51 protein-coding genes, 1 tRNA gene and 4 pseudogenes (1 of these 56 running past the window's edge) are annotated in these 56,867 nt (G+C 69.8%); 30 read left to right on the top strand and 26 right to left on the bottom strand.

Going from position 1 to position 56,867, the window contains the following annotated elements:
- Nucleotides 1–69: the final stretch of an SDR family NAD(P)-dependent oxidoreductase gene (locus tag ADL12_RS32735; RefSeq protein WP_062708693.1), read on the top strand. The gene continues 720 nt to the left of window position 1, outside the view; 69 of the gene's 789 nt are visible here — the last part of the coding sequence; its start codon lies off the left edge, out of view; it ends in the stop codon at nt 67–69.
- Nucleotides 70–130: 61 nt separating this feature from the next.
- Here ADL12_RS32735 and ADL12_RS32730 read toward each other — a convergent pair whose 3' ends face one another.
- From ADL12_RS32730 to ADL12_RS32720, 3 genes and pseudogenes are all read right to left on the bottom strand, one after another.
- Entirely contained in the window at nt 131–520 is a 390-nt protein-coding gene (locus ADL12_RS32730; protein WP_062708690.1) for a hypothetical protein, read from the bottom strand.
- Complete coding sequence (locus ADL12_RS32725; RefSeq protein WP_425265169.1) at nt 517–828, bottom strand: hypothetical protein; 312 nt, start codon at nt 826–828, stop codon at nt 517–519. Before ADL12_RS32725 ends, ADL12_RS32730 begins: the two co-directional genes overlap by 4 nt.
- A gap of 29 nt (nt 829–857) precedes the next feature.
- Nucleotides 858–1,172: pseudogene (locus ADL12_RS32720) on the bottom strand (ATP-binding protein); the annotation flags it as partial.
- 2 nt (nt 1,173–1,174) lie between these two features.
- On the opposite strand from ADL12_RS32720, the pseudogene ADL12_RS32715 reads away from it, so the two are divergent.
- The 3 genes and pseudogenes from ADL12_RS32715 to ADL12_RS32705 form a co-directional block, all read left to right on the top strand.
- Nucleotides 1,175–1,633, top strand: a pseudogene (locus tag ADL12_RS32715) (GntR family transcriptional regulator); the annotation flags it as partial.
- A gap of 138 nt (nt 1,634–1,771) precedes the next feature.
- On the top strand, nt 1,772–2,923 hold the full coding sequence (locus tag ADL12_RS32710; protein ID WP_208614669.1) for a tyrosine-type recombinase/integrase: 1,152 nt from the start codon (nt 1,772–1,774) through the stop codon (nt 2,921–2,923).
- A gap of 563 nt (nt 2,924–3,486) precedes the next feature.
- Nucleotides 3,487–4,194, top strand: coding sequence for a Crp/Fnr family transcriptional regulator (locus tag ADL12_RS32705; RefSeq protein WP_244188137.1), 708 nt, complete (start codon nt 3,487–3,489; stop codon nt 4,192–4,194).
- A 31-nt stretch (nt 4,195–4,225) separates the two neighbouring features.
- Here the strand turns inward: ADL12_RS32705 and ADL12_RS32700 are convergent, their stop codons facing one another.
- Nucleotides 4,226–4,744, bottom strand: coding sequence for a Pycsar system effector family protein (locus ADL12_RS32700; protein ID WP_062708676.1), 519 nt, complete (start codon nt 4,742–4,744; stop codon nt 4,226–4,228).
- 360 nt (nt 4,745–5,104) lie between these two features.
- Between ADL12_RS32700 and ADL12_RS32695 the strand changes: the two genes are divergently transcribed.
- Both ADL12_RS32695 and ADL12_RS32690 read left to right on the top strand, forming a co-directional pair.
- Entirely contained in the window at nt 5,105–5,911 is an 807-nt protein-coding gene (locus ADL12_RS32695; protein WP_062708672.1) for a hypothetical protein, read from the top strand.
- Nucleotides 5,908–11,271 carry a tetratricopeptide repeat protein gene (locus tag ADL12_RS32690; RefSeq protein WP_062708669.1) on the top strand — a complete coding sequence of 1,788 codons (5,364 nt, stop codon included), beginning with the start codon at nt 5,908–5,910 and terminating at the stop codon, nt 11,269–11,271. Before ADL12_RS32695 ends, ADL12_RS32690 begins: the two co-directional genes overlap by 4 nt.
- A gap of 413 nt (nt 11,272–11,684) precedes the next feature.
- Here ADL12_RS32690 and ADL12_RS32685 read toward each other — a convergent pair whose 3' ends face one another.
- The 5 genes and pseudogenes from ADL12_RS32685 to ADL12_RS32665 form a co-directional block, all read right to left on the bottom strand.
- Complete coding sequence (locus ADL12_RS32685; RefSeq protein ID WP_159053362.1) at nt 11,685–12,674, bottom strand: hypothetical protein; 990 nt, start codon at nt 12,672–12,674, stop codon at nt 11,685–11,687.
- A 161-nt stretch (nt 12,675–12,835) separates the two neighbouring features.
- The gene (locus ADL12_RS32680; RefSeq protein WP_244188136.1) at nt 12,836–13,810 is read right to left on the bottom strand and encodes a helix-turn-helix domain-containing protein; all 975 of its coding nucleotides are present in this window, start codon (nt 13,808–13,810) and stop codon (nt 12,836–12,838) included.
- Between the two features lie 109 nt (nt 13,811–13,919).
- Nucleotides 13,920–14,582, bottom strand: a pseudogene (locus ADL12_RS32675) (HAD-IA family hydrolase).
- Between the two features lie 214 nt (nt 14,583–14,796).
- A complete protein-coding gene (locus tag ADL12_RS32670) occupies nt 14,797–15,309 on the bottom strand; it encodes a DUF6879 family protein (protein ID WP_208614668.1) in 513 nt (170 codons plus the stop codon).
- A gap of 727 nt (nt 15,310–16,036) precedes the next feature.
- Nucleotides 16,037–16,477 carry a MarR family winged helix-turn-helix transcriptional regulator gene (locus ADL12_RS32665; protein WP_482262714.1) on the bottom strand — a complete coding sequence of 147 codons (441 nt, stop codon included), beginning with the start codon at nt 16,475–16,477 and terminating at the stop codon, nt 16,037–16,039.
- Nucleotides 16,478–16,556: 79 nt separating this feature from the next.
- On the opposite strand from ADL12_RS32665, the gene ADL12_RS32660 reads away from it, so the two are divergent.
- From ADL12_RS32660 to ADL12_RS32640, 5 genes are all read left to right on the top strand, one after another.
- Complete coding sequence (locus tag ADL12_RS32660) at nt 16,557–17,336, top strand: oxidoreductase (protein ID WP_062708663.1); 780 nt, start codon at nt 16,557–16,559, stop codon at nt 17,334–17,336.
- Nucleotides 17,337–17,408: 72 nt separating this feature from the next.
- On the top strand, nt 17,409–17,864 hold the full coding sequence (locus tag ADL12_RS32655) for an SRPBCC family protein (protein ID WP_062708660.1): 456 nt from the start codon (nt 17,409–17,411) through the stop codon (nt 17,862–17,864).
- Between the two features lie 93 nt (nt 17,865–17,957).
- The gene (locus tag ADL12_RS32650; protein WP_062708656.1) at nt 17,958–18,848 is read left to right on the top strand and encodes an MBL fold metallo-hydrolase; all 891 of its coding nucleotides are present in this window, start codon (nt 17,958–17,960) and stop codon (nt 18,846–18,848) included.
- A 280-nt stretch (nt 18,849–19,128) separates the two neighbouring features.
- On the top strand, nt 19,129–19,815 hold the full coding sequence (locus tag ADL12_RS32645; RefSeq protein WP_062708710.1) for an SPDY domain-containing protein: 687 nt from the start codon (nt 19,129–19,131) through the stop codon (nt 19,813–19,815).
- A 102-nt stretch (nt 19,816–19,917) separates the two neighbouring features.
- Entirely contained in the window at nt 19,918–20,364 is a 447-nt protein-coding gene (locus ADL12_RS32640; protein WP_062708651.1) for a hypothetical protein, read from the top strand.
- A gap of 497 nt (nt 20,365–20,861) precedes the next feature.
- Here ADL12_RS32640 and ADL12_RS32635 read toward each other — a convergent pair whose 3' ends face one another.
- The 5 genes from ADL12_RS32635 to ADL12_RS32615 form a co-directional block, all read right to left on the bottom strand.
- Nucleotides 20,862–22,586 (bottom strand): relaxase/mobilization nuclease domain-containing protein, encoded by a 1,725-nt coding sequence (locus ADL12_RS32635; protein ID WP_062708648.1) that lies wholly within the window; start codon nt 22,584–22,586, stop codon nt 20,862–20,864.
- Complete coding sequence (locus ADL12_RS32630; RefSeq protein ID WP_062708646.1) at nt 22,544–22,927, bottom strand: hypothetical protein; 384 nt, start codon at nt 22,925–22,927, stop codon at nt 22,544–22,546. Before ADL12_RS32630 ends, ADL12_RS32635 begins: the two co-directional genes overlap by 43 nt.
- Before the next feature lie 311 nt (nt 22,928–23,238).
- Nucleotides 23,239–24,570: a hypothetical protein gene (locus ADL12_RS32625; RefSeq protein ID WP_244188135.1), complete on the bottom strand. Its 1,332-nt coding sequence runs from the start codon at nt 24,568–24,570 to the stop codon at nt 23,239–23,241.
- An 88-nt stretch (nt 24,571–24,658) separates the two neighbouring features.
- Nucleotides 24,659–25,357, bottom strand: coding sequence for an ATP-binding protein (locus tag ADL12_RS32620; protein WP_062708643.1), 699 nt, complete (start codon nt 25,355–25,357; stop codon nt 24,659–24,661).
- Complete coding sequence (locus tag ADL12_RS32615) at nt 25,354–26,295, bottom strand: hypothetical protein (RefSeq protein ID WP_062708640.1); 942 nt, start codon at nt 26,293–26,295, stop codon at nt 25,354–25,356. The genes ADL12_RS32620 and ADL12_RS32615 overlap by 4 nt, the downstream gene beginning before the upstream one ends.
- A gap of 511 nt (nt 26,296–26,806) precedes the next feature.
- Here ADL12_RS32615 and ADL12_RS32610 point away from each other — a divergent pair.
- From ADL12_RS32610 to ADL12_RS32600, 3 genes and pseudogenes are all read left to right on the top strand, one after another.
- Complete coding sequence (locus tag ADL12_RS32610) at nt 26,807–27,064, top strand: helix-turn-helix domain-containing protein (protein WP_062708637.1); 258 nt, start codon at nt 26,807–26,809, stop codon at nt 27,062–27,064.
- 128 nt (nt 27,065–27,192) lie between these two features.
- Nucleotides 27,193–27,405: a helix-turn-helix domain-containing protein gene (locus ADL12_RS32605; protein WP_062708634.1), complete on the top strand. Its 213-nt coding sequence runs from the start codon at nt 27,193–27,195 to the stop codon at nt 27,403–27,405.
- Nucleotides 27,405–28,553, top strand: a pseudogene (locus tag ADL12_RS32600) (tyrosine-type recombinase/integrase). The gene ADL12_RS32605 and the pseudogene ADL12_RS32600 overlap by 1 nt, the downstream one beginning before the upstream one ends.
- A 161-nt stretch (nt 28,554–28,714) precedes the next feature.
- Here ADL12_RS32600 and ADL12_RS32595 read toward each other — a convergent pair.
- Nucleotides 28,715–29,368 carry a TetR family transcriptional regulator gene (locus tag ADL12_RS32595; RefSeq protein ID WP_062708631.1) on the bottom strand — a complete coding sequence of 218 codons (654 nt, stop codon included), beginning with the start codon at nt 29,366–29,368 and terminating at the stop codon, nt 28,715–28,717.
- Nucleotides 29,369–29,502: 134 nt separating this feature from the next.
- On the opposite strand from ADL12_RS32595, the gene ADL12_RS32590 reads away from it, so the two are divergent.
- Nucleotides 29,503–31,239 carry an ABC transporter ATP-binding protein gene (locus ADL12_RS32590; RefSeq protein ID WP_062708702.1) on the top strand — a complete coding sequence of 579 codons (1,737 nt, stop codon included), beginning with the start codon at nt 29,503–29,505 and terminating at the stop codon, nt 31,237–31,239.
- Nucleotides 31,236–33,077 (top strand): ABC transporter ATP-binding protein, encoded by a 1,842-nt coding sequence (locus tag ADL12_RS32585; protein ID WP_079052407.1) that lies wholly within the window; start codon nt 31,236–31,238, stop codon nt 33,075–33,077. The genes ADL12_RS32590 and ADL12_RS32585 overlap by 4 nt, the downstream gene beginning before the upstream one ends.
- 6 nt (nt 33,078–33,083) lie before the next feature.
- Here ADL12_RS32585 and ADL12_RS32580 read toward each other — a convergent pair whose 3' ends face one another.
- Entirely contained in the window at nt 33,084–34,511 is a 1,428-nt protein-coding gene (locus ADL12_RS32580; protein ID WP_244188134.1) for an MFS transporter, read from the bottom strand.
- Nucleotides 34,512–34,593: 82 nt separating this feature from the next.
- Between ADL12_RS32580 and ADL12_RS32575 the strand changes: the two genes are divergently transcribed.
- Nucleotides 34,594–35,217: a TetR/AcrR family transcriptional regulator gene (locus tag ADL12_RS32575; protein WP_062708628.1), complete on the top strand. Its 624-nt coding sequence runs from the start codon at nt 34,594–34,596 to the stop codon at nt 35,215–35,217.
- Here the strand turns inward: ADL12_RS32575 and ADL12_RS32570 are convergent.
- Entirely contained in the window at nt 35,204–35,839 is a 636-nt protein-coding gene (locus ADL12_RS32570; protein ID WP_062708626.1) for an antibiotic biosynthesis monooxygenase, read from the bottom strand. The genes ADL12_RS32575 and ADL12_RS32570 overlap by 14 nt on opposite strands.
- Before the next feature lie 344 nt (nt 35,840–36,183).
- Here ADL12_RS32570 and ADL12_RS32565 point away from each other — a divergent pair, with 344 nt between their 5' ends.
- From ADL12_RS32565 to ADL12_RS32535, 7 genes are all read left to right on the top strand, one after another.
- Entirely contained in the window at nt 36,184–36,636 is a 453-nt protein-coding gene (locus tag ADL12_RS32565) for a MerR family transcriptional regulator (protein WP_062708623.1), read from the top strand.
- The gene (locus ADL12_RS32560) at nt 36,633–38,234 is read left to right on the top strand and encodes a peptide chain release factor 3 (RefSeq protein WP_062708620.1); all 1,602 of its coding nucleotides are present in this window, start codon (nt 36,633–36,635) and stop codon (nt 38,232–38,234) included. Before ADL12_RS32565 ends, ADL12_RS32560 begins: the two co-directional genes overlap by 4 nt.
- 207 nt (nt 38,235–38,441) lie before the next feature.
- Nucleotides 38,442–39,239 (top strand): hypothetical protein, encoded by a 798-nt coding sequence (locus ADL12_RS55710; RefSeq protein ID WP_063806763.1) that lies wholly within the window; start codon nt 38,442–38,444, stop codon nt 39,237–39,239.
- Nucleotides 39,240–39,580: 341 nt separating this feature from the next.
- On the top strand, nt 39,581–40,333 hold the full coding sequence (locus ADL12_RS53225; RefSeq protein WP_062708618.1) for a hypothetical protein: 753 nt from the start codon (nt 39,581–39,583) through the stop codon (nt 40,331–40,333).
- A gap of 452 nt (nt 40,334–40,785) precedes the next feature.
- Nucleotides 40,786–40,995, top strand: a complete 210-nt coding sequence (locus tag ADL12_RS32545) for a hypothetical protein (RefSeq protein ID WP_062708615.1) — start codon at nt 40,786–40,788, stop codon at nt 40,993–40,995.
- Between the two features lie 18 nt (nt 40,996–41,013).
- Nucleotides 41,014–41,253, top strand: a complete 240-nt coding sequence (locus tag ADL12_RS32540) for a hypothetical protein (protein ID WP_062708612.1) — start codon at nt 41,014–41,016, stop codon at nt 41,251–41,253.
- 228 nt (nt 41,254–41,481) lie between these two features.
- Nucleotides 41,482–41,916, top strand: coding sequence for a VOC family protein (locus tag ADL12_RS32535; RefSeq protein ID WP_062708609.1), 435 nt, complete (start codon nt 41,482–41,484; stop codon nt 41,914–41,916).
- A gap of 74 nt (nt 41,917–41,990) precedes the next feature.
- Here the strand turns inward: ADL12_RS32535 and ADL12_RS32530 are convergent, their stop codons facing one another.
- The gene (locus tag ADL12_RS32530) at nt 41,991–42,413 is read right to left on the bottom strand and encodes a MerR family transcriptional regulator (RefSeq protein WP_062708606.1); all 423 of its coding nucleotides are present in this window, start codon (nt 42,411–42,413) and stop codon (nt 41,991–41,993) included.
- A 408-nt stretch (nt 42,414–42,821) separates the two neighbouring features.
- Here ADL12_RS32530 and ADL12_RS32525 point away from each other — a divergent pair, with 408 nt between their 5' ends.
- Nucleotides 42,822–44,342 carry a SulP family inorganic anion transporter gene (locus ADL12_RS32525; RefSeq protein ID WP_062708603.1) on the top strand — a complete coding sequence of 507 codons (1,521 nt, stop codon included), beginning with the start codon at nt 42,822–42,824 and terminating at the stop codon, nt 44,340–44,342.
- Nucleotides 44,343–44,454: 112 nt separating this feature from the next.
- A complete protein-coding gene (locus ADL12_RS32520) occupies nt 44,455–45,171 on the top strand; it encodes a response regulator (RefSeq protein ID WP_062708601.1) in 717 nt (238 codons plus the stop codon).
- Here the strand turns inward: ADL12_RS32520 and ADL12_RS32515 are convergent.
- Nucleotides 45,107–46,249, bottom strand: a complete 1,143-nt coding sequence (locus ADL12_RS32515; RefSeq protein ID WP_062708598.1) for an MFS transporter — start codon at nt 46,247–46,249, stop codon at nt 45,107–45,109. The two genes, ADL12_RS32520 and ADL12_RS32515, sit on opposite strands and share 65 nt — an antisense overlap.
- A gap of 292 nt (nt 46,250–46,541) precedes the next feature.
- On the opposite strand from ADL12_RS32515, the gene ADL12_RS54370 reads away from it, so the two are divergent.
- Entirely contained in the window at nt 46,542–46,733 is a 192-nt protein-coding gene (locus ADL12_RS54370) for a hypothetical protein (RefSeq protein WP_159053361.1), read from the top strand.
- 249 nt (nt 46,734–46,982) lie between these two features.
- Here ADL12_RS54370 and ADL12_RS32510 read toward each other — a convergent pair.
- Nucleotides 46,983–47,056, bottom strand: a tRNA-Gly gene (locus tag ADL12_RS32510).
- Nucleotides 47,057–47,597: 541 nt separating this feature from the next.
- Here ADL12_RS32510 and dcd point away from each other — a divergent pair.
- A complete protein-coding gene (dcd, locus tag ADL12_RS32505) occupies nt 47,598–48,173 on the top strand; it encodes a dCTP deaminase (protein WP_062708593.1) in 576 nt (191 codons plus the stop codon).
- On the top strand, nt 48,170–48,694 hold the full coding sequence (locus ADL12_RS32500) for a phosphoribosyltransferase (protein ID WP_062708591.1): 525 nt from the start codon (nt 48,170–48,172) through the stop codon (nt 48,692–48,694). Before dcd ends, ADL12_RS32500 begins: the two co-directional genes overlap by 4 nt.
- 40 nt (nt 48,695–48,734) lie before the next feature.
- Here ADL12_RS32500 and ADL12_RS32495 read toward each other — a convergent pair whose 3' ends face one another.
- The 6 genes from ADL12_RS32495 to ADL12_RS32470 all read right to left on the bottom strand — a co-directional run bounded on the left by ADL12_RS32495 (nt 48,735) and on the right by ADL12_RS32470 (nt 56,195).
- Nucleotides 48,735–49,880, bottom strand: coding sequence for an RNA polymerase sigma factor (locus tag ADL12_RS32495; protein ID WP_062708588.1), 1,146 nt, complete (start codon nt 49,878–49,880; stop codon nt 48,735–48,737).
- 26 nt (nt 49,881–49,906) lie between these two features.
- Complete coding sequence (locus tag ADL12_RS32490) at nt 49,907–50,314, bottom strand: YciI family protein (protein ID WP_062708696.1); 408 nt, start codon at nt 50,312–50,314, stop codon at nt 49,907–49,909.
- Nucleotides 50,315–50,440: 126 nt separating this feature from the next.
- Nucleotides 50,441–51,487: a Yip1 family protein gene (locus tag ADL12_RS32485; protein ID WP_079052400.1), complete on the bottom strand. Its 1,047-nt coding sequence runs from the start codon at nt 51,485–51,487 to the stop codon at nt 50,441–50,443.
- Nucleotides 51,488–51,551: 64 nt separating this feature from the next.
- Nucleotides 51,552–52,976, bottom strand: coding sequence for an FG-GAP repeat protein (locus ADL12_RS32480; protein ID WP_062708582.1), 1,425 nt, complete (start codon nt 52,974–52,976; stop codon nt 51,552–51,554).
- A gap of 154 nt (nt 52,977–53,130) precedes the next feature.
- Nucleotides 53,131–54,585, bottom strand: a complete 1,455-nt coding sequence (locus tag ADL12_RS32475) for an FG-GAP-like repeat-containing protein (RefSeq protein ID WP_062708579.1) — start codon at nt 54,583–54,585, stop codon at nt 53,131–53,133.
- 119 nt (nt 54,586–54,704) lie between these two features.
- Complete coding sequence (locus ADL12_RS32470; protein WP_062708576.1) at nt 54,705–56,195, bottom strand: VCBS repeat-containing protein; 1,491 nt, start codon at nt 56,193–56,195, stop codon at nt 54,705–54,707.
- A 252-nt stretch (nt 56,196–56,447) separates the two neighbouring features.
- On the opposite strand from ADL12_RS32470, the gene ADL12_RS32465 reads away from it, so the two are divergent.
- Nucleotides 56,448–56,867 (top strand): hypothetical protein (locus ADL12_RS32465; RefSeq protein ID WP_425265167.1); only part of this gene is annotated, 420 nt, incomplete at its 3' end.

The following is a 56,867-nucleotide window of genomic DNA, read 5'->3' as shown; positions in this document are numbered from 1 at the left end:
GAATTCGTCCTGGACGGGGGGCTGCTGCTCGGCCCTGCACTCCAACCCGAAGCCGACATCGCAGCTTGAGCCGGCATTGCAGTACGGAGCGTGCAGCCGCGGGCGCCCCTCTTGTTCAAGGCGTCAACCATCAACTGAGACTCGACACGGACGCGTGGCGCTTGAAGTCGTATGCGCAGGCTGGGAGTTCGGCGCCTTGGCGGTTGGCGAGCGGCAGGAAGAGTACGGGTCGGATAGTCCAGGTGATGCGGGTGGTGTCCTGGGTGACGGACACCGTACAGGGCTCCGAGCGTAGGAGGGCTCGGCGGGTTTCGATGCGGCCCTCGTACAGCCAGGTCCATGCCTCGTCGGAGGCTTCGGGGTCCAGTGACGGTGCGATGGTGTGGATTGTGGCTGCGACCCATCTGTTGGCCTGGGGTGCGGTGTAGGCGTCGATGGATGCCAGGAGTGCCGGTCGTCGTCGCGCGGTGAGGTCGTGGGTCCAGCACTCGCACCAGTAGCCGCGGGAGAGTTGGTTCACGGGGTGTCTCCTGGCGGGTACGCCACGAGGACGTAGCACGTGGTCTCGTCGTACAGCGTGAGTCGGTAGGCCGTGCCCGTCGTCAGGTAGGCGAGGGCTTGTTCGTGCTCGGCCTCGTCTGTGAGCCAGTAGTGGCCGGGCTGGGCGTATGCGGCGTCGAGTTGGTCGGTGATGTTGCTCGTGCGCTCGCGGAGCCAACGCAGTGCCAGGCGGGGGCTTGCCGCGTCGTGTGATCCCAGGGGGATGGAACTCGCCTCGTGCAGGGGGTAGGCGGCTGCCCGACAGAGGTATTCGCCGGTCGATCGCACTGCGGGTAAGTCTTCGGCGGCCGTCGTCCTCAGCATGGGTGGCCTTCGGGGTGATCGTCCCGGTAGACCTCCGTCGTGACGGTGTGGCCGTTGTCGCTGTCGTAGACCGCCACCCGGTGGGCGATCGCGCTGACCATGCCCAAGCCTCTGCCGTGCTCGGCCTCCTGGTCCTGGTCCTCCACCTTCGGAGCGCCGGCAGTGCCTCCCTCGTCTGTCACCGAGAGGGCAACCGCCTGCGCGGAGACCGCCAGGGCCAGGTGGAAGCTGCCGCGCTCGTGCCCGCTGGCCGTGTGAAGGATGGCGTTCGCGCTCAGCTCGCTCACGATCAGTTCGGCGCCCTCAGCGTGTCGAGGCCGACGCCGCCGGCAGTCACCCGCAGGTCGACAGCTTGGAGGTCAAGGAGGAGAAGGCCAGTCCGGACGTCTCCGCGCGGCTCGGTTCCGTGCGGCGGGTGCTGGCTCGTCGGCGGCGGTATCTGCTGGACGGGCGGCCGGTCGAGTTCGCGACGTCCCTCCTGCCGTTCGACATCGCCCGCGGTACGCAGATCGCCGAACCCAACCCCGGGCCCGGTGGCATCTATGCCCGTCTCGAAGAACTCGGCCACCGCCTCGACCACTTCGAAGAGGAGATCCGCGCCCGGATGCCCTCGCCCGCCGAGGTGAAGACACTGCGGCTGGCCTCCGGTGTGCCGGTCATTCACCTGATCCGGACCGCGTTCGACAGCGAGGGGCGGGCCGTCGAGGTCTGCGACACCGTGATGGCGGCTGACGCGTACGTGCTGTCGTACCAGCTCCCGGCGACCTGATCGCATGATCGGCAGCAGTGCGACGCCAGGGGATGGGCTAGTCCGTGGCTTCGATGGTCGGCGCGCCGAACAGGGCGCCGATGTTGTTCCACATGAAGCCGTCGCGCCAGTCCGGCTTGTGGGCCACCCAGGCGAGGAGTGCTTGACGAACCTTCTCCTGGGAGGGCCAACAAGAAGGGCAGGCGCCGCCGCTTCGGTGCAGTGAGGCAGTACAGGTCCGGCCGCTGGACCTTCGAGACCAAGAAGGACGCGGAAGTCTGGCTGTCCCAGGTCGAGGCAGATCTCACCCGAGGGGATTGGCGCGCTCCCGACGCCGGGGCGGTCAACTTCCGTATCTACGCAGAGAAATGGGTCGAGGAACGGGAGCTGGCTGTTCGCACCGACGACCTGTACAAGCACCTTCTTCGGCTCTACATCCTCCCGACGTTCGGCGAACTCGACCTCGACGAGATCACTGCTCCGCGAGTGCGTGAATGGCGTGCCGAGCGTCTCCGCACCACCAAAGCCAAGACGGCCGTCGCCAAGGCGTACCGCCTCCTCAAAGGCATCCTTGAGACCGCGGTCGACGACGACCTGATCACCCGCAACCCGTGCCGAATCAAGGGCGCGGGCAAGGAGTCAGCCGCCGAACGCCGTATCGCCACCGTCGCCCAAGTCGACGCCCTCGCGGACGCGATCGGCATCCGGTGGCGCTTCATGGTCTACCTCGGTGCATACGGCCCGATGCGCCCCGAGGAACTGGCCGGCATCCGCCGCCGGGACGTCGACCTCGACAACCTGGTGATCCGTGTCCGCGTTGCTGAGCCCGAGCGGACCAACGGCAAGCGCGCTCCCGGCGAGACCAAGTCGGACGCGGGCGTCCGTGCCATCGTCCTCCCCGCCTTCCTTCACAAGGAGGTGAAACAGCACCTCGCCTGGTTCGCCGAGAAGGCGCCCGACGGCCTGGTCTTCGTCGGCGAGAAGGGAGCTCCCTTCCGGCGCACCCCCTTCGGCCGGAAGTGGAGACGTGCACGCGCTGTCGCCGGCCTCCCGGACGGCTTCCGCTTCTACGACCTTCGTCACACCGGGCACACGCTCTCGACCTGTTCGGGCGCGACCCTCAAGGACACGATGGTCCGTGCCGGGCAGTCCTCCGAGAAGGCCGCGCTGATCTATCAGCACTCCGACCAGGAGCGGCAGCGCGATGTAGCGGCCGGCCTCGACGACATGGTCCGCGCCGAGCGTGCGAAGCACCACAAGCAGCAAAGCGACAACCCCGCGCACCACAAGGAGAAGGCCACAGGAAGCTAGCCGAGTGCCCATGGTGCGGTTGTGGTGCGCGAGCCGCCTACCGGTCTAGACAACAAACAACCCCCGGGTCTCTGACCTGGGGGTTTGTGTTGGAGCGGGTGACGAGAATCGAACTCGCGCTCTCAGCTTGGGAAGCGACGGCGCTTGCGGAGCCGAATGGCTTCTGACCTGGTCGTATGTGCTCTGGCGTAACGTGCGAGGGCACGGGATCGCTCCGCTGTTGACCGTGGTTGTCCGGTCTTATGGGCATGCTATGGGCACGACCCTGCACGGGGGCGCAGTGAGGAGACGAGCCTGGTCCGTTGCGGTACTGGATCTCCGGGTGTGAGGTGCCGCCGATCCGTCGGCCTGCAGAAGCACACTCCTGGGCAACGTGTGCAGTCCAGGGCCCGCGGTGATCGCCGCCCAGCTCCGCTGCTGCCGCGTCAGCACGGAACCCGCTCGCGCTCTCCCCGTCATCGCGTAGGCCGTTCACCGCAGTCCTGTTCCACCGGGCTGCTCCAACCGGCACGATGATGTTCGGGTAACCACGCCCGACCGCAGACGGAGACAGGGGGATACACGTGGTTGTGCCCATCGGGCTCGACGAGTGGCCCGCGCGCAGTCTGCTGGGGGTGCTGTCACCCCCGGCGCGGTGGGACCTGCTCGGCCTGGGAACCGAGGTCCGGTTCGACGTGGGTGCCGTGCTGCTGAGAGAAGGGATGAACGACCGGCACGTATTCCTGTTGTTGTCCGGTTTCGCCAAGGTCACCGCGACCGTGGAGAACGGTGAGGCCTCACTCCTCGCGGTCAGGGCCGCCGGAGACACGGTGGGCGAGATGGCGGCCATGGACGGGGCTCCGCGCTCGGCGACGGTCACCGCTTGTGGCCCGGTGACCGCCCGGGTGGTGCAGGCCGGTGTGCTGCGGGAGTTGCTACTGCGACGGCCGGAGGTCTCCATGGCCCTGACCGGCATTGTCGCCAACCGCCTGCGCTGGGCGAACCGGCGGCGGCTGGACTTCCGCGGGTATCCGGCGAAGGTGCGGTTGGCCCGGCTGCTGGTGGAACTCGCCGCGGTCTACGGATCGTCCCGGGCCGGTGGAGTGGTGATCGGCTGCCGACTGACGCAGCCAGAACTGGCCACGCTGATCGGCGCCGCCGTGACGACGATCCAGAAGGTCCTGCGTGAACTGCGCGCCGAGGGCCTGCTGGAGACCGGCTACCGTTCCACCGTCATCCGGGACCTGCCCAGGCTCAGGCGGCTCGCGGACCTGCCGGACGAAGGACCGTAGCCCGCAGGCGCAGGACGGGTTCCTACCGGGTTCAGACCAGCACATGCTGCAAGGTCACGCTCAGCCCGGCGCTCACGCCCATGACCGCCGTGCACACCACCGCCCCCGCCAGCCACCGATACTTGCGTACGGCGACGCGAGCGAGGAACCGTACGGCCCGCGACAACTCCCTGCGATCCGCGGCCTCGTCCGCGGACACGCCGTCGGAGGGCAGGATGTCGGCGCCCGACGCGAGCTGGACGAAGCTGTACCGGTTGACGGCCGGGTCCTTGAGTATCCGCGGGATCAACGTCGCTGCCAGGCTCACCGCGCCACCGACCAGGCCGCAGACGAACACGACCAGCAGTGTCCCGGCAAACCATCCGGGCACGCCCCCCTGTTCGCAGGCGAGCACGGCCCGGCCACTCCACGTCCCCGCGGTGCCGGCCAGCGCCGCCTGCACCGCCGCCAGGATGCCGGCTTTCGCGTCCGCGTGCTGGTGGGTCGTGTGCAGGGCGGTGAACATGTACTGCGCGGGGCGGTGGCCGGCTGCATGGTCGGTCGGTGTCATTTACGTCTCCTCCGGTCGACACGGGTGTGCTCCGTCCAGTAGGCGGGCGGTCGCCGGACCGAACCAGTCACTTCTGTGGGTTCTCGCGACCTCATGAGCAACTCCCGGATCTCGGCATTCCGTACTTCCACGGGGTTCACGGCGGCGGACAGTTGTATGACTTGAGTACCGGCGCCCGTATGAGGGGGAGCGGGCGCCGGTGTTCTTCCCGGGGACCTCGCGACGGCACTGGGCGTCGGTGTCGGCGTGTGGTGACTCCGTTGATTTTCGGGGGAACTGAGTGAAACGGCATCTTCGCCCGCGCGGCACGTGTAGGCCGAGAGGTGTCATGTCGAGGACGGTCTGGATGAACGGGGCGGCATGGAAGAGTTCGAGCGCAGACTGCTGCTGTCGGTCGATGCGGAGGGGTACGGCCGCGCAGACGAGGTGACGCAACGCGAGTTCCAAGAGGCGATCAAGCGGCTGCTGGGTGAAGCGGCCGGCGCTGCCCGGCTGGACCGCAGGCGATGGGTGACGCAGGAGGGCGGGGACTCGCTGTTCGTGGTTCTGCCCGAGGACGCCTCCGAGCCTGTCCTGGTCGACACGTTCATGCGTGGCCTGGACGCCGGTCTGAGGACCTTCAACCACAACCGGAAGCGGGAGACATGGCTGCGGCTCAGGGCGGCCGTCCACTTCGGCCCAGCCTCGCTGGGCGCCAATGGTTTCGTCGGTCCGGCACCGGTCGAACTCGGCCGCATCCGCGACTGCGCGGCCCTGCGTGCCGCCCTGGTGAAGGCGTCGGATGCCTGCCTGGCCGTCGGTCTGTCCGAGAGTGTCTTCCACGACGTCGTGAAAGCGGCGGCGTACACCAGCCTCCGGGCGGAGGAGTTCCGGCATGTGCGGGTCGAGGAGAAGGAGTACCGGGGGGAGGCTTGGATCTGGGTGCCGGGTACCGATGTACGGCAACTTGACCTGGGGTCGGAGTCGGATGCAGAAACGGATCTGGACAGGACGGCGCCGGGCGATACGCCGGTGGCCGGTCGCCCTGGGGGCGGCGACAACGGCCGCGCCGGTGGGGAGGCGGCGCGAGGGGACGTCTACACCCTGCATGTGGCGTCCGGCGGCGCGGCCGCCCAGGGTCCGGGCGCCAGCGCTGTCGTCAACAACTACAACGGCGGCCGACAGTGACAGAGAACCCTGAGAACCCTGAGAACCCCGGGATCCCCGAGGACTCCGAGGCCCCCCAGTACTACTACGAGGGGCACGCGTCCGACGGCGGTGCGCTCGCCCAGGGCCCGGGCGCGACGGCCACGGTCAACAACATCTACGGCTCGCGCCTCCCCACGATCGAGGAGTTCCCCTCTCCTGCCGCCGCCGACGTCACCTGGCTGATGGCGCAGCCCAGCCGTCTGCTGGACGCACACAGCCAGGTCGTGCCCTTCGTCGGCCGGGAAGCCGAGCTGGAGTGCCTGAAGCAATGGCGGGACGCCCGGGACGCCCGCTTGTCGGTCCTGCTGCTGCACGCTCCCGGCGGTCAGGGCAAGACCCGGCTCGCCACGGAGTTCGCCGAACAGACCCGGAGCCTGCGGGGAGAGGAGCGATGGCACGTCCTGCAGGCGGGACTCCAGGGCGCCCTCCCCGGCCCCGCCGTCCCGCGCCACGGCATTGCCCCGCCCGGTGACGCGGCCCGCGTGCTCCTCGTGGTCGACTACGCGGACCGATGGGCGCACAGCGAGCTGGAACGCCTGCTGTCCTACACCGTTCTCCACGAGCGGCGGCCCACCCGTGTTCTGCTCATCGGCCGGACCGTCCGCTGGTTCGCGGCCCTGCGGGCCGAATTGGCCGACCGCCGCGCCGCCGCGGACGACCTGCTGCTTCCCCCGCTGGCCGAGGACCGGCAGCGGATGTTCACCGCCGCCCGCGACCGCTACGCCGAAGCGGACCTGTACAGCCTTTCGGACGCGGCGAGCATCCAGCCGCCCGGCTCCCTCGACCACCCTGACTTCGGACTGCCGCTGAACCTGCAGATGGCCGCCCTGGTCGCGGTCGACGCCCGCAAACGGGGCGCACAGCCGGCTCCGTCCGAACCGCACCAGCTGTCGGCCTATCTCCTCGACCGCGAACGCCTGGCGTGGCAGAAGCTCTTCGAGGCCGGAGGACATCGGCAGGACTACCGGACCGGACCGTCCATCATGGCCAAGACCGTGTTCACCGCCGTACTGACCGGACCGGTCGGCCAGAGAACCGCGAAACGAGCCCTGCGGAAGCTGGACCTGCCCCAGCCGCACGACCACCTCTTGGACGATCACAGGTTCTGTTATCCGCCCGCCGACCGCAGAACGGTCCTGGAGCCCCTCTATCCCGACCGGCTCGCGGAGGACTTCCTCGGCCTGCTCACCCCTGGGCACGACATCAGCTCCTACGAACCCGATCCCTGGGCGGGCGATGCCCCCGAGACTCTGACGGCCGAGTCCGCCGAGGAGCCTGAGAAGGACGATCTCCGGGCGGCCATCTCCCCGCGCGCGGTGACCTTCCTGGCGTCGGCCGCCGATCGCTGGGCGCATATCGGCAAGGACGTCCTGTACCCCCTGCTGCGCCGCGATCCCGGTCTCGCGGTCGCCGCCGGCAGCCCCGCCCTGACCGCGATCGCCGCCCTCGGCGACACGACCGGTCCGGACGGCGCCATCGACCCCGCCCTGCTGGCCGTACTGGAAGCAATCGAGTCCCGGCTGCCCGAGGGCCGCGACGTCAACCTGGACATCGGCATCCTCGCGGTCATGGAGGTCCTGGTCGCCCACCGTTTGTCCACTACGACGGACCCCGGCGAGCGGGCTTGGCTGTACGGGACCCTGGCGTGGCGCCGCGCCAACGCTGGCCGCAGGGAGGAGGCGATCGCCCCGGCAGAGGAGGCCGTCGACCTGCACCGCCAGCTCGTCAAGGCCGCCCCCGACCACCCCGACGATCCCGATCGCCTTGGCCACGTCAGCCGCTTGGAGAATTCGCTGGGCAACCTCGCCGAGTGGCTGTCCGCCGTGGGCCGCTGGGAGGAGGCACTCTTCCTCTCCGAGGAGTCCGTCGCGATCTGCCGCCAGCTGGCCGAGACCGACCCGGCCGCCTTCCGGCCCGCCTTGCTGGAGTCGCTGACCAGGCTCAGTATCCGACTCTCCGAGCATGGCCGCGGTGAAGAAGCCCTGGCCGCCACCCAGGAGGCCACCGACCTGTACCGGAAGCTGGCCGCCGACCACCCCGCCGGCCGGCGGAGCGACCTTGCGAACGGGCTGGGCAATCTCAGTGCGATGCTGCTCGACATGGGCCGTACCGAGGAGGCCCTCGCCCCCACTCAGGAGGTCGCCGACCTCTACCGCGAACTGGCAGTGGACAACCCGGCGGCCCAGAGCCCTCACCTCGCCACGGCTCTGATCAACCTCGGGGGCGCGTTGTTCGGCGTGGGCCGCGCCGAGGAGGGACTGGCCGTGGCCCAGGAGGCCGTCGGCCTCTACCGCGAACTGGCCGCCGCGAACCCCGCCGCCCACCATCCCGACCTGGCGACGGCGCTGCTCAACCTCGGCTCGTGCCTCTCGCGAGTGGGCCGCAAGGATCAGGCAACGGCATCGGCCGAGGAGGCCGTGGCCATCCAGCGACAGTTGGCCGGGACCAACTTCGCCGCCCATCACCTGGGTCTCGCCCGGTCGTTGGAGAGCCTCGGCAACCGGCTGCTGGACATGGATCGCCGGGAGCAGGCCCGGCCCGTCTACCAGGAAGCCGCCGATCTGTACCGGAAGCTGATCGCGGCCCACCCTGCCATCGGCCTCAGCGAGAGCGCGGAAGACCTGACCCGGGTGTCCTTCGCCCCGCAGGTACCCAACGAGCAAGTCCTGGTGGCGAGGCAGGAGGCCGCCGACCTGTACCGCCGGCTGGCCGAGGCCGGCCCCGGCTCCGACTTCTCTGGCCTCGCCACGTTACTGGCCGACGTCGCCAAGACCCTTGTCGAGCTGGAGAAGTTCGAGGAAGCCGTCACCGCCTTCGAACGGGCCACGACCGTCCGTCTCGAGACCGGGGACCGGGACGGCGCGGCGAACCTGCTCAATGACTTCGCCATCGCCCTGAGAACGATGGGACGGCTCGCGGAGGCGGCCACGACGTGCGAGCGGGCCGCCGCCCTCTTCCGGGAGATCGGCAAACGCGGCATGGAAGCCATGGCGCTGGTCAATCTCAGCGGGCTCCTCTCCCGGCTGGGGAGGGCCGAGGAGGCCGCCGACGCCGCCGGGCGGGCCGCGGCCGTCTACCGGGAAACAGGTGAGCAGCACCTCGAAGCTGGCGCGCTGACCAACCAAAGCGACGCGCTGACGGCGGCGGAGCGGTACGAGGAAGCCGTCACCGTCAGCCGGCGAGCCCTCGCCGTCTTCGAGGAGAACAGCGCCACTCGGAACGCCTCGAAGGGCCCGCCGCTGCACAATCTCGGCAACGCCCTCGTGAAACTCGGACGGTTCGAGGAGGCCCTCGCACCCCTCCGGCATGCCGCCGCCGTCTACGGGCAGAGGGGCAACCGCGGTGGTGAGGCCGACTCCCTGAGCAGACTGGGCTACGCCTTGTACAGCTTGAACCGCTTCGAGGAGTCGGTCACCGCCTACGAGCGAGCAGCCGCTCTCCTGCGCGAGACAGGCAACCGCAAGCAGGAGGGCCAGGTGCTCGGCAGGCTCGGCGGCGTCCTGGCACGCGCGGGGCGATTCGAGGAATCCATCACCGTCTGCCAGCAGGCCGTCGTCCTCCTGCGGCAGACCGATGACCGCGACAACGAGGCCGGGGCACTGGTCAATCTGGGCGGTGCCTGCGCGAACACGGGCCGGTTCGCGGAGGCCGCCGCCGCGTGCGGGAAGGCCGCCGTCCTCTTCCGCGAGGCGGGCGACCGCGGCCACGAAGCCGATGCGCTGTGCAACCGGAGCGAGGCTCTGATGAATGCGGAACGGCACGAGGAGGCCGTACCCGTCTGTGAGCAGGCCGCCGCCCTCTACCGCGCGGTCGGCAACCGCCCGCGCGAGGCCGTCATGCTGCACAGACTCGGCGTCAGCCTCTTCTCGGTGCGTCGTTACGAGGAGGCCCTCACCGCGTACGTACGGGAGAGCACGATCCGCCGGGAGACCGGTGATCGCCCGGCCGAGGGCACGGCGCTCCTCGGCGTCGGCCTCGTCCTCTCGTACCTGAAGCGGTTCGAGCAGTCCGTGCCCGTCTGGGAACGGGCCGTCGGAGTCCACCGCGAGACCGGTGACCGCGACGGTGAGGGATCGGCGTGGGGAGGCCTCGGAGCCGCGTTGGAGGATCTGGAACGTGTCGACGAGGCCATCGCCGCCCGCAGGCAGGCCGTCGCGGCGTACCGCGACGCGGGCAATCTCAGCGGCGAGGCCAGGACATCGGGCTTTCTCGGCTCCGACCTGAGCGGGGTGGGCCGGTACGCGGAGTCCGTCACCGTCCATATGCGAGAAGCCGAGCTCCACCAGCGACTCGGTGACCGCGCCAACGAGGGCCGGGCCGTGTGCAACGTGGGCCTCGGCCTGGAGAGCGCGGGACAGTACGAGGAGGCGATCACCTGGTGTGCGCGGGCCGCGGCGATCTCCCAAGAGACCGGCGACCACCAGGTCGAGGCCTACGCCCTGCGCCACCTGGCCGACGCCCTGCAGTCGGTGGGGCGGATCGACGAGTCCATCGCCACCTGGCAGAGGTCCGTGACCCGCTGCCAGGAGACGGGTGAAGAGCGCGACGAAGCGATAGGCCGGATCGGCCTCGGCGATGTCCTTCTGAACGAGGCGCGCTACGACGAGGCCGTGACCGCCTACCAGCGAGCCGCCGACATCCTGCGGCAGTTGGGCTTCCCCTCCCAGGAAGCTTTCGCGATCCTCCTCCTCTCCCGCGCTCACCTGGCGCTGGACCGGCTCAAGGAAGCCATCGCCGCCCTCACCCGGGCCGCCACGATCTACGGCGAAGTCGGCGACCGCGACGGTGAAGGCAAGGCCAACTTCCGTCTCGGCGACGCACTCCTGAAAGCCGGCCGAACCCAGGAAGCCGTCACGGCCTACGCGCGGTCCGCCACGACATACGGCGAGACCGGCGCCCAGAGCGCTCAGGGCACGGCACTGTTCCATCTCGGCAAGGCGCTGGTGAAGGCGGGCCAGTACGAGCAGGCCGCGACCGTCGCTCTGCGGACCGCCTCCCTGTACCGCAGGATGCGGAGGCACGAGCTCGAGATGCGGGCACTGTTCGAAGTCGGCCGCGGTATCGCGGAGGCGGGGCGGCCCGAAGAATCCCTCCCCTTGTTCCGGAGGCTTCATGGGGTGTACGGAGAAATCGGAGACCGGCTTGCGGAGAGCTGGTTCCTCGTCCTGCTGGGTGGCACCCTGGTGGCCGCACGTCACTACCCGGAGGCCGTCACCACAAATCAGCGAGCCGTCGACTTCTGCCGTGAAATAGGCAACGCCGAAGGCCTGCACGCGGCCCTGGGCCAACTCGAGAAAGCCGAACGGGGCCTGAGGCGGGGCGACCACCGCCCGCCCTGATTCGGCCTGACCGGGCACAAGGTCTGGCAGGGAGCTGGCATACGGAGGGTGTGAGGGCGGGAAAAGATCTGGCAACAAAGAACCTCCGGGTCCCTGACCTGGGGGTTCGTGCTGGAGCGGGTGACGAGAATCGAACCCGCGCTCTCAGCTTGGGAAGCCCACCCGCCCCGAATCCATCGCCGCAGGTCACAGAGGTTTTCGTGTCGCTGGCCTGCGGATTCGCGCTCACTCCGGCTGTCCTCGGGTGACCCCGGTTGACCTGGGGTTTTCGCACGATCTTGCACGCCGTCTTGCACGTTCTCGCACGCGCCCTCCGTGCACGAGTCGGCATAGTGTACTTACGGGGATGGGGCCGTGCACCCCAAGGCTGAGCAATCCTGTAGCCCCAGCACAGACACCGACCTGAGCCATGGTCAAGCTCCGGCGATGAACGCTGCGCGCTCCTCAACCCTCCAAGGCACCCGATAGACCAGAGCGGAGGCGACTATCGCGACCAACAGCACAGCAGGACCTTCGGCCATGTCCGGCAGATCCAACTGCGCGATACCGACCACGCCCCCGACCGTGAGCACGCTCGCCACGACCAGGCGCAGCACCTCCCGGCTCTGGGCAGGCTCGAATTCCTTGAGCTCATCCGCGATATCCCTGGTGTCTTCTCGGTCGAGCAGTGCTCCAGTTCTGCCTTCGCCATACCGTGCTTGGACGGTCAACAGCAGCCCGGCCAATTCCTTCAGGGCCCCATCCGGGTCGTGGTCGATGCTGTCCAGGGCCTTCCTGAGCCGGGCCACCACCAAGCGCCCGTGCTTCTTCAGGGCATGGCGGCGGTGCGTCGGTATCACGCTGTAGGGCCTGCGAGTGAGGTGCGCGCGCAAGATGTACGGCTCGACGTTGGCAAGCTGGCCGAACAGCTTCTGCTCCAGTAAGGCGGTCCGGGCTTCCCCCTGCGCCTCCCGGCTCTCGGCACAGACGCGGATAACGCCCGACAGCATCTGAACCAGGTGGTAGCGGCGACGCTCGGCCAGGTCGGCCGGGACCACGTCTCTCAGCGTCAAGTAGGCCCATGCGATCGGCCCCAACGCGATTGCGGCGGTCAGTGCGCCCATGAAGAACAACATGAGCGCGAACATGAAGACGGCGAAGAAATTGAAGCCCCACGCCCACACTGATGTGCCGTCGAATTCCTTCACCGCGCTCGCGTGCAGACCCTTGGCCGCCTCCGCGACGCGGAACGGTAACCCCCGGATCATGACGGCCGCCGGGCCCGACCACGTCACGGCGATGATCGTGGGCAGAAACCGGGTGAGCATGAACTGGGGTTTGGCGTCCGCCTCGTGCCATGCCTGTAGCGCCCGGCGTACTGGGGGTGGCACGGACCGATTGACCTCGAGCTGCCGAAGTGCCATGCGTTGCCGGTCGGCTTCTTCCTGCGACCGCCAGTCGGCCTCACGCCGCCACCGGGGCGCTCCCGTTCTCCGTAGTCGTCTTAACACAACCCCTGAGCATGCCAGTTCGGTTGTGGCTGGTGCCTGGGGGCAAGCCCCCCCAGGACGACAGCGGGCGAGCCTCAGCCCTCCGGGCGCCCCCGGGTGGGCACCATGAGCGCCGTGCAGGACCGCAGTGCTCCCGCGGTGTCGCCGAGGGCGACGGCGATGCTCATGGCCTGCGTCGCTGCGTAGAGGGGCCCGTAGGGCTGGGCATGTCGGCCGCGGGCGTATTCGGTACCGAGGCGGGCGCCGACCGCATGGGCCTGGGAGAGGTACTCGCGGGCGCCGCCCCGCGAGGCGGCCACGGCGGCGTTGGTGACCAACTGTCCGAACACCGAAAGCCGGTCAGGATCGTGCTCCGACATCTTCGGCTCGATCCGGTCGGCCTGGGCGGCGGCGAGTGCGAAGCCCTGCGAGGTCCGCCCGTCACGGAGGTTGACCCATGCCGTGGTGGCAGCGAGGTGGGCATCACGCAGATCGTCCCCGGCCTGAACGGCGATCTGCCGGCCGTAGGTGAGCGCGGCGTAGGCGAGGTCGCGTGAGCCCCAGACGTTCGCGGCCATTCCTGCGGTCTGGAAGACATCGGCCAGAACGCCGGCGGTGACTTCCTTCTCGTGTATGCCAGCAGCGTCGTGACGTGCGCGTGCCTCGGGCAGCAGGGCCCCGAGAAGCGCGCCGAGCTCGGTGTACCGGCCTTCCCAGTAGGCGGTGTCGGCGCGGCGGACGACGACGCGGAGCTCTTCGACGGTGCCGGGTTCGGTGTCGGTCGGGATACCGATGGCGGCATCGTGGGTGGCGGCGGACAGCGTACGCAGGGCGGCCCGTTCGTCGCGATCCATGGAGCGGCGGGGTGCCTGCTGGCCGAGGAGTACGGCGATGTCGGTTCCGAGGGCGGAGGCGATGGACAGCAGGGAAGGAAGGGAGGCGGTGCCGCCGCGTTCCAGCTTCCGGACAACGCCGACAGAGACATCGGCGGCTTCTGCCAACTGCTCCTGGGTCATGCCGCTACGGAGAATCTTGAGGCGCTCCGCTGTGGTGTACTCCGACCATTGCATGACAGCCCCTCCCTAACCTGACCGGCCAGACCCGGACGGTACCCATCGGACAACGGCCGTCAACACTCCGCGACACGCGCGGAGTTGTCCGAATGGCTGAAACCAGCCCTTACGCGGCCAGGGCCGCGCTCACCCCGAGATGACGCTCCAACTCGGCCACTGCGTCGGCCTCATGAGTCGCGAGGACGGTGGAAATGCCCAGGGCCTCGGCAGGCGGGAGGTTTACCGGATGGTCGTCGACGAACACACACTCCCGCCCCCGAAGATCGAGGCGATCAAGCACCAGCTGGTAGATCGCCGGGTCCGGCTTCGCTACGCCGACCACCTCGGAAACCACGTGCACGTCGAACAAGTCCCAGATGCCTGCGTGCTCGTACGGATTGAACGGGTCCAGGCCAAAGCTGTTCGACAGGAGCGCCAACCACTATCCCGCGTCCCTGGCCGCCCGCGCGAGCGCGGCCATGCGCTGCGCCGTGGGCACACCGGACCAGGCACGCCCCATCAAGTTCTCTGGGTCGACGTGCGCGCCGAGCAGGGCAGCGGTGCCCTCGTTCCACTCTGCTTGGCTGATCTGCCCCACCTCCAGGGCCGCGTACAGCTGTCGTCCCTCGGGGTTGTCGTTGAGCGTGGCCCGCCATGCCTCGGGCTGGAGCCCTTCCGACTCGCACCACGCGCGGTGCACGGAGCGGGGGTCAGCGGTCAGTACCCCGGCAAAGTCCAGGATGAGCCCGCGCAGGGCCTGAGGGCTGGTGCTGTCGGTGGGCTGCGGCATGCTGCGTGCTTCCTCTCCGTTGGCCTCACGAAGGACGCTACCGCGCCAGGTGAGCGCGGGATGACGAGAAATGACGTGCCCTCCGCCTTCGACCACGTCGGCCTGGCCGAGTGCCGGTTCCTCCTTTGTGACCTGACTTGAGAGGTGGAGCAGGCCCACCGGGCGGTGGACGCATGGCCCTCCATACGGTCAAGCGAGGATGCTGCTCGAACTGTCAGGACAGCTTGAACTGTGCGTGCGGAGTCGCTCGCTTCCACACGGCCTCGAAGGCCGACTTGCAGAGCTTTGTCGCCCCCGGGTCTTCCGTCAGTTCGACCTCCATGTTCTCGCCCTCGCCGTCGAAGTGGTTGACGAGGACGAGGCTGGAGTCGAACAGCCAGAAGTCGTTGCCCGGCAGCGCGATATCGGTTGCGTTGCGCCGTGAGAGCCACCGCACGCTTTCGCCGGCGGCGATGTTGAGTAAATGCGTAACGTCGTACTCGAAGCGGATGTACTCGCTGACCGGTGTCGAAACGACGCGGGCACGTCGAACCTCGACGCCTCGTGAGGTCGCTTCCGTGACGATGGCGTGCCAGTCGGCCCAACGCTTGGCTGGATCGAGGGCGACACCTGCCTTCCAGTCGATGAAGGCAGGGTCCGACTTCATGTAGGCGTCGCGCATCTCCAGATGGACAGCTGTCCTCTGGCAGTCGCGGAACAGCTCCTCAAACGTCGGGGGCCTCGTCATCCCTCTTCACCTCCAGGAAGAACTGCACCATGCGCCCGGGTATCTCCACCACTGATTCGCGGCCGGGGATATGTATCTGGCCGAGGTGCTGCGTCCTCCACCGTCCCCTGTAGGGGGAGCCGCCATTTTGGACTCTCCCGGGTCCTTGCCGAGCTCGCGCAGAGCCATGACGTCCTCCTCGGATGCCAGTGACGATCTCTGTGCCAGAGCTGTCCGCGACTGAGGTGTCGCGTGAACCTGCCCGGAATTGCCGGGACTCCGGGTGGCAACCCGAGCGGGGAAACCTGGTCGACGGCGCAGGGCGCGTACACGGATGTGGTCCCCGCCTGTAGGGTCTCGCGGCGCATTACATGGAGCAGTGATCTGACCTGTGGTGTCTCACCCCGGGGAGCGTTTCGAGCAGCCGCGGTTTCTCAGGGATCTGGCATTTCCCCCGCGCCGTACGTCCTGTAGCGCTCGCGTTCGTACGGGCGGCCCGCGGCGTCACTAGGCGTTGCCACTGGTCGGGCAAAGATCTTCCAAGCCAGAGGCTTCAGGGAGGAGAAGGGCCCCCGAGACGGCGAGGCGTAGCGCCCGCCCGCCGCACGCGGTCACGCCCTGCCAGCGGCGCTCGGCGGCGGGGCTGATCCACCCAGGCCCGGGCCATCTGGCGCCCTCCCGCGCTCACGGGTATCCGAGCAAGCCCCTCGCACCGCACACCCGTGTGTGCACTCCGCTGTCTGACGCGTCAGATCTGGAGGGTTTCAGCGCGGGAGAGGGCCCGCTTGAGCAGACCCTCCAGCGCGTCCTGCTCGTCCTGGGTCAGGCCGGCGAACAGGGGTTCCTCGGTCAGGACCTTCAGCAGCCGTTCCCGCAGCTCGGTGCCCTCCGGGGTCAGTACAAGCTGCTTGGCCCGGCGGTCGGTGGGGTGGGGGCGGCGCTCTATCAGCCGCAGGGTCTCCAGCTTGTCGATCACGACGGTGGCATTGGACGGTTCGCAGCTCATCCGCCCGGCCAGCTCGCGCATGGTCATCGGACCGGTCATCTCGCGCAGGGCCGATGCCTGCGCGACGGTCAGACCGAGCCCGGCCACCCATTCACGCATGCGCGCATTGCTCTGCATGTCCAGGTCGTGCACGAGCTTGCCCAGCTCCCACTGTGCTTCCGCCTGCTCCTGTGTCATCGCCATGGCCCCAGACTAGCAAACTGCTTCAAGCCATGATAGGTATAGCTTTAAGCATTCAAGTCATATGCATTGGAGGAGCCTCATGAACCTCAACCTCACGGGCAAGACCGCCGTCGTCACCGGCGCCAGCCGGGGCATCGGACTGGCCACCGTTCGGACCCTGATCGACGAAGGCGTCCGCGTCGTGGGCGCCGCCCGCACCATCACGCCCGAGCTGAAGGAGACCGGCGCCTGCGCCGTGTCGGCGGACCTGAGCACCGCGGAAGGCGTGGCAACCCTCATCGACGGCGCGCTGGCCGAGCTGGGCGGCATCGACTTGCTGGTGAACAACGTGGGTGGCGGGGACGAGGCCGTCATGGGCTTCCTCGACGCCGGCGACACCCAGTGGACCCGCATGTTCGACGTCAACGTGCTCGCCACCGTCCGCGCCACCCGCGCGGCCCTGCCCAGCCTGATCGAGCGTCGCGGGGCGGTCGTCAACATCTCGTCCGTCACCGCCCGCCTGCCTGTCGGCATCCCGGCCAGCTACAGCGCCGTCAAGGCGGCGGTCACCGCGCTCGGCAAGTCCCTGGCCGAGGAGTTCGGCCCCCAGGGCGTGCGTGTGAACACCGTCTCCCCCGGCCTGGTTCGCACCACCGTCTATGAGGACCCCAATGGTCCGGTCGCCCAGATGGCCGCGGCAGCAGGTGTCAGCCTCGCCGACTTCGTCCAGCAGATCGCGAAGTCCCAGAACATCACGACCGGCCGCATGAGCGAAGCCGAGGAGGTCGCGGCCCTGGTCGCATTCCTGCTGTCCGACGTGGCCGGCAACATCACCGGCGCCGACTACGTCATCGACGGCGGCACCATCAAGACGGTCTGAAACAGCTGTCAAGCCCGCCGCAGGGGCGCGCAGCATCCAGCACTTCAACCCACAAACACGGAGGTCAGACCGATGGCTCATGTCGTCGTCGCGTCCGCCGAGCGCACTGTTGACGCTCCTGCGGACGAGGTCTACCGGTACCTGGCAGACATGCAACTTCACTCCCGGTTCCTGCCGCCCCCCTTCTACGACTTCCACGTCGAGGAGGGCGGCGTGGGCACGGGCAGCCTCGTCCGGTTCAAGATCGACTTTGCTGGGGGCGTCCGGGAGCTCCGGATGCAGGTCACCGAGCCGGAGCCGGGCAAAACCCTCGTCCAGACCGACACCAACGGCTCCGGGCTCGTGACGACGTTCACCGTGACCCCGCAAGGCGGGCAGACGCTGGTGAACATCACCTCCAGTTTCGATGGCGAGACCGGCGTCGCCGGCTTCGTCGAGCGGATCATCGCGCCGCGCAGGTTGCACCGCGTCTACGCCAAGGAACTCGCCCGCCTCGACGCGCACGCCCGCGAGCAGCACGTTGGTTAGCAGCGGCACCTCGGCCGGAACGGGGCCCGCGGTCTCACGGCTTGCGGGACGGTCTGCACCAGTTTTCAGTTAGCAAGGAATAGGAGTTCAACCATGAAGCTGCTCACCTTCAAGACCACGACCCACAAGGCACAGCCTGCCCGTATCGGCACGCCGATCACCGCGGCGGCCATGGAGGCCGTGATCGACGAGCCGGGTCCGGTCGAGGTCAAGACGATCGGCGCGGACTGGGAGGCCCCTATCACAGGGCTGCTCAACATCAAGCACCCGAAGGCCGTTGCGGCGGGGATCACCGACCACAAGGAGCCCATCAAGATCTACGCCCACGTCGTGCGGCACCCCACGCGCGGCTTCTTCCTGGTGGACACGGGCGTTTCACGGCGGCTGGTGGAGGACCCCGTAGGCGTGGGGGTCGGCATGATGCTGAGGAAATACGGGGGCATCGAGAAGATGCACCCCCAGCAGAGCACCGCGGAGATCATCGAAGCGGAGGGAGTCCCCCTGAACGGGGTCTTCATGACCCATCTCCACCTCGATCACGTCTCCGGACTCCCGGACGTTCCCAAGGACGTCCCCATCTACACCGGCGCCGATGAGGCTGAGGCGTCGCTCTTCTTGAACCTGTTCGCCCAGGGCACGAACAACCACCTCCTGGCCGGACGGCCGCCGCTAGAGGAACTCCAGTTCACCAAGGACCCGGGCGGAAGGCTCGAAGGCGTCAACGACGTGTTCGGCGACGGCTCGTTCTTCGCGATCCTCACTCCGGGGCACACCACCGGACACGTCGCCTACCTCGCCCGCACCGCGGCGGGTCCGGTGCTCATGACCGGTGACGTCAGCCACACGCGCTGGGGTTGGGACAACGGCGTCGAGCCCGGAACCTACATGCAGGAGCGCGAAGCCAGCATCAAGAGCCTGCTCGCCCTGAAGGCGCTCAGCGAGCGTCACCCGAACATGATCGTGCGGCTGGGTCATCAGGAGTAGGCAGCGCGGCCCAGGCAGCCGACAGCAGCCGATGCCGAGCCCGATGAGGTGATCGAGGGCTCGGCATGCGTCCACCGCATCCCAAGCGGACCACCAGTTCGCCGGAGGCAGACAGGGAAGATCCCACAACTACTGGCGCGCTGCGAACAAGCATGTCAACGTGGACGACCTTCCGAACCCCCAGGTCAACGACCGTCAGTGACCTGTGCCCGAGTCTACGGAGGCGCCTCTGCACCCGCACCACTCCAGCGAGCCCTTCCGACCCGAACTGCCGGACCCGGTGTACTGGGTCACCCCGCGCCACTTGGCCGGAGATGACGATGCGCTTGCCGAGCGGATCGGCGACACCCTGGCCGGCCTCGGCTGGCGCATGTGGCCCACCGCCCGCCACACCCTGCTGTACGTCAGCCCGGACGGGCTGTGCGGCGCCGAATGGGTCCTTGCGGCCTACCCGTTCGAGCTGGGCGGGCTGCCGGTGGCTTGGCAGTTGAGTGCCCGCTCCCGTGCCACGTCCGTGATGACGGAGTGGAGCGCGTACTTCACTACCGGCGCCCCGTACGAGGCGCCAGCCGACCTCTTGGTGGCGATCGATGCCCGTGAGGCACCCGATGCCGACTTCGAAGGGCCCGAGACGGTCCTCAACGCACTCAGCTCCCGGGGCTGGATCCGCGACGTGGACCGCCCCCGCACCACCGCCATGGACCCCGGGTTCTCCTCCTGCGTCTCCCTGGAGATGCTGCCGCCGCTCATCGAGGACGCCGACCCGCGTCCTGACTTGGTGGGCTGGCAGGCGTGGGCGGAACCGGCTCTCGGGAGCCCGTATCTGTGGTGCGCGAGCTTCAGCTCCAGCGTCCCCCACGGCCTGGTCGCGGCGTTCGCCTCGTCCCTCGCCTCACCGGTCCCGGTGCCCCGCCGCACTGTGCCCAAGAACGCTGAGGGCCGGCTCACCGTCGTCCGCCGCAGCTGACGACCCCTGCCTCCGGAGGATCCGCTGGCGGGCGGCTCGTGGCCATCTCTCTGAGCAGAGGCACCATTTTCGTGCCCGCCAGAAGGCAGAGAAGAAGAGATCTTGTTCTTTCGACGTGCTCGCGAGGACCGTGCCTTCCGTGAAGCCCAGCGCGCGGGCTACGAGTTGTTCCTGCAGCTACAGGCAGCGCAGCCGTGGCCCGACTTCCCCGAGCAGACCGCACCGGCTCCGGCTGCGGAGGAAGCAGTGGCAGCAGATTTCCTGCCGCCGGAGTTGCGGGTGCCGTCGCGGCAGGAGGTGGCCGGGTTGATGATGCGCTGGCTGCAGCCGCTCATCATTGAGGACGAGGTCCGTACGTGCCCAGGCTGCGGCGCATACCGGGACTGGATTGTCTTCTGCATGCGCGATGACTCGGTGTGGCTGCGCTGCCGGGCCGGTCACGAGACGAAGGAGCCCGGTCTGGATGCGGCTTGGTACAACCGCAACTCCGGTCCGGTCGAGCGGTTCCACCCCACTCTCGAAGAGGGTCTGCGTCACCTCGGCCACTGAATCCCGGAAACCTCTTCACCTCTTCGCGATGCCGGTGCCTGGAGGGCTGGCTCGGTGAGCCCGTCTGCTTCGACCTGCCTCTGAGGCAGGTGTGCCCTACCGAGGCCACAGCGCGACGGCTGCAGCGCCGTGTTGGCCGGGCACACCTGTTCATTCAGGAAACGAGAGGAGCGTTCACTCGGTGGACGCTCGATCTGTTCACTCAGGAAACGCCCGGAGCTCCTGTCCCGATTCGGAACGGCCGTGGTGTCCCGAGACGGAACGGCCGTGGTGTTCCGAGGCGGAACGGCCGTGGTGTTCCGAGGCGGAACGGGTTTGGTGTTCCGAGGCGGAACGGGGCTGTGTGCTGTCACCGCGGCGGTTCCGTTGACCGTCTCCGGCTCCCCTGGGCTCGTGGACGCCGTCCTGGAGAAGGCGTTCGCCGAGGCCCGGGTCACGCCCCAGGTCCTGTCCCCTCTGCCTTTGCTTTGGCAGAGGGGCTCGGTGTATGTGCTGAATCATCGTGCCCTGCCGGGTTGATCGCTTCGACTCGCCGCAGGCCGGGCGGTGGAATCGTTGCCCGGGGCCGCGGTGGTGGCGCGTTGAGGCATCGCGGTGGCGTCGGCGGGCAGCTCTGTCATCCGGCGCAGCCGCCACATCAGCACCTCGGAGACCGAGTCCGCGGTCGCAAGCTCCCGCCGTCCAGCCGCTTCGGACAGGAGCCCCGCCGGGTCGTGTCCGGCGGCCTCGGCGTCGGCGAGCGTGGCGGCCAGCGCAAACCAGCCCGGCTCGGCCAGAGCCTGTTCCGCCAGCTCCGGCACTGCCTGGCGGAGGTAGACAGCCTGTCTCTGGCGCAGCGGCTGGGGCAGATGCCGGCCTCGCAGGTACAGCGCGCCCAACGGGATGTCGGCGGCAGCCCGGTAGGCGGTGCGCAGGTGCTCGGCAGCCTGGCGGGCGGCAGCGGCCTGCTGGGCGTGGTTCTTCTTGGCGTGCCAGTGGGCAGCGGCGGTGACGAGGAAGAACAGCATGTCGATGGCCATGGCTGTGGTGGCGCTGTCCTCCCCGCGGCCGAGAGCGGGCCCGCTGTGGACAAGGTCGCGGGCGGCCTGGCGCAGGGCGCGATCGTGCCCACGTTCGGCCTGGATATGGGAGCGGGTGGCCCGCTCGTAGGCGAAGGCCGCTTCGCGCAGTTCGGCCCGGGTGTGGGCTGCGGAGGTCTTGGCGAGCGCGTCGAGGACCTCGCCGGCGGCGGCGATCTGCGCGGCCACCTGGGCGTCCTCGCCATCATCGACAACCAGCACCGCCTGCCACACGGCGGAGGCAGCACGCCGTCGAGCCATCGCCGTGCCGCTCGATGCCGGGGCTTGGCCCTTCTGGTCCGGGGCCGTCTCGGTGCTCTGGGAGGAGTCACCGCCAGCCCAGCGTTGCCGGATCCGGGGCAGGGACAGGTCGGGTGCCAGCGTGGAGCCCGCGTAGAAGACCGGTTCCTTCTCCCTGTTGCGGTCGTCGGGAGAGGCGACCTTGTAGCCGAGCAGGTCACCGGAGGGCGCGACGCGTTTGCGGATCAGTACGCCGGCGGCGGCCAGCCGGTCGAAGAACTCCTCCTCGCTGGTGGCGCCGGCGACCGCGCGGCGTACGGTCTCCCGCAGTTCCTCGCGGGAGGTGTGGTCCTTGCCCTGGCGTTTGGCCTTGTGGCGTTCGGCGCTGGTGGGGCGCTTGGCGGCGGTGCCGTCCCCCGTCGGGACACGGCGCAGGTGGTAGTCGGCTTCGATGCGGCGGCATTCAGTCTGGGCCCGGCGGGCCTCGTTGTGCAGGCGCGGCCGGCGGCCGTCGTCGCGGACCAGGGTGGCGATGATGTGGATGTGGTCGTCGGCGTGCCGGACGGCCGCCCAGCGGCAGGCGGCTTCGTCGCCGTCGGGGGCGATGCCGGTGGCGTTGACCATGCGGCGGGCGATGGCCGCCCAGTCGTCGTCGGACAGGACCGGGTCCTCCGGGGCAGCCCGTACCGACAGGTGCCATACGTGCTTCTTGGGGCGCTTGCTGGTGGGCAGGGCATTGATGGGTTGGTCGAGCAGCCGCTGCAGCTGCTCGTAGGTTGCCTTCGGGGCGCGGCCGGGGTCAGGAGTGAGCGGGTCGAAGGCGGCAACCAGGTGTGGGTCGATGTGCTCCTCTTCGGTGCCGGGGCCGTACAGGTAGCGGATCAGCCCGATCGTCTCGCTGCCGCGCTCGTGGATGCTGGGGATCGCTCAGCGGCACCGCCGTCATAGCGGGCGAGCAGGGCATCGGCGGCGTCCTCCATCCGGCGGGCAGCGCTCCGTACGGCCTCGGCTGCGGCATCCAGGTGGGGTGCATCGGCGCCGGAGTTCAGGGCCTTGGCCACCTGGTTGAACAGGCCGTGGATGCGGCCCAGGTGCCGACGGGCGGCGAACAGCTCCTCGATGGCCTCGCGTTCGGTGGCGATCTCGGCAGCGGTGCGGGTCAGGTCGCGGGCGGCCTTGTCGACGGCGTAGGCGAGGAAGGCGGCGTTGGACAACTTGCACTGGGCAGCGGCGTCGGTGAAACGCTTGAACTCGGCTTCGTTCATACGGCAGCTGGGCTGCTTCAGGCGCTTGCGCTTCTTCGGCTGACGGGCGCGCTGACGTCTCTTCGACAGTGACTCGGCCTGCCGATCCCCTCCCGGCTGCGGTCCGCCCTCGGTCGCAGCCTGACGGTCCGGTGCCCCCTGGCGCCGGACCGATCCCGCCACCCCCGGGGCGGGAAGACCGGGAGCATTGCTCCCGGTACAACTTGCTGGCGCTGAGGCGGGGGTGTTGATCTCCTTCTGGGCGTCGTGGAGTTCGTGGTGTGAGTCGTGCATCGAGCGGCCTTCCTTGGGGCTTGGGTGTAGGGGCGGTCTCATTGCGGGTGGCCGGAGGGCCCGGTCCGTAGGTCGGCCTTGACGCTGCGGACGACTTCTCCGGCGGTGTCGCTGGCGACGCTGTAGCCGTCCCTGCGCACGGCGCTTTCCAGCAGGTCACGGGAGAGACGTCCGGTGTCGCGGTGGAGGCGATGGGCGTACTCGGTGAGGAGGTCCCGTGTCGCCCGCGGCTTGTGGCCCGAGCGATTCGACTCCGCCCGCGCTGCCTTGCCCGGATCAACGTCCGGCGGTTCCTCGCCCGGTTTCGGTTCCGGGCTAGTGGCGCTGCGGGCGGGCTGGTGCGGGCGGTTTTCGGGCTGAGGGCGGGCTGCCCGGTGGGCGGCGTTATCGCCCGCGACCTTTGAAGGCGGGCTGCCCGGGATTTCTGCCCGATTTGCCGTGTTGGCCCGCAAGCTGGCGATCGTGGATCCGTCTGCAGACCCCGGGGCGGGGTGGGGCCAGCGGGCGGGCAGCGGGACGGTGGCCAGGGCGAGGGCCTGTTGGCGGGTGGCGAGCTTGCGCAGCAGCAGCTCGTCCTGCTGCGCGTCGCGGTCGACGTCGGCCTGCTCCAGCGCCTGGTGCAGGTGGCGGATGAGGCGCTGACCTCGCCGCTTGGTGCGCTTCTCTGGCTTCATGGCCTCTGCCCGCAGGATCAGGGTGACGGCCCGGTCGAGGGCGCGCTCGCGGATGATCCGGGCGGCGTCCGCGTCCCGGTCGGCGATCCCAAGGCGGGCCAGTAGTCGCTCGCGTGCCTGTCGGGCGAGGACGGCGGTCAGGCTGCGGGAGCCGGAGTGCGGGCTGCGGTTGCGCAGTTCGATGCCCATGGCCAGGTGCCACAGCATCGCCGCCAGGACCGGGCCGACGAAGGCCCGTACGGTTCCGCCGACCAGCCCGGACTCGGCGTAGGCGGGCACGATCTGCACGCCGGTGATCACCCAGGTGAGGGTGCCGGGCAGGCCGGGCGCCTGCTTCGGGCCGTTGAGGTTGGCCCGGGCCATCAGCGCGGTGGAGAACAAGGCGAGCTCGGCGACGGCGAACATCGCGGCGCGCTCGATGGTGCCACTCATGTCGAGGTAGTCGGCGGCGAATCGCCAGCTGGTGTCCGCGCTGTAGGCGGTGCAGCCGATCGCGGCGACAGCGGCAACCGGGATCGCGGCGGTGTCACGTCGCTGTCCGGTGCCGGGCTTGCGGGCGCGCTGCCACCGCCATCCAGCGGTCAGGGCGAGGGCGACGAGCAGCAGTACGGCGGCGGTGGGCGAGGTGATCCAGTGCGCCAGGGATGCTGCCGGAGTCTCTTCGGCGCTTGCGGGCACGGTGTTGCCAGGTGTCATGCAGGGGCTCTCCTAGGGCTCGCGCGTGCGAGGGCATGCCTGCGCGCGGGCGGGGTGAGGGGAAGGGAGGGGGAGACGCGGGCTGCCGTCAGGCGGCGGGTGCGGTGCGGCGTCGGTCGGGGCCGGTGAGGATGACGCGTTCGGTCATCTCGGCGAGGCGGGAGGCGACGCGGTCGCCGAGCGCGGTGCGTAGCTCGGCGGTGGGGAGGTTGGTGGTGATGAGGGTGGGGAGCGTGTGCTCGTACCGGTGGTTGATCAGCCGGTAGGTGAGCTCCTCGGTCCATTCGCTGGTCTTGGCCGCGCCGAGGTCGTCCAGGAGCAGCAGCGGGCAGCGGACGAGCGTCTGCAGGTCCCGTTCGGCGTCGTGCCCGGCACGGGGACGCAGGCGCGCGTGCAGATCGGCGCTGGTGGTCGCTTCCCAGCGCAGGCGGACGCCACGGCCGAGGAGGGTTCGGACGGCGCCGTACGCCTGGTAGGTCTTGCCGGTGCCGGTGGGGCCGGCGATCAGCAGCGACGGGCCTTCGGCGATGCCGGGTCCACCGGGGCCGGGACGTCCGGCGCGGGCGATCTCGTCGGCCCAGGCGATGACCTGCGGGTAGTCGGCCAAGGCACGCCGGTAGCGGGCAGGAATCCGGGCGTCGGCGAGCTCCAGCGCGGTGACGGGCTCGGCCTGCGGCTCCTCGGCGGCGACGGTGGAGGGGTCGATGCCGCGACCGGCCAGGATGCCGTCGAGCCGGTCGGCGATCGCGCCGACCCGGCGGGGTTCTCGGGTGAGGGCGGCGGTCAGAGGTCACCTCCGAAGGCGGCTTCGACATCGGTCGGGTTCGTCCACGCCCTGTGGACAACCGGCGCGGTCGGTGTGGCGGGAGTCGCGTTCATGGCCTCGTGGACGAGGCTCGGCAGGGTGCTGGGGTGCAGGCCCTTGGCGCGGTGGCGTTCAAGTCCGGCCCTGATGTGGGCGGGGGCGATGCCCTCGTCGAGCAGCTTCTTCACCACCCGGCTGAGGTGGCCCAGGAAGTCGCTCGGCGGGCGGTGGTTGCACCCGGCGACGTATTCGCGAATGAGTTGCTGAGCCGAGACGGTGTCGGGCGCGGGGGCGCTCGCGCCCCCCGAAGGGGTATCTCCTAGATCCATGATCCTAGGTCCTAGATCCGTACCGTGAGTTGTCACTGCCGCCTCACGGAGTGCTCCGCGCTCCCTCACGGAGGGCTCCGTGAAATCGCTCTGACCTGCAACTTCGTCATCTGTGCGGGGATTCAGCGCGGGCTGGCGTACTTCTCCGGAGCCTTCACGGAGAGTTCCGTGCGGCTGCGGTGACGGCTCCGTGATGCCAGCCCTCGCAGCCAGCGCGGCGACACCCGGCGCAGTGCCGGCGGTGGCGTCGTGGCGTGGGCAGGCCGGTAGGCGGCTCTTGCTGGGCCGGTTGATCTTCTGGTGCTGGTGCCAGGTGACGATGTGCAGGTGCCGCTTGTCGTCCGGCCCTGCGTAGCGGCAGATCAGTCCGGCGTCGGCGAGCTGAGCGAGGTCTTTCTCGACGTCCGAGGGCCCGTGTTCGGGGCGTAGGACCCACAGCTGCCCGGCGATGATCGCGGCGTGGTCGCGGTGGCGGCCCTGGTCGTCGGCCTGGGTGAGCAGGCCGAGGAAGGTGCGCTCGGCGGTCAGTGAGACGGCGGCCAGGGACTCGGAGACGAAGGCTTCGGGCTTGATGGTGCGGATTCGGGCCAAGAGGGGCGATTCCTCACTCGGTGCAGGCGGGCAGGAGCCCACGGCTCACCGTCGAAGGGCGGTACGGGCGTCAGGGGAGGGGGAGTTGGCCGGCCATCGGCGCGGGGCGCACTGATGTCCGCTCGCGCTTTCCGGGGGTGTCGTCAACATAGCCACACCTGGGTCGCGCAAGTCCAGCCCAATCCCGCGCAATCTCTCACGGCAGAAAGGCTCCCGAAAAAGAAGGCGGTGGAGGGCGGTCCCAAAACTGTAGGGCACGATCGCCGGTCGCCGAAATAATGCTCCGTCAGATGAAGCCGGAAGCATTACATCGGGAAGCCGTTGACGTACCGCCGAGGGGGAAGCTACAACACAACACCCCACGTCAGAGCATCCTTGGAGTGTCGATTGATGTGCCGGTTTTCGGTACTTCCCGATCCCCGGTAAACCGCTTCGCGTCGAGCTGCGGAGCGCAACATAGACGACGATCGCCGGTTAACCAAACCGGTGAATGGACGCTACAAATGGAGCCATGGCAGCACGCTCATTGGAAATCGGCCCGGCAGGTATACGGGCGGCCCGCACCATCGAAATCATCCGCACCCAACGCGGTCTTGCTCAGCGTCAGTTGGCAGACCGCGTCACGGCCCTCGGCCGTCCGATGTCCAACACGATGCTGTCCCGAATCGAACGTGCCCAGCGGCGCTGCGACGTCGACGACCTCGCCGCCATCGCCGAAGCCCTTGCCGTCTCGCCCCTCGTGTTGCTGCGAGGACCAAGCGCCACCTGAGACGAGCCGCCGGCGCCGCTCCCCGAGCACCCTCCACCGACGTAAGGATTCATCGCACTTGCCCTACCCCGCGATAGCCCACGCTCTTCCCCGTACCCAGCGCCTCACCCCGAAGGAGGTGATCGTGAATGGCTGACCGCCTCCTCACAGTGGCCGAGGCTGGCGAGATTCTCGGCACAGGCGAGCGCTTCGTCCGGCGCCTCATCGCCGAGCGCCGCATCCGCTACGTCAAGCTCGGACGCCCCGTCCGCATCCCCGAGAGCGCGGTCGCCGAGTACGTCGAGGCGCGCACCGTCGAGCCGGTCCGCCGCATCCGTGCCCGCTACGGGAAGGCGGCCTGATGGCGGGACGCAAGCCGCAGCGGCGGCGCGAGTTCGGCACGGTGCGAAAGTTGGCCTCGTGCCGGTGGCAGGCCCGCTACATCGGACCCGACGGCGAGCGGTACACCGCCCCGGAGACCTTCGAGACAAAGTCCGACGCCCAGGACTGGCTTAACCTCGTCCGCGCTGACATCGAGCGCAACGTCTGGCGTGACCCGGATGCCGGAGCGGTCAACTTCGAGAAGTACGCACTCCGTTGGACGGAGGAGCGCGGCCTGGCCCCGACCACGGTCGACCGCTACGACGGCCTGCTGCGCCTGCACATCCTGCCCACCTTCGGCGGCAAGAACCTGGACGAGGTCACCCCGCCCTCCGTCCGCACATGGAGGGCCGAGCGTTTGAAGGCGACCGGTGCCACCACGGTCGCCAAGTCGTACCGGCTGCTGAAGGCCATCCTGCAGACAGCGGTCGACGACGACCTGCTGACCAACAACCGTGCCGCATCAAGGGCGCAGGCAAGGAGGAGGCCGACGAGCGCCCCACCGCTACCATCGAGCAGGTCTTACCTTGCCGATGCCATGGGCCCGCGCTGGCGTCTGATGGTCCTGCTCGGCGCCTTCGCCTCCCTTCGCCCGGAGGAACTGGCCGAACTGCGCCGTCACAGTGTCGATCTCGACGAATGCTCGCTACGCGTCACGCACGCGTCCCCCGAGCTGACGAACGGCAGGCGGGTCACCGGCGACCCCAAGACCCGCGCGGGCAAGCGCACCGTGTACCTGCCCGACTTCATGGCCCCGGAGCTGCGGCGACACCTTCAGTGGTTCGCCGAGAAGGAGCGCGACGGCCTTTTGTTCGTGGGTGAGAAGGGCGCCCCGTTCCGCCGGTCGACCTTCGGCCGGAAGTGGCGCAAGGCCCGCACCAAGGTCGGCATGCCGGACAACTTCCGCTTCTACGACCTCCGGCACACCGGCAACACCCTCGCCGCCGACACCGGCGCCAAGCTGAAGGACCTCATGGTCCGCGCCGGCCAGTCCTCGGAGCGGGCCCAGCTGATCTACCAGCACTCGACGGTGAAGCATCAGCGGAGGCTGGCGCAGGGGATCGACGCCGAGGTACGCGCACAGCTCCACGAGGCAGCTGGCGACCGGCACAGTGTCCGCGAGGCGTAGACCACCGTATTCGCGTGCGGCGTTCAGACAGCTTGGCCGGGCTCGGACTCGGCTGGATCCTCGGGTCTCCCTGACCTGCCACGCATCGGACAGCCGCGGACAGCCGGCCGTGGCTGTCCGCCGTCCGCTGATTCCTGGTGCCCGCATGAGGGCAGGCAGCGTCAGTCGGCGGCCAGTGCGACCGCGTCGGAAACGGCGTCGAACGCCTCGCCCACGCGGGCGGAGAGTGTCGCGCGTCCGCCCTTGCCGCGACTGCCGGCTCCCTTGCCGCGGCCGGCGGTCCAGTTCTTGGCGCCGACTCGGTAGGCGCCGAAGACGATCTCGCCGAGGAGGCGGAGGCGCACGTCCTCGCGGCCGTCCCGGCCGAGCTTGGCCTCGAGTTGCTCGACGATCTGCTCCTGGTGGTGGGCGGCCATGACGAGGCTGTGTTTGCGCAGGCCGTTGTGGCCGGCGACCAGGCGACGGGTGGCCAGGAAGCGGCGGGGCCAGTCCTCGTCCATGCCGGTGATGGCGGTGGTCAGGGCGGTGCGCAGGGCAGTGAGGACGTCGCCGTGCAGGTCGGTCGCCGTGAACTCCGCTACGTAAGCGAGCCACAGTTCGGCCTCGGCGGCAAGAGCGACCGACTCCTTGGAGGAGTAGTAGCGGAAGAAGGTCCGCTTGGAGATCTCCACCTCGTCGACGATCTCCTCGAGGGTCACCTCGTCGAACCCCCGCTCCGTGAAGCGGGCCAGGGCCACGTCGGCCAGGGCGCGGAAGGTGCGCTGCTTCTTGCGCTCGCGCAGGGGGAGGGCGCGGTCGGGGGTCGGGGTCGCCATGCACGTCACCTTAAGGCTCCGGCGAGAAAAAGCCCCTGATGCGTTACCGCCCCTCATGGCATACTGCCACTCGGTGCCATTTTCTTCGAGTGTCCTGCCGATGCCCGGTCCGAGGAGGACAGCCCCGAGTGAGCGTGCTGTTACGAATACTGGCTGCCGGTCTTCGCCCCTACGCCCGTGCCGTCGCCGCGATCGCCGTCCTGCAACTGGTCCAGATCACCGCGACGTTGTACCTGCCGACGCTGAACGCCGACGCCATCAACCACGGAGTGCTGGCCGGCGATACGGGGCACGTGCTGCGGGTCGGCGGCGTGATGCTCGGTGTGACGCTGCTGCAGATGACGTGCGCTGCCGTGGCCGTGTACCTGAGCGCACGTACGGCGACGGCGCTGGGGCGGGATCTGCGGGCGCAGGTCTTCGCACGCGTACGGACCTTCTCGGTGCGGGAGGTCGGGCGCTTCGGTGCCGCCTCGCTGATCACCCGGACCACCAACGACGTGCAGCAGATCCAGACCCTGGTGGTGCTGGTGTTCACGCTGGTCATCGCCGCCCCGGTGATGGGCGTGGGCGCGTTGGTGATGGCGGTGGGTCTGGACGCGCCGCTGTCCTTGCTGCTGGTCGTGGTGCTGCCCGTGCTGACCTGCGCCATGGGCGTGATCTTCGGACGCCAGATGCCGCTGTCGGCCTCGTTGCAGCAGCGGGTGGACCGGGTCACCAAGGTGGTCCGCGAGCAGATCACAGGAATCCGGGTCGTACGGGCCTTCGTGCGCGACCGGCACGAGCAGGAGCGGTTCGCCGAGGTCAACCGGGACCTGCTGGACGTGGGCCTGCGGCTGGGGCGGTTGCAGGCGTTAGGGATGCCCACCGCCATGCTGATCATGGAGTTCTCGGGGATCGCGGTGCTGTGGTTCGGCGGGCACCGGGTCGCCGGGGGCGGGATGCAGGCCGGGACGCTGATCGCGTTCCTGCAGTACCTCACGCAGATCCTGCAGGCCGTGATGATGGCGATGATGGCCTTCCTGCTGTCGCCCCGGGCGAGCGTGTGCGCGACGCGCATCCGCGACGTCCTCGACACCGGCAGCAGCCTGACCCTGCCCGCCTCACCGGTCACAGAGCCGCCCGCGCCCGGCCGTATGGAGCTGTGCGACGTCGGCTTCCGCTACCCCGGCGCAGAGGAGCCCGTCCTGCGCGGGGTGTCGCTCACCGCCCGGCCCGGCGAGACCGTCGCTGTCGTCGGCTCGACCGGCAGCGGCAAGACGACGCTGCTGCACCTGCTACCCCGGTTGTTCGACGCGACCGAGGGACAGGTCCTCGTCGGCGGTGCCGACGTACGCGAGCTGGACCGGGCCACCCTCGCATCGACGGTCGGACTGGTGTCGCAGAAGCCGTATCTCTTCTCCGGCACCCTCGCCTCCACCCTGCGCTACGGCCGCCCGCAGGCGACCGACGAAGAGCTCTGGCAGGCGCTTCAGGCCGCGCAGGCACGCGACTTCGTCCAAGCCCTGCCCGAGGGACTCGACGCACCCGTCGCACAGGGCGGCAGCAACCTGTCGGGCGGGCAGCGCCAGCGCCTGGCGATCGCGCGGGTACTACTGGCCCGACCCGACGTGTACCTCTTCGACGACTCCTTCTCCGCGCTGGACGCCGCCACCGACGCCCGCCTGCGCGCCGCGCTTGCCGAGTGGACCACGGGTGCGACGGTCGTCATCGTCGCCCAGCGCGTGTCCACCGTCCGCCATGCCGATCGCATCGTGGTCCTGGACGAGGGTCGCGTGGAGGCGAGCGGTACGCACGGCGAACTGATGGACACCAGCCCGACGTACCGGGAGATCGTCCTCTCCCAGATGACCGCTGAGGAGGCGGCCGTATGACGGCCGAGACCGCAGACACGGAAGACACCAAAGCCACCGAAAACACCGAAGACGCCGCGGGCGCCGCCAAGCCCCAGGACTTCCGCCGGTCTGCCGCACGGCTGCTGCGCGCCCTGGGCCCCGACCGGCACCTGCTGATCCTGTGCCTGGTGTTGAGCGTGGTGAGCGTGGCGCTGACCGTGTCGGTGCCGATGGTCCTGGGGCACGCCACGGACCTGATCGTGCGCGGAGCGGCCGACGGCGGAGTGGACTTCGGACGGGTCGGGCAGGTGTTGGCGCTGGCGGCCGTGCTCGTCGTCGTATCGGCGTCCTGCGCCTTCGCACGTGGGCGGTTGGCCCAGGACATCGGCCAGCGCACCGCCTACCGCCTGCGCGAGCAGGCGTCCGCCAAGCTCGCCACCCTGCCCCTGAACTACCTCGACCGCCGCCCGCGCGGCGACCTCATCTCCCGGCTCACCAACGACGCCGACAACATCGCCCTGACCCTCCAGCAGCTCCTCACCAAGATCGCGGTGTCGCTGCTCAGCGTCGTGGGCGTACTCGGGATGATGCTGTGGCTGTCGCCTGTGCTCACTCTGGTCGCGGTGGCGTCTCTGCCGGTGGCCGCGGTCGTCACCCGGCTGCTGGGTCGCCGCTCGCAGCCTGAGTTCACGAGGCAGTGGCGGGCCACCGGTGAACTCGGCGCGCATGTCGAGGAGATGTTCACCGGGCACGACCAGGTGCTGCTCTTCGGCCGCGGCGAGGACGCCCAGCGCGAATTCGACCGGCGCAACCGCGTCGCCTACGACGCCGGCCGCCGCGCCCAGTTCTTCTCCGGGGTCATCGAGCCCGCCATGGCCTTCCTCGGGCACCTCACCTTCGTGACCGTCGCCGTGCTCGGCGGGCTGCGGGTGGCCTCCGGCGCGATGACGGTCGGCGAGATCCAGGCGTTCATCACCTACACCCTGCAGTTCAACAACCCCATCACCCAGGCCGCCGCCCTGGTCAACATCGTCCAGTCCGGCATCGCGTCGGCGGAACGCCTCTTCGAGCTCGTCGACGCCGAGGAACAGACCCCTGATCCCGCAGTGCTGCGGCCCCTCCAACAGGTCAGCGGCAAGGTGGAGTTCGAGCAGGTGTCCTTCCGCTACGAACCGGCCGAGCCGCTGATCGAGGACCTCACCCTCACCGTCGCCCCGCACCAGACCGTCGCCATCGTCGGCCCCACCGGCGCCGGCAAGACCACCCTGGTCAACCTGCTGATGCGCTTCTACGACCCCACTGCCGGCCGCATCACCCTCGACGGCACCGACATCACCACCCTGCCCCGCGCGGAACTGCGCGCCCACATCGGCATGGTGCTCCAGGACACCTGGCTCTTCGAGGGCACCATCGCCGCCAACATCGCCTACGGCAAGGACGACGCCACGCGCGAGGAGATTGTGACGGCGGCGAAGGCGGCCCGCGCCGACCACTTCATCCGCACCCTGCCCGACGGCTACGACACCCTCCTCGACGAGAACGGCACCAACCTCAGCGCGGGCGAACGCCAACTGCTCACCATCGCCCGTGCCTTCCTCACCAAGCCGTCGATCCTGGTCCTCGACGAGGCCACGTCCTCCGTCGACACCCGCACCGAAGCCCTGGTCCAGCACGCCATGTCCGACCTGCGCACCGGCCGCACCAGCTTCGTCATCGCCCACCGGCTCTCCACCATCCGCGACGCCGACACCATCCTCGTCATGGAGCAGGGTCGCATCGTCGAACAGGGCACGCACGAGGAGCTGTTGGCGGCCGGTGGCGCGTACGCGCGGCTGTATGAAGCCCAGTTCGCGCATGAGGTGACGCAACCCGTCTGACCGGCGTCAAGACGTCGCATCTCCGCGCCGTGGCAGGGCGAGCGCCACGACGGCCACGGCAGCCAGAACGACCGCGATGGTCTGGAAGGCGCGTGCGTATGCGGCCGTGAGTGCTTGGATGCCGGGAGCGTGGGACGCGGCGACGGTGGAAAGGGCGGCGAGCCCGAGCGCGCCGCCGACCTGCTTGGTGGTGTTCATCAGCCCGGAGGCGGCTCCCGCGTGTGCCGGGTCGACGCCGCTGGTGACCGCGGTGGTGACCGGGGTGAGCAGGAGCCCGCTGCCGACGGAGATCACGATCGCGGGGCCGAGGATCCCGTCGACGTATGCGCTGTCGGGGGTGATGCGGCTCTGCCACCAGAACCCGGCAGCGGAGACGACGGCGCTGGTGACGATGAGGGTGCGCGGGCCGGCGTACCGCATCAGTTGCGGCGCGAGGCGGGCCCCGACCGCCATGGTCACGAGGGTGTGCGGGAGGAAGCCGACGGCGGTGCGCAACGGGCTGTAGTGCAGCACCTGTTGCATGTACAGGGACAGGAAGTACCACATGGGGATGAGGCAGGCCCCGGTCAGCAGCAGGATCAGATTGCCCACACCCACGGACCTGGCCCGGAGGAGTCCCAAGGGCACCAAGGGCGCTCGCGCCACCCGCGCCTCCACCCCGACGAACCCCATCAGCAGCAGCAACCCGGCCACTGCCGCGCCCACGGTCACCGCGTCGCCCCAGCCGCGTGACTCCGCCTGTGCCAGACCGTAGGTGAGGACGGCGATGCCGGCGGTTGCGAGCACCGCACCTGGGATGTCGAGGCGCGGCTTGCGTGCCTCGCCCCGCCCGGCCGGCAGAAGGCGCGTGCCCAGCAGTACACCTCCCACCCCGATGGGCACATTGACCAGCAGAATCCACCGCCACGACAGGTACTCGGTCAGCGCCCCGCCGATGAGATTGCCCGCCGCACCGCCCGCGACCCCGACCGCCGTCCAGACTGCCAACGCCCGCGTACGGGCCGGCCCTTCGGGGAACGTCCCGGTCAGCACGGTCAGTGTGGCGGGCGCGAGCAGCGCCGCCCCGGCCCCCTGCACGGCACGCGCCGCGATCAGTGCGCCCGGTGCCCCGGCGAGCCCGCCCGCCAGGCTCGCCGCCGAGAAAAGGGCGAGCCCGAGCAGGAAGGCCCGCCGGTGCCCCAGCACATCGGCGAGGCGACCGCCCAGCAGCAACAGCCCCGCGAATGCCAGCCCGTACGCGTTGACCACCCACGGCAGCTCCGTCGGTGCGAAGCCGAGGGCGGACCCGATCGACGGCAGGGCGACGTTCACCACCGAGACGTCCAGCACCACCATGAACTGCGCGGCACAGGCCAGACCGAGCACCCACCGTGTGCCGGGTAACCCGCCCGCCCCGGCCGCAGAGCCGCCCTTCAGTGCTGTTCCGTATCCCACCTCGTTATGGTACGACGTATCAAAAAGGGCCTCAAGAAGGGGTCGCAAGGGCTTCAGGGCCTCAAGACACGTGAGGGCGACCATGCCGAGAACCGCCGACCATGCCCGACGCAGGAGTCAGATCACCGAGGGGCTGGTCCGCGTGGCCGCCCGCGACGGCGTGCACGCCGTGACGATGCGCGCGGTCGCGGCGGAGGCCGGGGTGTCGCTGCGGCTCGTGCAGTACTACTTCGAGACCAAGGGCCGACTGATGTTCGCCGCGCTCCGGCACCTGGAGCAGCAGAGCCACGAGCGCTGGGCGGCCCGTCTTGCCGCTCTCGCGGACCCGCCTTCGCCGCGCGCCCGAGTCGAGGCCCTGCTGGCCGAAGCCCTGCCCACCGACGAGGCGAGCCGGACCTTCCACATCCTGTGGACCTCGTGCGCGATGCTCGCGATGACGGACCCCGACCTCGCCGCCCAGCCCTTCGCCGAAGGGCCCGACCGCCTGGAGGCCCAGCTCGCCGATCTGCTGCGACAGGCGCAGGCCGAGGGCGGGCTCGACGAGGCAGCGGACCCGGACGTCGAGGCCACGCGCCTGCTCGCCCTGAGCCACGGCCTCGGCACGAGCGTCCTGGTCGGCCGACGCACCCCGGATGCCGCCATGGAGGTGCTGGGCTACCACCTGGACCGGCTGTTCAGTCCCCTCAAGCCTCTCAGTTCTCGCTGAGTCGCAGTGCGTGGCTGAGGTGCCAGCGCCCGCCGTGGGTGAGGCGCACCCCGGGCGTCTGGGAGAAGATCTCGTGCCCCTTGTCATGGTCGCCGGCCTCGGCGGCCTCCTGATGAGCCTGGACGCTCGTCCACTCCGTGTACAGCAGCACGCGGCTGCCGTCGGCGCTGTGCAGGAAGTGAGCCGAGATGGCGCCGGGGTGCCCGCCCTCCTTCGGCTGGGCCGCGATCACCGCGTCGGTGAAGAAGCGCTGCCGTTCGGGTCCGTCGACATCGAAGGCGGCGGTGATCAGGCAGCCGGGGACGCGCGTCTCGTGCTGCTCGGTCAGGCTGCGGTACAGGCGGTAGCGGGGCGGGCCGGCCAACGGGGCAGCGAAGCCGCCACCGCGTAGATACGCGTCGTACACCACGGCACTCTCCCACTGCGCGAGGGACAGCACGGTCTCGCCGTCCGTGCTCGCGAACCAGCTCACGGCTGACAGGCCGCGGGGCGGGGGAGTCTGCTCCAGCGCCTGTGCTTCTGCCTCGACGACGAGCTGCTGCCGGTCGGAGCCGCCGGTGTGGCGCGTGCCGATGACGGCCGTGCCGGTCCGGGCGATCTCCGGGAAAGGGGCGGTGGTCAACGCGGTCTCCCTCGGAGGTCTTGGGCGGTCGGGCCGCGACGATGATGCCGGGGCGGCAGTAGGGGAGGGCAACTGCTTTTACCGAGCCCCAGGGCAGGCACGCATGACGGTGCTGACCCCAGGAGGGGTACGGGCCTGTGCGTCTCGCGCCGGTTGCCCGCGACCAGGTGCGAGTGGGACGGCAGCGCCACCCCGAGGGGGAGTGAGGCGACGCTGCCGAGACGACGACGGCAGCAGCCTTACCGCGGCGGCCCTCGGTTCCACTCACTTGCAAACCTACCCTAACGAGAGGGTAGGTTTGTAGTCCGGCAACGGTGCCGGCATGTGAGGCGAGGCGGTGGGCCGTGGGCGAGAAGCTGATGCAGATCGGCGAGGTGTCCGAGCGCACGGGTCTGTCACTGCGGACGATCCGCCACTACGAGGATGTCGGCATCGTCGCGCCCAGTGAGCGCAGCATGGGCGGCTTCCGCCTCTACACCGAGGCCGAGGTGCGCCGCCTGGCGCTGGTGCGGCGGATGCGGCCGCTGGGCTTCTGCCTCGACGACATCAGCGCCCTGCTCGACGTACTGGAACAACTCCCCGACGACGGCAGGCCGTTGCCGGAGAGCGCCGAGGAAACGCACGAGGAACTGGTGGAACGGTTGCGTACGTACTGGGTGAAGGCCGATGCGCGATGCGAGGACCTACGCCGGCAGCTGGGGCACGCGGAGGACTTCGCCCGCTCCCTGCACGGCCACCTGGCCCGGCTCGTGGACGCTGCCACGGCGACCGACGCGGAGGCGGGGGCGGTTCGATGAGTTCGAGCGCTGACCGGTCGGCCTCGGAGGCGGCCCGTCGGCGGACGTTCGCCGTGATCAGCCACCCGGACGCGGGCAAGTCCACCCTGACCGAGGCCCTCGCCCTGCACGCGCAGGCCATCACCGAGGCGGGGGCGGTGCACGGCAAGGCCGGGCGGCGCGGGGTGGCCTCCGACTGGATGGAGATGGAAAAGGCCCGCGGCATCTCCGTCACCTCCGCGGTGCTGCAGTTCGCCCACCGCGGCTGTGTGCTCAACCTGCTCGACACCCCCGGTCACGCGGACTTCTCCGAGGACACCTACAGGGTTCTGGCGGCGGTGGACTGCGCGGTGATGCTCATCGACGCGGCCAAGGGCCTGGAGGAGCAGACCCGCAAGCTCTTCGACGTCTGCCGGCACCGCGGCATCCCGGTGATCACGTTCGTCAACAAGTGGGACCGGCCCGGCCGTGAGGCCCTGGAGCTGATGGACGAGATCGAGCGCGAGTTCCGGCTCAAGCCCACCCCAGTGACCTGGCCCGTCGGTGACGCCGGGTACCTGCGCGGGCTGATCGACGTACGGCAGCCGGGGCGGATGCTGCGCTACACCCGCACCCCCGGCGGCGCCCACAAGGCGGTCGAGGCGCCGGTGCCCGGGCAGCGGGCCGCGCTGGAGGACGAAGCTGACTGGAGCAAGGCCGTTGAGGAACTGGACCTGCTGCAGGTCGACGGCGCCGTGCACGACCAGGAGGCGTTCCTGACGGGCCGGACCACGCCGGTGTTCTTCGGCGCCGCGATCTCCAACATCGGCGTACGGCTGCTGCTGGACGCGATCGTCGACCTCGCCCCGCCTCCCGGGCCGCGCGAGCTGGAGAGCGGCGGAGCCCGACCGGTGGACGCGCCGTTCTCGGGGCTGGTGTTCAAGGTGCAGGCCAACATGGATCCCGCCCACCGCGACCGGATCGCCTTCATGCGGGTCTGCTCGGGCATCTTCGAGCGCGGCATGACCGTCACCCGCGCCGCCTCCGGCAAACCCTTCGCCACCAAGTACGCACACAGCGTCTTCGGCCAGGACCGCTCCATGGTCGACATCGCCTACCCCGGCGATGTCGTCGGCCTGGTCAACGCCACCGCATTGCGCGTCGGCGACACCCTCTACGCCGAACAGGCCGCGGTCTTCCCGCCGATGCCGACCTTCGCGCCCGAGCACTTCGCCGTGGCCCGCCCGGCCGACCTCTCCCGGTCCAAGCAGTTCCGGCGGGGCATCGCGCAGTTGGACGAGGAGGGCGTGGTCCAGGTCCTGGTCTCCGACCTGCGCGGGGACCAGGCGCCGGTGCTGGCGGCCGTGGGGCCGATGCAGTTCGACGTGGTCAGCGCCCGCATGGCGGGCGAGTTCTCCTCCCCGGTGAAGCTGGAGATGCTGCCCTACCACCTGGCCCGCGCCACCGACACGGCTGGCGCGGAAGCACTCAACCGCTCCCGGATCGTCCAGGGCGAGGCCCTCACCCGCATCCGGGACAAGGCCCAGCTCGCCGTCTTCCCCGACCGCTGGCAGGCGGGTTCCTTCGAGCGGGAGTTCCCTGAGGCGCGGCTGGATCACCTCATTGCCGCACACGCATAGGCGATGGGGCGGCCGACGGCGAGTGCACTGGGGCGAATGGCGGCCCTCCGTGACCATGCGGGGCGCCTGCCTGCCCGCGCACGCCAGACCACGGCGGCCACTTCGCCGACTGGTCACGGCGAAGAGATCGTGACCTGCAAGTCTACTCTCACGTGACGGTAGGCTTCGGGGGGGGCGAGGACCCTGAGGCGAGGAGGGCAGACGGTCATGGCGGGTGTGACAGCGTGTCCGTCGTGCGGAGAGGCCGAGGACCTGCGCGGCGAACCCCTGGACGACGATATCCGGATCACCTGTCTGAGCTGCGGCGCGCAATGGATGCGCGGCGGCGTGCGCTGCGCCGGCTGCGGTGGCCAGGACATCGTCCATCGCCCGCAGGCCATGACCCGGCACTCGCGCGGCACCCAGCTGTCCATCATCGGGTGGCGCGAACTGCCGCTGTGCCGCAGCTGCGACGCCGAGGTGCTGGAGACCTCCATCTCCCAGAACATCCCCGTGCCCAGCGACTACGTCGCCGCTTGCCTCGGCGCCGCCGAGCGCCAAGCGGCGACTGCCACACCGCAGGCGGGCCCGCCGGCTCCCACCCCGCCGGATCCCGCTCCTGCCCCGAAGCCCGCCCCCGCCGCCACGGCCAAACCGGCCACCGCCGCGAAGAGTTCGCCCGCGCCGCGCACCCCGGCGCGTCCGCGGCAGGCCCGGCCGAAAGTCACCCCGTCGCCGTCCATGGTGCCCACCGTCCGGCAGGCCATCGCCGCGTTCATGGGCGAGTCCTCCGGTCAGGCCGACGCCACCGCGATGCTGCTGCTCGGCACCCATCTCGGCTCGCACAACCGGCTGACCGTGCTGGAGGAGGCCGGCGCCGCCGACCGGCTCGCCGAGTGGTGCCTCGGGCACTGGGGTGACGGCGGCGACCGCGCCCAGCGGTGCCTGAGCACGATCTGCCGAGCTGTCGACTTCTGGGGCGCCCGCGGCTGGCTCGCCTCCGACCCGGCCGCCGGGCTGCGCTGAGCCATGCCACGTACGGCGACAGTCACCCGGGGTGGGTCAACTCTACTTCTACGTAAAAGACAGATGCTGTTCATCCTGCCTGGTGCCTGCTTCACATCGCCAAGACTCTCGCGTTAGGTTAGAGATGAACGGTCGGAGCGCCGTCGTTCGTCCCGCCTCGGGCCACAGAGGCGGGGCCGCGGGGCCGTTGTTCCGAGGCGGCTGTCGGCCGCAGCCCGCGAGGCCACCTTCTGTCCTGACATGCAAGTCTCGCGGGCCCGTATACCCCCGGCGCGGCTGCGGGTCGCATTCCCGGCGCCGACGCCGCCCGACCGGTCCGTCCGAGCGTGCAAGGAGCCCGCATGCTGTCCTCGACCTCCTCCCCCGACGCCGGATCCGCCCGGGACGCGCCGGACGTCGAGCGCCTCCTGGCCGCCGCCGTACGCCTCGCCGGCACCCTCCCGACCGCGCGCCCCACGTTGGCCGTCGTACGCGGCTGGCAGCGCGGCGACCGGGAGCGGGCCCGGCTGCTGCGCACACGCCTGGCCGAACAGGGCATCTCCTGCACCGAGTTGAGTCCCGTACCCGAAGCCGGCGAACGCGGCCGTCAAGGCTGCGGCGCCCGACGCCCGGCGGTCGACCTGCTCGTGCACACCGGAGGGCCCCAGCCGGAGCAGGCCATGCGAGCCGCGGCCCTGTGGCGGCTGCCGCTGCTCGTCGAACGCCCGGCGGGATGGTCGGGTGGCGAGCTGAACAGCTTCGGGGCGCACCGCAGCCCCGTCATCGGCATCCAACTCTCCGATGTCGGCTTCGCTGTCGCGGTGCGCGAGACCGTCCTGGTGTCGCTGCAGCCGCATCCGGGCAAGGCCCGCCTGATCCTCGACAACGAGAAGATCACCGCACCCGGCGACCGCCCCCTGCGTATCACCCTGACCGACCAGGGCATGCTGGAGGCGCGCGGCGACTCCTTCGGCATGCGCCGCATCCGCCGCCTGCGCTTCGAACGGGCCTGGGGCGCCTACCGGTTGGACGTGGACGGGGCACCCGCCCGCGATGTGCGCGCCCCGGTGCGCATCGAGGCCCTGCCAGGTCGACTGCACCTGCTGCATCCGTGAGGGGGAACCGGCGCCCCGGGCAAGGTCGGGCGGGTGTCTCACCCGGGGCGTGCGGCCACGGCCTCCGGCTCGCACGGGGGACGACTCCGGGGCCGTGAGGCGGCACGTCACCAGTCTCCACGGTGCCGCCCGTCGTGCAGCATACTCTCACGTCGCGTAAGTGATGGAGGCGGTTCATCGGATATCCGCATCCTGGCAACTCGGGGAATCCTCGCATGTCGCGGGTGGTGATGCGGATGGGCTTGCCGACTGACTCTACCATTGCGTTAGAGTATGGTTGCTCGTCGACTTGGTCGGCCTGCTTCCGAAGGCCGTTCCCGGGCCGCGGCAGAGGTGGCCCTGCCTACTGCCTGGGGACGGCCCCAGAGCCGCCCGTTCGGGCTGCCCCAACCATTCCGCACGCGGTGGACGACCAAGGCGCGCGGCACGGATGACAAAACCAGGGGAGAGCCATGGCCGAAGAGGTCACCCGCATCGAGATCGCCGACCACCTCGCCGGGTTGTTCGCGAACGGCGCGATGAGCAAGCACGATCTGCTCATCGCCAGTGCCGGTGCCCGCCCGGAGGTGCGGGAGGTCCTCGCGGCGCTGCCGGACGACCGCCGCTACACCGAACTGCGCCAGGTCTGGGAGGACTTGCCGCTCGTTCCGGTCGGCGCCTGAAGCGGTGGGAGTCGAATCATGGCGCTGTTCATGCTCCAACTCGCCGTCGGCAAGGACGCCGTGATCGAGGCGGACGCCGCCGGACGCACGGCCGACGGGGAGATCGTGCTGGAGTGCGCCGACCACTGCGGTGCTCCGACACGGCTGAGGACATATCCCGTCGAGGCGGTGACCGCTGTCTTCCGCCGCGCTCCGCTGGACGGCGGTGGCTACGGATGGCTTTCCCGGCCGTCGACCGGGACTTGGTGGTGCTACTGATACGTCGCCTGATACGTCGCCCGCGCACGGCGGATACGACAGACGGCGGGCGACGCCCGCAGCGTGCCGCACGCGACGTGCGCCCGATGGGTGGTGGGCCGGCAGGTCGAAAACCGCTCGACGCGACCGGAGAGGCACCCCTAAGATCCCGGGCGCGGCATCGCGTGTCGGTCAGCGGCCGGGTGAGGCATGGAGGTGCCGCGGAGATGCCCGTGGAGGCATTGCCCCGTGTCAGTTGAGTTCAACCACACCATCGTTCTCTCCCGTGACCGGGAGAAGTCCGCTCACTTCCTCGCCGGAATCCTGGGTCTGGAGGTCGGGGAACCGGCCGGGATGTTCCTGCCGGTGACCACCGCCAACGGCGTCACCCTGGACTTCGCGACCGTCGGCATCGACATCCCCATGCAGCACTACGCGTTCCTCGTCTCCGAGGACGAGTTCGACCAGATCCTCGCCCGGTTGCTGGCCGCTGGGGTCCCGATCCAGGCCGACCCGCACGGCAAGCACCCGCGCCGGATCAACCGCAACGACGGCGGGCGGGGCGTGTACTTCCTGGATCCCGCCGGTCACGGCCTGGAGGTCATCACCCGCCCGTACGGCAGCGATCCGGACTCACCGCTGAACGGCGTCACGGAAGAAGTGCCGGGCGCCTTCGGCGGCTGACCGCCGGAGGACAGGGGAGAGGGGTGCGGTCCGCGACGGACCGTACCCCTCCTCCCGTACCGCCGCCGGAGCGTTCAGGCTCCCGAGCGGGCATCCGTCCGCAGCCGTCGGCGCAGCGTGGCGGCGAAGTCCTCGGCCATCTCCAGACGGGCCCGCAGGGTCTCGCAGCGGGCGTCGGCCACCTTGCGGTAGGAGTCCAGCCGCTCCCGCAGGCGCTCAAGTTCCTCACCGGTGGGCCGCTCGTCGGTGGCCGCGAGCCGGTCGGTGATGTCCAGCAGGTCGCGCATCTCCTCCAGGGAGAAGTCCAGCGGCTTCATCCGGCGGATCACCATCAGGCGCTCGACGTCGGACTCCGTGTACAGGCGGAAGCCGCCCTTACTGCGGGCCGAGGGGATGACGAGGTCGACCTCCTCGTAGTGGCGGATGGTGCGCAGCGACAAACCGGTCCGTTCAGCCACCTCGCCGATCTGCATCTGCCGCTGCCCCTGATCCGTCATCGCCCCATGATCCCCTTCGTTGATTCCTTCGATTTTCGAATCCGTAAAGCACTACAGCTTACGTGAGGTGAATCACAGGACCTTGGTGGGTGTTTACCTGTGTTTCACATGCCGCAAGTCGCACTCTGCCCTCACGTCAGGGTAGAGTCTCTACGTATTCACCACGGCCGTCGAGACTGACGACAAAAGTGAACCGCCATGACGGTGGCCCCGACCGGGCCCCGATGGCATCCGAAGACTTCCGGGCCATGATGCCCGACCGGCAGCCGGACGGCTGCCACACAGACCGGCTGGGCCCCGCTGATGTGGCCGGGCCGCCGAGGGATTCCGCCCTTGCCTGCGCGGAGTCGTGTACGACGTGGACGCGTCCACCCTGTGGTGGAGCTCTGCCCGAACAGAAACGGTTGCATGTCCTCACTGCTGCCCGCAGCGTCGAAGTTCCGCGCCCGCTTTTCAAAAAACACAGTCAAGCCCGAGTGGCTGGACTCCCCGAAGATCTTCCGTACCGAGGTGCTGGCCGGTCTCGTGGTCGCGCTGGCCCTGATCCCCGAGGCGATCTCCTTCTCGATCATCGCCGGGGTCGACCCGGCGGTCGGGCTGTTCGCCTCCTTCACCATGGCGGTCGTCATCTCGGTCGTCGGCGGCCGCAAGGCCATGATCTCCGCCGCGACCGGCGCGGTCGCCCTGGTCATCGCCCCGCTCAACCGCGAACACGGCCTCGGCTACCTCGTCGCGGCCGTCATCCTGGCCGGCGTCTTCCAGGTGATCCTGGGCGCGCTCGGGGTGGCCAAGCTCATGCGGTTCGTGCCGCGCAGCGTGATGGTCGGCTTCGTCAACGCCCTCGCCATCCTCATCTTCATGGCACAGGTGCCGGAGCTGACAGATGTGCCGTGGATGGTCTACCCGATGGTCGCGGGCGGGCTCGCGCTGATGGTGTTCTTCCCGAAGGTCACCACGGTGATCCCGGCCCCGCTGGTCTCGATCATCATCCTGACCGTGATCACGGTGGCGGCCGCGATCGCCGTGCCGACCGTGGGCGACAAGGGCGAGCTGCCCTCCTCCCTGCCGGTGCCGGGCCTGCCGGACGTGCCCTTCACGATGGACACGCTGACGACGATCGCGCCGTACGCCTTCGCCATGGCGCTGGTCGGGCTGATGGAGTCGCTGATGACGGCCAAGCTGGTCGACGACATCACCGACACCCACTCGGGCAAGACCCGCGAGTCCATCGGCCAGGGCATCGCCAACATCGTCACCGGGTTCTTCGGCGGCATGGGCGGCTGCGCCATGATCGGCCAGACCATGATCAACGTACGGGTCTCCGGCGCCCGTACCCGCCTGTCGACGTTCCTGGCCGGCGCCTTCCTGATGGTCCTGTGCATCGCCTTCGGCCCGGTCGTCTCCGACATCCCCATGGCCGCCCTGGTCGCCGTCATGATCATGGTGTCGTTCGCGACCTTCGACTGGCACTCCATCGCCCCCAAGACGCTCAAGCGGATGCCGCTCGGTGAGATGACCGTCATGGTGATCACCGTCGCCTGCGTGGTCGCCACCCACAACCTCGCCATCGGCGTCGTCGTGGGCTGCATCACCGCGATGGTGGTCTTCGCCAAGCGCGTCGCCCATATGGTCAACGTCTCCGGCGTCGTCGACCCCGACGGCAACCAGGTCGTCTACGCGGTCACCGGCGAGCTGTTCTTCGCCTCCTCCAACGACCTCGTCTACCAGTTCAACTACAAGGACGACCCGGACGACGTCGTCATAGACCTCTCCGACGCCCACATCTGGGACGCCTCCTCCGTCGCCGCCCTCGACGCGGTCGAGACCAAGTACAAGCAGCGTGGCAAGAAGGTCACCATCATTGGCCTGAACAAGCCCAGCGCCGACATGCACGAACGCCTCGCCGGCCAGCTCACCGGCAGCCACTGACCGGACCGGCCGCCCTTCCCCGACGCGGACGTAGCGGGGGAGGGCGGTCTTTTCCGTGGCGGCGGGTTCTCGTCGCACCTCATCGGCCCTCACGCGCCGGTACCGTTGGCGAGTGGCCATCCGTGTGCTGATCTGCGACGAACTGCCCGTGGTGCGCGACGGACTGGCCGCCGCACTGGGCCGTGAACCCGACATCGAGGTCGTCGCCACCACCGGAGAGGGACCGGAGGCGCTCACCGTGGCCCGGGAGCAAGCCCCTCACGTGCTGATCACCGATATCAGCCTGGCCCGGCGCTCGGGCCTGGAAGTGGCCGCCGAGGTGACGGGGACGGCATGGCCGTCACCCCGCCCCGAGGTCCTCGTGTTCAGCGCCCGGACCGACGACGCCACCGTCATGAAGGCGCTGGAGGCGGGAGCGTACGGCTACCTCGCCAAAGACGCGCCACCCACCGAGGTGATCCGCGCCGTGCGAGCCCTGGCGGCCGGCGAGGCTGCCACCGGCGGCCCGGTGACCCGGCGCCTGATCGACTGGCTTTTCTGGCGCAACGCCGAGCCGGTCGCCGCGGCCCAGCGAGCGCTGCGCTCGCTCACGCCACGCGAGCGCGAGATCCTCCTCCTCGTGGCTGCCGGGCTGTCGGACGCCGAGGTCGCGGGCAAACTGTCGTTGCAGCAGGCGACCGTACGCTCGCACCTCTACCACCTGCGCCAGAAGCTCGACGCACGCGACCGCGCCCAACTCGTCGTGCTCGCCTACCAGTCGGGGTTCACGGTCCCGACGGTCCCGGACGCCTGGTCGCCGCCAGAAAGAGGACCAGGCCGCCCAGGGTGACCACGGTGGCGAGTACGGTCGCCGAGGCCCAGCCGGCACGCGTGACGGCGAAGCCGAACACGGGCGGGCCCAGCAGCGTGCCGACGCTGCCCGCCTGATTCAACAGGCCATACCCACGCCCCAGTTCGTACGGCGAGCGGGCGACGGACGGCACGCTCGCGTACAGCGCACCCAGCACGAACCCGCCCGCGAACTGCAGCACGGCCGCACCCGCCGAGACGGCCGCCCACGCGTTGACCTGGTACGTCACCGCCGCGGCGCACGGCATTCCCAGGACGGCGGTGGCGGTGAGCGCACGCGGACCGGCTCCCCGCCCCAGCAGCCCCCCCGCCAGCAGCCCGCCGGGCACGCTCGCCAGCGACACCACGGCGGCGGTGGCACCGCCGACCGCCGAGCGCACCTCTCTATCGGCGGCGAGCTTCGGCAGCAGCGCTACGGCGGTGACGCCGAGCAGCGCGACGAGGCTGAAGGCCAACGAGAGCTGAAGCACGGGCCCGAGTCCCCGGCGGTGAGGGACGTACCGTTCCTCCGGCCGACCGCGGATGCCGGTCAGCCACCGCAGAGCACCCCCGAGGCCGACCGCGCCGGGAACGAGCGTCAGCGCCCCGGCGGCACGCCACCCCACGGTGCCGCTGAGAGTTCCGAGGGCCGAGGCGACCGCCATGCCCACCGGAACGAAGGTGCTCCACAGGGCGAGGGCCCGGCGCTCGACAGCGGGTCGGCACCGGGCCGCCAGGAGCATCGGCCCCGTGACGACCACCGCCAGGTAACCCACCCCTTCCAGTGCCCGGGCGCCGTACAGCAGCCAAAGCCATCCTGAAGGAGCCGCCACCTCCAGCACCCCGCCCAGCAGCATCACGCCGAGCCCCGCGCAGAGCACACGGCCCAGGTCGCGTCCCACGATCCACAGCCCTGTGGGCAACGCCAGACAGGCCGCGACCACGGTCACCCCGGAGACCAGCCACCCGTAGGCGGCCAGCGACAGCCCGAAGGCGCCCCGGATCCCCGCTTCCAACGGCACGAACCGCCCCAGTGCCACACCCGCCGAAACACCGGCCAGATACACGAGGGCGATCACACCACGCTCGCCGACGCCTGGCTGTGCGGAGTCTCGGGGGCGTTGCTCTCGCGGCCGTGCCGCAGGCGCAGGGGCGGATCGGGGACGGTCTGCAGCACCTGGACCGACAGTCATGCGGTCTCCTCCACGTGATCGGGCCGCGACCATATCTGTGGGCGTCGCCGCAGGTCATGGGCCTGCGAGCGCGATTGTTTCTCCGCACTGTGTGGAGGCGACTCCGGAGCTACCTCACGCCCTTGTTGAGGTCGTGGAGGCAGTCGGGCGGCGTTGTTCCCGTTGCTAGCGTCGTGTCGTGAACCGCGCCGTCCTGCGCGCGCGCCTGGACGAAGCTCTCGAAGACCATCCCGGCGTCACCGTCACCTGGCGCGAGATCATCGACCCTCAACAGGCCGAGCGCGCCGGAATGCCCCAGCCTCTCCTGCCACGTCGGCGACCCACCGACGGTGCAGCAGATCCGCGCGGCCCTCTCCGCATCCCACCCTGAGTAGCCGGCACCTGCCTGAACCAGCGCTTTGCGTAAGCGACTTCACGCAACCAGCAGCTGTAAGTGGCTCAGGTCACAGAAAATGCGTCTCGCCATTCGAGATGACCAATCGTCACATCCGTCACTCCGGCCTCCCGTGCCCCCTTCGCGTGCCCATTCACCTCGACTTAGGGCACGCGGAGGGCACGCCACCCGCAAATTGGACTGGACAACAAGCAAACCCCAGGCCACTGACCTGGGGTTTCATCATGGAGCGGGTGACGAGAATCGAACTCGCGCTCTCAGCTTGGGAAGCTGATGTTCTACCATTAAACTACCCCCGCGTAAGACACCCGCCCCGAGATGATCCGGAGGCGGCGTCCGAACGCCTCGTCACTGTACCTCATCACCGGCCCCCGGCGCTGACGCCGTGGGGTCTGAGTGCGTTTCAGGGGGCGGGATGTGGCTGCGGGGGAACGGAGTTGGGGCGTACGGTGGAGGGGTGGGAGAGGGTCCGGGCGGGGTCGGAGTGCCGCCTGGAGGGCCGTCCCTTTGATCCCGTAATGTGGCCTCCCGTCGTCAGGCAGGTAGCAGCCGACGCGGCTCTTGGGGAAGGGACTCTAGGACTTGATGGAGCGCACCGTCGTCCGTTGTGCCGATGGGCACGTGTTCAGCACCGCTTCGTTCCCGATGCAGCAGGCCGAGCGACTCGGCCCAGGGCGGCTCCTCCGGTGTCCCCGGTGTGCCCGGCTCCGCAGTGTGGTGCCGGTGACGCTGGAGAAGCGGTAGCTGGAGCAGGTGCAGCAGCAGTAGCAGCAGGTGTAGTGCCGGGCGCGCGGTGGTCACGATTGTGGTCGTTCCGCGCGCCTTGCGTATCCTCGGGGCGTGCTTCTCTCAGACAAGGACATCCGGGCCGAGATCGACGCCGGGCGGGTACGGATCGATCCCTACGACGAATCCATGGTGCAGCCCTCGAGCGTCGACGTGCGGCTGGACCGTTACTTCCGGGTGTTCGAGAACCACCGGTACCCGCACATCGACCCCTCCGTCGAGCAGGCGGATCTGACCCGGCTCGTGGAGCCCGAGGGCGACGAGCCGTTCATCCTGCATCCCGGGGAGTTCGTTCTGGCCTCCACGTACGAGGTCATCACGCTTCCTGATGATCTTGCCTCCCGGCTGGAAGGGAAGTCCTCGCTCGGGCGGCTCGGGCTGGTCACCCACTCCACCGCCGGGTTCATCGACCCGGGGTTCAGCGGGCACGTCACCCTTGAGCTGTCCAACCTCGCCACGCTCCCCATCAAGCTCTGGCCCGGCATGAAGATCGGGCAGCTGTGCATGTTCCGGCTCAGCTCGCCCGCCGAGTTCCCGTACGGGAGCGAGCGGTACGGGTCCCGGTACCAGGGGCAGCGCGGGCCTACCGCCTCCCGGTCGTTCCAGAACTTCCATCGGACTCAGGTATGAGCGACGCCGTGGGTGTGGGTGTGCGGGAGAATCTGACCTACGAGCGGTTCGGGGGCGCCGTCCGCGAGCTCGCGCAGACCATCGCCGACGACGGGTACGAGCCGGACATCGTGCTCAGCATCGCCCGCGGTGGCGTGTTCGTCGCCGGTGGGCTTGCCTATGCCCTCGACTGCAAGAATCTCCATCTGGTGAACGTGGAGTTCTATACGGGCGTGGGGACCACCCTCGACATGCCCGTCATGCTCGCTCCCGTCCCCAACGCGATCGACTTCACCGACAAGAAGGTGCTGATCGCCGACGACGTCGCCGACACCGGCAAGACGCTGAAGCTCGTGCACGACTTCTGCCTCGACCATGTCGCCGAGGTGCGGTCCGCCGTCATCTATGAGAAGTCCCACTCTCTCGTGAAGTGCGAGTACGTGTGGAAGCGCACCGATGAGTGGATCAACTTCCCGTGGAGTGTGCTGCCCCCCGTGCACAAGTCGGGAGAGGCGCCCAGGGAGAACACGGAAGCCCTCTGACCTGCGCACCGTGCATGGTCACGCATGGTCATGTGCCTGGTCAGTGACGTCTGTCGGCGTTGAGCCGGGCCGCCTGGCGGGTCAGGTGGTTGCGTTCGGCGAGGTTGGGGGCCTTGTGGGCCGCCTCGGCGTACAGGCGTGCCGCTGTCGTCAGGTCGCCGTCGCGCTCGTGGAGGTACGCCGCCACGGCCGCGTGGCGGGGCAGTGAGGCGTCCAGTTCCGCGAGTGCCGCCAGACCGGCGCGGGGTCCGTCGGCTTCGGCGACGGCGACCGCGCGGTTGAGCCGGACAATGGGGCTGTCCGTCAGGCGCGTGAGCTCGTCGTACCACTCGACGATCTGCACCCAGTCGGTCTCCCCGGCGGTGGGCGCGTCGGCGTGGAGGGCCGCGATGGCGGCCTGGGCCTGGAATTCGCCGAGGCGGTCGCGGGCGAGGGCCGCCTGGAGGATCGCGATGCCCTCGGTGATCGACTCCGTGTCCCAGCGGGCCCGGTCCTGCTCGGCGAGCGGCACCAGGCTGCCGTCGGGAGTGGTCCGGGCGGCGCGCCGGGCGTGGTGGAGCAGCATGAGGGCGAGCAGCCCCGCCACCTCGGGGTGGTCGATCGCGGCCGCGAGCTGCCGGGTGAGCCGGATGGCCTCGGCGGCGAGGTCGACGTCGCCGGAGTAGCCCTCGTTGAAGACCAGATAGAGGACGCGCAGCACGGTGGCGACGTCGCCGGGCTGGTCGAACCGTACGTCGGAGACGGTGCGCTTGGCCCGGCTGATGCGTTGCGCCATGGTCGCCTCGGGCACCAGGTAGGCCTGGGCGATCTGGCGGGTGGTGAGCCCGCCGACGGCGCGCAGCGTGAGCGCGACCGCGGACGACGGCGTGAGCGCCGGGTGGGCGCACAGGAAGTAGAGCTGGAGCGTGTCGTCGACGGCGGGTGCGGGGCCGGGCGCCGGTTCCTCGTCGACGAGGTCCTCACGCCGGCGGCGGGCCGTGTCCGCCCTGGCCTGGTCGAGGAACTTGCGCCAGGCCACCGTGACCAGCCAGCCCTTCGCATCGCGCGGCGGGTCGGCCGGCCAGACGCGGACCGCCTCGACCAGGGCGTCCTGCACGGCGTCCTCGGCCGCCGCGAAGTCGGCTCCGCGGCGGACGAGGATGGCGAGCACGCTGGGTGTGAGGCTCCTCAGCAGGGCCTCGTTCATCTGAGACGTCCGAGACACCTGAGAGGTCACTCCGTGATGGTGGGCGCCGAGCCGTAGAACGGGCGCAGCTCGAGCCACTCGTGGATCGGCTTCCCGCCCGCCCCGGGGGCGGCCGACAGCTCCCCGGCCAGTTCGACGGCGCGCTCGTAGCTGTCGACGTCGATCACCATCCAGCCGGCGATGAGGTCCTTGGTCTCGGCGAACGGGCCGTCGGTGACCGGCGGGCGCCCCTCACCGTCGTACCGGACCCACGTCCCCTCGGGGGCGAGTGCCTGACCGTCGACGAACTCGCCGGTCTTCTCGAGCCGGTCCGCGAAGTCCTGCATGTACTGCATGTGCGCCGAGATCTCCTCCGGCGTCCACTGGTCCATCCGCACGTCGTTGACCGGAGCCGGAGCGCCGCGGTAGTGCTTCAGCAGCAGGTACTTGGCCATCGTGTTCTCCTCGGTACTGGTGCGACCCATCTTGGTCGCGTTCACACCGGGGACGGAACAGGGCACGGGTTCTCGACATCACCGTCCAGGATTTTTTGAAACTCCCAGATTTTTTGTCGGTCGGCTCTAGAACGTGCCCAGCTTCACGATCGACAGCAGCGCGACCAGCTGGATCGCGCTCGCGCCCAGGGCCTTCGGCCAGGGCAGGTCGTGGGACTTGGAGACCATCAGGGTCAGCAGGGCGCCCGCCGCCACCCACGTCACCCAGCCCAGGGCCTGGACGAACGTCGCGTCGCCGCCGGCGAACATCGCGAAGACCAGGCGGGGGGCGTCGGTCAGGGACATGATCAGCATGGAGAGGCCGACCGTGGGCTGCCAGGCGCCGTCGCCGCCCAGCTGGCGGGCCAGGGTGTGGGTGACCACGCCCAGGACGAAGGACGACAGGACCATCGCCACGGCCGTCGTCAGGACGATCGGGACCGCGTTCGACAGGGTCGCGTTGATCGCGTCGTTCCGCGCGCCGTCGAAGCCGAAGACCGCCAGCAGGCCGTACAGGAAGGTCACGATGAGGGCGGGGCCCCACATCGTGTAGTCCCGCATCTGGAGGAAGGTCTGGCCGGGGGACAGGACGATGCCGCGCAGCAGCTGCTTCCAGTGCAGGCGAGGGCCGACCGGGGCGGCCGGGGCCGCGCCCGCCTGGTACGTCTCGCCCTGGGTGTAGGGGTCCTCGCCGACCGAGAAGGCCTGGGTGTGGCCAGGGTTGTTCGCCGCGTACGGGTCCGGGGCGCCGCCCGGGCCGTGCGGGTAGCCGCCGTCGCCGAAGTACTCCGGCTCGCCGTGGCCTCCCTGACCACCCTGGCCACCCTGACCGCCGGCGCCGTAACCGCCGTAGCCTCCGCCGCCGTTGGCCTGCGGCCAGCCGCCTGCGCCGCCGCCCGAGCCGCCGTAAGGCTGCTGCGACGGCTGCTGCGACGGCGGGGGATAGCCGTACGACGGTCCCTGGGGCGCCTGCTGCCCGTACGGAGGTTGTTGGGGGCGCGTTTGCGGGGTGCCGTTGTTCCGGCTGCCCCGTCCGATCCTGAATCCAGCCACGTCTTCGAACGTACCTGGTCCCGGAGAATCGCGTGCCGGGCCCTCCGGTTCGGGCCCGGCTTTGCGGCCGAGCTGTGACATCCCTTAAGGGGAACGGGGGTTCACTCTCCGGGGGTGTTCAGGGGTCGGTCGTAGGGGAGAGGCCTTACTGGGCGATCGCCCAGCCGAAGTCGGCGCTGCCCTGCAGAGAGACCGCGCGGGCCGTGATGTTCAGGGCGCCCGTGGTGGTCAGGCCGGTGGAGGTGCCGCGCAGGTACGTGACCATGCCGTAGCCGTTCTCGTTGCCGCTGCCCGCGACCAGGTCGGACCTGCCGTTGCGGTCGAGGTCGACCAGGCGTACCGCCTTGCCGAAGGCGTCGCCGGTCTCCGCGGTGCCGGGCACGCCGGAGGTGTCCTGGGTGTAGCCCTTGGCGCCCGCGGTGGTCAGGCCTGAGGACGAGCCGAACAGCACGGTCACCATGCCCGCGTCCCGGGCCGAGCCGAGGTCCTCGCCCGGGGCGCCGACCACGACATCGGCGTACTGGTCGCCGTTGATGTCGCCCACGCCGACCGCCGAGCCGAAGGCGTCGCCGGTCTCGCCCCCGCCGGGGACGCCGGTGGTGTCCTGGTGGATGACGGTCGGCTGCTGTGCGGGGTCGGGGCCGTCCGGGCCGCCGTACCAGACGGTGATCTGGCCGCCCTTGTGGCCGCCGGGCTTGTCGGCGGACGGGTCCGTGGGGTCGCCGAGGACGAGGTCACCGTAGCCGTCGCCGTCGATGTCGGCGATCGCGCCGGGGAAGCCGTCGGCGTTCGGCAGCTCCGTCATGGAGTGCGTCATGCCGGTCCAGCGGAAGTAGTAGATCTTGCCACCGGGGTCGCCGTCCACGGCGTGCGGGTAGACGCGCTCGTCCGCTCCGTCGCCGGTCAGGTCGCCCGCGGTCACCTCGTACACCGTGCCGACCTCGCCGACGCGGGTGTGGCTCGTGGGGCCGGTGCGGGTGAAGGGGCCGTTGTAGAGGCGGGTGTGGTCCCGGCCGGTGACCGTCACGTCGGTGTCGCCGTCGCCGTCGAAGTCGCCGGTCGCGACGCCGTTGCCGAAGTTGCCGAACTCGGACAGCGTGGACGGCTGGGGCAGGCCCTTGCCGCCGGACAGGCCCGAGGGGCCGCCCCACAGCACGGTGGCCGCGCCGACGCCCTGCCGGTCGCCGATGGCCTCGTTCGAGGCGCCGACGACCAGGTCGGAGTAGCCGTCGCGGTCGAGGTCGCCGGCGGCCAGGCCGGCGCCGAACAGGTCGCCCGTCTCGGCCGCGCCCGGGACTCCGGTGGAGTTCTGGTGGATCACGGTCTTGCGGGTGGCGGACACACCGGACGCCGAGCCGTACAGGACGACGACGGCGCCGGCCTGCGACTTCCCGCTCACCGTGGCGCTCGCGGCGCCGATCGCGGCGTCGAGGTAGCCGTCGCCGTTGAAGTCGCCGGACAGGCCGGAGGGTGCGGCGGAGGCGGTGGAGGCGGGCAGGGCAGTGAGGAGGCCGGCGGTGAGGAGGCCGGCGGTGACGGTGAGGGCCGTCAGGAGGGTGCGCTTGCGCAAGGCGTGCTCCAGGAGGGGCCGGGCCCGGGGGCGGCGGGCCCGGCGTACGGGGGTGGGGTCGGGGGACCTGCGGCGCAGAGGAATCGGCGCCGCAGGTCCCGATCCGGGACGGATCCCGGATCGGGAAATGGGTCCCGGATCGTCGCGGGTCGGCTCAGCCCGCCATCTGGATGCCGAACAGCGGGGTGCCGGACGCCGACACCTTGGCCGCGGTCAGGCCGATGCCCCGGCCGGACGTGCTGATCTTCGAGCCGTCGGAGGCGAAGGCCACGACATAGCCGTCGGCGTTGTTCTCCCACGGCAGGCCGACCGTCAGGTCCGCCTTGCCGTCGCCGGTGGCGTCGGTGAGCAGCAGCTCGCCACCGAAACCGTCGCCCGCCTCGTTGCCGCCGGGCACGCCGGGCGTGTCCTGGGCCAGGGCCTGGGCGCCGGTCTCCTGGAAGCCGGACGTCGAGCCGAAGAGGACGGAGACCATGCCGGCGTCGGCGATGCCGTTCAGGTCCTCACCGGGCGAGCCGATGGCGAGGTCGTCATAGCCGTCGCCGTTGATGTCGCCGAGGGAGAGCTCCCAGCCGAAGGCGTCATCTGTCTCGCTGGTGCCGGGGACGCCGGCGGTGTTCTGGTTCATGGTCGACGTGCCGCCGGTCGGGCCGGTCGAGGTGCCCCAGACGAGCGCGACGGCACCGCCCTTGGACGCCCCGGGGCTGTCCGAGGAGGCGTCCCAGTGGTTGCCGATGACGATGTCGCCGTAGCCGTCGTTGTTGACGTCGCCGATGTCGGAGATGATCCCGGCGGGCAGCTTCCGGCTACCGGAGGTGGTCACGCCGCTGGAGGAGCCGGGCAGGTAGTAGTTGGCGTTGAAGTAGTAGTCGCCGCTCGTCTCGCCCTCGTAGCCGTCGACGAGCAGGTCGGTGCGGCCGTCCTTGTTCACGTCGCCCGGCGTGAGGTTCCAGATGTCCGAGCCCTTCACCTTCAGGACCGGTGTGGTGACCTTGTAGTGGCCGCCGGTGGAGCCGGACTTGGTGAAACCGCCGCGGTAGATGTCGACCCAGTTCTGGTCCGAGCCGATGGCGAGGTCGTCCTGGCCGTCGCCGTTGTAGTCGCCGGCGGCGAGCGGGGCGCCGAAGCGGTCGTGGCCGCTGCGGGCGGGGTCGGCGACCGTGGTGCCGCCCGACAGGCCGGTGGAGGCGCCCCAGAGGATGACCGCGGTGCCGCCGTCGGTGTCCGAACCGGCGTCCTCGCCGGGCGCGCCCACGGCCAGGTCGGCGTAGCCGTCGCCGTTGAAGTCGCCGGCCGTGGTGTGCGAGCCGAAGCCGTCGCCCGACTCCGCCGTGCCCGGGACGCCCGTGCTGTCCTGGGAGAGGGTCTGGATCTTGGTGGCGCCCGCGCCGCTCGCGGAGCCGTACAGCACGGTCACGGAGCCGGCGTTCGCGCGGCCGTTCACCGAGGCGCGCGGGGCGGAGACCGCCACGTCCTGGTAGCCGTCGCCGTTGAAGTCGCCCTCCAGGCCGGAGGCGGCCGTGGCGGTACCGGCGACGGCGACGAGCAGCCCACCGGTGAGCGCGCCCACGGCTGCGGTCGCCAGGGCTGTACGGAGGCTTTTGCGCATGTGTTTCTCCTGCCGAATACGGATGAAAGCCGAATACGGATGAAAAGGGTGTGACTGCTGTACGGCTGAATAGGGCGTGACGGCTGTACGGCACTGTCCCGGCCGTACGGCCGGGAGGCTCAGTCGGCGAAGTTCGAGCCGAAGTACGGCGCGCCGGTCGTCGAGACGCCGGAGGTGCTCGGCGAGATGGTGCGGGCGCCGGTCGTGGTGATCTTCGTGCCGTTGGAGGGCAGGTAGAGGACCGCGCCGTTGCCGCCGTTCTCGGCCGAGCCCGCGAGGAGGTCGGCCCGGCCGTCGCCGGTGACGTCGTCGAGCTTGACGTCGATGCCGAGCATGTCGCCCTTCTCGTCGTTGCCGGGCACGCCCGCTGTGCTCTGTGCGAATGACTGCGCGCCGGAGGAGGTGTTCAGGCCGGAGGCCGAGCCGTACAGGACGGTGACCATGCCGGTGTCGACGACACCGCCGATGTTCTCGCCCGCGACGCCGACCACCAGGTCCTGGTAGCCGTCACCGTTGACGTCGCCGAGGTCCAGCTCGTAGCCGAACCAGTCGTTCCTCTCGGACGTGCCCGGGACGTTGCCGGTGTTCTGCGTGATGCCGGTGGTGGAGCCGACGCCGCTCGCCGCGCCGTAGGTGATCCACACTTTGCCGCCGTCCTCGGCACCGGGGAAGGTCACGCCGTCGTCGGTCTTGTTCCAGTGCATGCCGGTGACGATGTCGCCGTAGCCATCGCCGTTGACGTCGCCGATCCCGGTGATGACGCCTCCCTTGAGGGGGCGGGCGTCACCGGCGGACAGGCCGCCGTCGGTGCCGGGGATGAGGTAGTTGGTGTTCCAGCCGTCCCCGGTGTCGTTCTCGAAACCGTCGACCACCAGGTCCGTGCGGCCGTCGCCGTTCACGTCGCCCGCGGTGAGGTTGAGCGGGCCGCGGGCCGCACCGCCGGACAGGATCTGGGGCTTGACCGTGTAGCGGCCGCCGAGCGCGGTTCCGGACGTGGTGAAGCCGCCCTTGAACACGTGGATGATCCTGGAGGTGTTGCCTACGGCGAGGTCGGCCGTGCCGTCGCCGTCGAAGTCGCCGGCGGCCAGGTTCTTGCCCCAGGCGTCGTGCTGGGACGGGGCCGGGTCGGCGACGGTGATGCCCTTGCCGGTGATGCCGGAGGCCGACCCCCAGAAGATCGCCAGGCCGCCGCCGTCGACGTCGCTGCCGACGTCCTCGCCCGCCGCGCCCACAGCGATGTCGTCGTAGCCGTCGCCATTGAAGTCGGCGTACGCGGTGTCGTGTCCGAAGCGGTCCCCGGCCTCGGCGCTGCCGGGGGCACCCGTGGTGTTCTGGCTGATCGTGTGGCGCTTGGCGGACGACACGCCGGTGGCGGTGCCGTACAGGACGACCAGCTGGCCGGCGTCCTTCTTGCCGCTCACGTAGGCGCTGTCCGCCGAGAAGGCCACGTCGCCGATGCCGTCGCCGTTGAAGTCGGCGTGCGGGACATCCGTGGAGTCGGCGGCGCTCGCCGTCGACGCCGTGAAGGTGAGCAGACCGCCGGTCAGCGCGGCCGCGGTGGCCGTCGCGAGGGCGAGTCGTGCGGTGCGGCGCGGGTGGCGCTTGTGCATGCGGGTTCTCCTGCTGCATGCGGGGATGCCTGGCGGGCATCCGCAGTCGATGGGGTGCGACCGGGCGCGTTTTCCGGGAGTTGTCCTCCGGTTCATGGCTCGGTCAGCGATCAGGAGACCCGCGACGGGGCGCAAGGGTTGTACGTGAGTTCGGGAAAACTCTGAGGTCCATGTGGCCGGAGGGGGACGGTCCGCCGGGCTCTCTGATCGAACGGACTGCGGAACGAGGCGACCCGAGCGACCATGCATGCCGTGACGATCAACCGACCCGGCCGACGCGGATGCACCTACTCCCTCGCCTGCCCCGGCCGGCTGCTGCCCGCCCGCACTCGTTGTCTGGAGCATCCCAGGGACACGCTCGAGTGGAGCTACGCGTTGAACGGGGTCGCGCTGGGACTCGTCAGGGACTTCAGCGGAGTGACCTTCTCCGCCGAGTTGTTCGAGGCGGTGCGCGGCGCGGCAGGGACTTCACTCGGAGCGGCACGGTTCGAAGAAGCCGTGTTCGACGGCGACACCGACTTCAGCGGCTTCGAGTTCACGGGTGCGACGTCGTTCAGCGTGATCTTGCGAGGGACCCCGGGCGTTCACGCCCGGGAGGAATCGCATCCGGTGGTGGCGGTGCGGAGCGCCGCGGTATCGGCCGGAGGTGACAGGGCCGCGAAGCGGCCGGGT

The organism is Streptomyces regalis, assembly GCF_001509475.1.
GTDB classification, from domain to species: domain Bacteria; phylum Actinomycetota; class Actinomycetes; order Streptomycetales; family Streptomycetaceae; genus Streptomyces; species Streptomyces regalis.
This window is presented reverse-complemented; position numbering and strand designations above follow the sequence as displayed.

Excerpts from the sequence above, each read along its gene's own strand:
- ADL12_RS53225 (WP_062708618.1), top strand. The coding sequence starts at position 39,581 with ATGCTGTCCTCGACCTCCTCCCCCGACGCCGGATCCGCCCGGGACGCG.
- ADL12_RS32655 (WP_062708660.1), top strand. The coding sequence starts at position 17,409 with ATGGCTCATGTCGTCGTCGCGTCCGCCGAGCGCACTGTTGACGCTCCT.
- ADL12_RS32665 (WP_482262714.1), bottom strand. The coding sequence starts at position 16,477 with ATGGCGATGACACAGGAGCAGGCGGAAGCACAGTGGGAGCTGGGCAAG.
- ADL12_RS32575 (WP_062708628.1), top strand. The coding sequence starts at position 34,594 with ATGCCGAGAACCGCCGACCATGCCCGACGCAGGAGTCAGATCACCGAG.
- ADL12_RS32630 (WP_062708646.1), bottom strand. The coding sequence starts at position 22,927 with ATGAACGAAGCCGAGTTCAAGCGTTTCACCGACGCCGCTGCCCAGTGC.
- ADL12_RS32485 (WP_079052400.1), bottom strand. The coding sequence starts at position 51,487 with ATGTCACAGCTCGGCCGCAAAGCCGGGCCCGAACCGGAGGGCCCGGCA.
- ADL12_RS32700 (WP_062708676.1), bottom strand. The coding sequence starts at position 4,744 with ATGACACCGACCGACCATGCAGCCGGCCACCGCCCCGCGCAGTACATG.
- ADL12_RS32495 (WP_062708588.1), bottom strand. The coding sequence starts at position 49,880 with ATGAACGAGGCCCTGCTGAGGAGCCTCACACCCAGCGTGCTCGCCATC.
- ADL12_RS32475 (WP_062708579.1), bottom strand. The coding sequence starts at position 54,585 with ATGCGCAAAAGCCTCCGTACAGCCCTGGCGACCGCAGCCGTGGGCGCG.
- ADL12_RS32545 (WP_062708615.1), top strand. The coding sequence starts at position 40,786 with ATGGCCGAAGAGGTCACCCGCATCGAGATCGCCGACCACCTCGCCGGG.
- ADL12_RS32610 (WP_062708637.1), top strand. The coding sequence starts at position 26,807 with ATGGCAGCACGCTCATTGGAAATCGGCCCGGCAGGTATACGGGCGGCC.
- ADL12_RS32595 (WP_062708631.1), bottom strand. The coding sequence starts at position 29,368 with ATGGCGACCCCGACCCCCGACCGCGCCCTCCCCCTGCGCGAGCGCAAG.
- ADL12_RS32685 (WP_159053362.1), bottom strand. The coding sequence starts at position 12,674 with ATGGCACTTCGGCAGCTCGAGGTCAATCGGTCCGTGCCACCCCCAGTA.
- ADL12_RS32670 (WP_208614668.1), bottom strand. The coding sequence starts at position 15,309 with ATGACGAGGCCCCCGACGTTTGAGGAGCTGTTCCGCGACTGCCAGAGG.
- ADL12_RS32625 (WP_244188135.1), bottom strand. The coding sequence starts at position 24,570 with ATGACACCTGGCAACACCGTGCCCGCAAGCGCCGAAGAGACTCCGGCA.
- ADL12_RS32680 (WP_244188136.1), bottom strand. The coding sequence starts at position 13,810 with ATGCAATGGTCGGAGTACACCACAGCGGAGCGCCTCAAGATTCTCCGT.
- ADL12_RS32650 (WP_062708656.1), top strand. The coding sequence starts at position 17,958 with ATGAAGCTGCTCACCTTCAAGACCACGACCCACAAGGCACAGCCTGCC.
- ADL12_RS32470 (WP_062708576.1), bottom strand. The coding sequence starts at position 56,195 with ATGCACAAGCGCCACCCGCGCCGCACCGCACGACTCGCCCTCGCGACG.
- ADL12_RS32530 (WP_062708606.1), bottom strand. The coding sequence starts at position 42,413 with ATGACGGATCAGGGGCAGCGGCAGATGCAGATCGGCGAGGTGGCTGAA.
- ADL12_RS32525 (WP_062708603.1), top strand. The coding sequence starts at position 42,822 with ATGTCCTCACTGCTGCCCGCAGCGTCGAAGTTCCGCGCCCGCTTTTCA.
- ADL12_RS32660 (WP_062708663.1), top strand. The coding sequence starts at position 16,557 with ATGAACCTCAACCTCACGGGCAAGACCGCCGTCGTCACCGGCGCCAGC.
- ADL12_RS32585 (WP_079052407.1), top strand. The coding sequence starts at position 31,236 with ATGACGGCCGAGACCGCAGACACGGAAGACACCAAAGCCACCGAAAAC.
- ADL12_RS32500 (WP_062708591.1), top strand. The coding sequence starts at position 48,170 with ATGAGCGACGCCGTGGGTGTGGGTGTGCGGGAGAATCTGACCTACGAG.
- ADL12_RS32490 (WP_062708696.1), bottom strand. The coding sequence starts at position 50,314 with ATGGCCAAGTACCTGCTGCTGAAGCACTACCGCGGCGCTCCGGCTCCG.
- ADL12_RS32605 (WP_062708634.1), top strand. The coding sequence starts at position 27,193 with ATGGCTGACCGCCTCCTCACAGTGGCCGAGGCTGGCGAGATTCTCGGC.
- ADL12_RS32540 (WP_062708612.1), top strand. The coding sequence starts at position 41,014 with ATGGCGCTGTTCATGCTCCAACTCGCCGTCGGCAAGGACGCCGTGATC.
- ADL12_RS55710 (WP_063806763.1), top strand. The coding sequence starts at position 38,442 with ATGGCGGGTGTGACAGCGTGTCCGTCGTGCGGAGAGGCCGAGGACCTG.
- ADL12_RS32695 (WP_062708672.1), top strand. The coding sequence starts at position 5,105 with ATGGAAGAGTTCGAGCGCAGACTGCTGCTGTCGGTCGATGCGGAGGGG.
- ADL12_RS32560 (WP_062708620.1), top strand. The coding sequence starts at position 36,633 with ATGAGTTCGAGCGCTGACCGGTCGGCCTCGGAGGCGGCCCGTCGGCGG.